The 56885-nt window shown below is 62.1% G+C and carries 50 protein-coding genes and 1 pseudogene (2 of these 51 cut by a window edge); 12 read left to right on the forward strand and 39 right to left on the reverse strand.

The genetic code is table 11. The features are described 5' to 3' along the window. On the reverse strand, positions 1 to 1029 hold the 5' portion of the coding sequence (locus FHX14_RS08350; protein WP_184376844.1) for an NAD(P)H-hydrate dehydratase. It extends 444 nt beyond the left edge of the window; only the first 1029 of its 1473 coding nucleotides appear in the window; its start codon is at positions 1027 to 1029; its stop codon lies off the left edge, out of view. A gap of 343 nt (positions 1030 to 1372) precedes the next feature. Between FHX14_RS08350 and FHX14_RS08355 the strand changes: the two genes are divergently transcribed. The 3 genes from FHX14_RS08355 to hspQ all read left to right on the forward strand — a co-directional run bounded on the left by FHX14_RS08355 (position 1373) and on the right by hspQ (position 3686). Next, complete coding sequence (locus tag FHX14_RS08355; RefSeq protein ID WP_003539626.1) at positions 1373 to 1711, forward strand: P-II family nitrogen regulator; 339 nt, start codon at positions 1373 to 1375, stop codon at positions 1709 to 1711. Positions 1712 to 1790: 79 nt separating this feature from the next. Then, the gene (gene glnA, locus FHX14_RS08360) at positions 1791 to 3200 is read left to right on the forward strand and encodes a type I glutamate--ammonia ligase (RefSeq protein WP_003559365.1); all 1410 of its coding nucleotides are present in this window, start codon (positions 1791 to 1793) and stop codon (positions 3198 to 3200) included. Positions 3201 to 3356: 156 nt separating this feature from the next. Further along, the gene (gene hspQ, locus FHX14_RS08365; RefSeq protein WP_003539613.1) at positions 3357 to 3686 is read left to right on the forward strand and encodes a heat shock protein HspQ; all 330 of its coding nucleotides are present in this window, start codon (positions 3357 to 3359) and stop codon (positions 3684 to 3686) included. 109 nt (positions 3687 to 3795) lie between these two features. On the opposite strand, the gene FHX14_RS08370 is transcribed toward hspQ, so the two are convergent. Beyond that, entirely contained in the window at positions 3796 to 4461 is a 666-nt protein-coding gene (locus FHX14_RS08370) for an invasion associated locus B family protein (protein WP_184376845.1), read from the reverse strand. Positions 4462 to 4745: 284 nt separating this feature from the next. On the opposite strand from FHX14_RS08370, the gene FHX14_RS08375 reads away from it, so the two are divergent. Beyond that, positions 4746 to 6548: an extracellular solute-binding protein gene (locus FHX14_RS08375; RefSeq protein WP_184376846.1), complete on the forward strand. Its 1803-nt coding sequence runs from the start codon at positions 4746 to 4748 to the stop codon at positions 6546 to 6548. Positions 6549 to 6613: 65 nt separating this feature from the next. Then, positions 6614 to 7285, forward strand: coding sequence for a DsbA family oxidoreductase (locus FHX14_RS08380; RefSeq protein WP_184376847.1), 672 nt, complete (start codon positions 6614 to 6616; stop codon positions 7283 to 7285). Here the strand turns inward: FHX14_RS08380 and FHX14_RS08385 are convergent. From FHX14_RS08385 to FHX14_RS08400, 4 genes are all read right to left on the reverse strand, one after another. Next, positions 7278 to 7661, reverse strand: coding sequence for a hypothetical protein (locus FHX14_RS08385; protein WP_184376848.1), 384 nt, complete (start codon positions 7659 to 7661; stop codon positions 7278 to 7280). The genes FHX14_RS08380 and FHX14_RS08385 overlap by 8 nt on opposite strands. 62 nt (positions 7662 to 7723) lie before the next feature. Continuing rightward, complete coding sequence (locus FHX14_RS08390; RefSeq protein WP_184376849.1) at positions 7724 to 8227, reverse strand: OsmC family protein; 504 nt, start codon at positions 8225 to 8227, stop codon at positions 7724 to 7726. A 16-nt stretch (positions 8228 to 8243) separates the two neighbouring features. Further along, positions 8244 to 11747 (reverse strand): transcription-repair coupling factor, encoded by a 3504-nt coding sequence (gene mfd / locus FHX14_RS08395; RefSeq protein WP_054185292.1) that lies wholly within the window; start codon positions 11745 to 11747, stop codon positions 8244 to 8246. Next, positions 11744 to 12049: a succinate dehydrogenase assembly factor 2 gene (locus FHX14_RS08400; RefSeq protein WP_184376850.1), complete on the reverse strand. Its 306-nt coding sequence runs from the start codon at positions 12047 to 12049 to the stop codon at positions 11744 to 11746. The genes mfd and FHX14_RS08400 overlap by 4 nt, the downstream gene beginning before the upstream one ends. 92 nt (positions 12050 to 12141) lie before the next feature. On the opposite strand from FHX14_RS08400, the gene recG reads away from it, so the two are divergent. After that, a complete protein-coding gene (recG, locus tag FHX14_RS08405) occupies positions 12142 to 14247 on the forward strand; it encodes an ATP-dependent DNA helicase RecG (RefSeq protein ID WP_184376851.1) in 2106 nt (701 codons plus the stop codon). A gap of 32 nt (positions 14248 to 14279) precedes the next feature. Here the strand turns inward: recG and FHX14_RS08410 are convergent, their stop codons facing one another. The 14 genes from FHX14_RS08410 to pcsA all read right to left on the reverse strand — a co-directional run bounded on the left by FHX14_RS08410 (position 14280) and on the right by pcsA (position 30680). Continuing rightward, positions 14280 to 14987 (reverse strand): DUF502 domain-containing protein, encoded by a 708-nt coding sequence (locus tag FHX14_RS08410; protein ID WP_003586501.1) that lies wholly within the window; start codon positions 14985 to 14987, stop codon positions 14280 to 14282. A 134-nt stretch (positions 14988 to 15121) separates the two neighbouring features. Beyond that, a complete protein-coding gene (gene glmS, locus FHX14_RS08415; protein WP_184376852.1) occupies positions 15122 to 16948 on the reverse strand; it encodes a glutamine--fructose-6-phosphate transaminase (isomerizing) in 1827 nt (608 codons plus the stop codon). A gap of 143 nt (positions 16949 to 17091) precedes the next feature. Then, a complete protein-coding gene (gene glmU, locus FHX14_RS08420; protein ID WP_184376853.1) occupies positions 17092 to 18453 on the reverse strand; it encodes a bifunctional UDP-N-acetylglucosamine diphosphorylase/glucosamine-1-phosphate N-acetyltransferase GlmU in 1362 nt (453 codons plus the stop codon). 163 nt (positions 18454 to 18616) lie between these two features. After that, positions 18617 to 19402, reverse strand: a complete 786-nt coding sequence (locus FHX14_RS08425; RefSeq protein ID WP_003586505.1) for a FadR/GntR family transcriptional regulator — start codon at positions 19400 to 19402, stop codon at positions 18617 to 18619. A gap of 15 nt (positions 19403 to 19417) precedes the next feature. Then, on the reverse strand, positions 19418 to 20386 hold the full coding sequence (gene yjfF / locus FHX14_RS08430; protein WP_012557650.1) for a galactofuranose ABC transporter, permease protein YjfF: 969 nt from the start codon (positions 20384 to 20386) through the stop codon (positions 19418 to 19420). Next, the gene (locus FHX14_RS08435) at positions 20383 to 21396 is read right to left on the reverse strand and encodes an ABC transporter permease (protein ID WP_012557649.1); all 1014 of its coding nucleotides are present in this window, start codon (positions 21394 to 21396) and stop codon (positions 20383 to 20385) included. Before FHX14_RS08435 ends, yjfF begins: the two co-directional genes overlap by 4 nt. Continuing rightward, positions 21393 to 22916, reverse strand: coding sequence for a galactofuranose ABC transporter, ATP-binding protein YtfR (ytfR, locus tag FHX14_RS08440; RefSeq protein WP_184376854.1), 1524 nt, complete (start codon positions 22914 to 22916; stop codon positions 21393 to 21395). The genes FHX14_RS08435 and ytfR overlap by 4 nt, the downstream gene beginning before the upstream one ends. A gap of 185 nt (positions 22917 to 23101) precedes the next feature. After that, the gene (gene ytfQ / locus FHX14_RS08445) at positions 23102 to 24064 is read right to left on the reverse strand and encodes a galactofuranose ABC transporter, galactofuranose-binding protein YtfQ (RefSeq protein ID WP_003586511.1); all 963 of its coding nucleotides are present in this window, start codon (positions 24062 to 24064) and stop codon (positions 23102 to 23104) included. Between the two features lie 143 nt (positions 24065 to 24207). Further along, a complete protein-coding gene (locus FHX14_RS08450) occupies positions 24208 to 25284 on the reverse strand; it encodes a BMP family ABC transporter substrate-binding protein (protein WP_003586512.1) in 1077 nt (358 codons plus the stop codon). Between the two features lie 54 nt (positions 25285 to 25338). Continuing rightward, positions 25339 to 26259 (reverse strand): ABC transporter permease, encoded by a 921-nt coding sequence (locus FHX14_RS08455; protein ID WP_003586514.1) that lies wholly within the window; start codon positions 26257 to 26259, stop codon positions 25339 to 25341. Then, on the reverse strand, positions 26256 to 27341 hold the full coding sequence (locus tag FHX14_RS08460; protein ID WP_184376855.1) for an ABC transporter permease: 1086 nt from the start codon (positions 27339 to 27341) through the stop codon (positions 26256 to 26258). Before FHX14_RS08460 ends, FHX14_RS08455 begins: the two co-directional genes overlap by 4 nt. Before the next feature lie 11 nt (positions 27342 to 27352). Next, a complete protein-coding gene (locus FHX14_RS08465; RefSeq protein ID WP_184376856.1) occupies positions 27353 to 28921 on the reverse strand; it encodes an ABC transporter ATP-binding protein in 1569 nt (522 codons plus the stop codon). Between the two features lie 39 nt (positions 28922 to 28960). Then, the gene (locus FHX14_RS08470) at positions 28961 to 29941 is read right to left on the reverse strand and encodes a quinone oxidoreductase (protein ID WP_184376857.1); all 981 of its coding nucleotides are present in this window, start codon (positions 29939 to 29941) and stop codon (positions 28961 to 28963) included. 10 nt (positions 29942 to 29951) lie between these two features. Continuing rightward, on the reverse strand, positions 29952 to 30680 hold the full coding sequence (gene pcsA, locus FHX14_RS08475; protein ID WP_183692883.1) for a phosphatidylcholine synthase: 729 nt from the start codon (positions 30678 to 30680) through the stop codon (positions 29952 to 29954). A 359-nt stretch (positions 30681 to 31039) separates the two neighbouring features. Between pcsA and FHX14_RS08480 the strand changes: the two genes are divergently transcribed. Continuing rightward, on the forward strand, positions 31040 to 31852 hold the full coding sequence (locus FHX14_RS08480) for a ferredoxin--NADP reductase (protein WP_037073088.1): 813 nt from the start codon (positions 31040 to 31042) through the stop codon (positions 31850 to 31852). A 51-nt stretch (positions 31853 to 31903) separates the two neighbouring features. On the opposite strand, the gene FHX14_RS08485 is transcribed toward FHX14_RS08480, so the two are convergent. The 6 genes and pseudogenes from FHX14_RS08485 to FHX14_RS08510 form a co-directional block, all read right to left on the reverse strand. Beyond that, positions 31904 to 32518 carry a GntR family transcriptional regulator gene (locus FHX14_RS08485; RefSeq protein WP_184376858.1) on the reverse strand — a complete coding sequence of 205 codons (615 nt, stop codon included), beginning with the start codon at positions 32516 to 32518 and terminating at the stop codon, positions 31904 to 31906. A 441-nt stretch (positions 32519 to 32959) separates the two neighbouring features. Continuing rightward, on the reverse strand, positions 32960 to 34162 hold the full coding sequence (locus tag FHX14_RS08490) for an ABC transporter permease (RefSeq protein WP_184376859.1): 1203 nt from the start codon (positions 34160 to 34162) through the stop codon (positions 32960 to 32962). Beyond that, a complete protein-coding gene (locus FHX14_RS08495) occupies positions 34152 to 34868 on the reverse strand; it encodes an ABC transporter ATP-binding protein (protein ID WP_012557638.1) in 717 nt (238 codons plus the stop codon). The genes FHX14_RS08490 and FHX14_RS08495 overlap by 11 nt, the downstream gene beginning before the upstream one ends. A 12-nt stretch (positions 34869 to 34880) precedes the next feature. Next, the gene (locus tag FHX14_RS08500) at positions 34881 to 36173 is read right to left on the reverse strand and encodes an efflux RND transporter periplasmic adaptor subunit (RefSeq protein ID WP_184376860.1); all 1293 of its coding nucleotides are present in this window, start codon (positions 36171 to 36173) and stop codon (positions 34881 to 34883) included. A 159-nt stretch (positions 36174 to 36332) separates the two neighbouring features. Then, positions 36333 to 36708 (reverse strand): annotated as a pseudogene (locus FHX14_RS08505) (GFA family protein). An 8-nt stretch (positions 36709 to 36716) separates the two neighbouring features. Further along, a complete protein-coding gene (locus FHX14_RS08510) occupies positions 36717 to 36926 on the reverse strand; it encodes a hypothetical protein (protein WP_003586528.1) in 210 nt (69 codons plus the stop codon). 374 nt (positions 36927 to 37300) lie between these two features. On the opposite strand from FHX14_RS08510, the gene FHX14_RS33455 reads away from it, so the two are divergent. Beyond that, entirely contained in the window at positions 37301 to 37483 is a 183-nt protein-coding gene (locus FHX14_RS33455) for a hypothetical protein (RefSeq protein ID WP_012557636.1), read from the forward strand. A gap of 57 nt (positions 37484 to 37540) precedes the next feature. On the opposite strand, the gene ugpC (FHX14_RS08520) is transcribed toward FHX14_RS33455, so the two are convergent. The 5 genes from ugpC (FHX14_RS08520) to FHX14_RS08540 all read right to left on the reverse strand — a co-directional run bounded on the left by ugpC (FHX14_RS08520) (position 37541) and on the right by FHX14_RS08540 (position 44682). Next, positions 37541 to 38620 (reverse strand): sn-glycerol-3-phosphate ABC transporter ATP-binding protein UgpC, encoded by a 1080-nt coding sequence (gene ugpC, locus FHX14_RS08520; RefSeq protein WP_184376861.1) that lies wholly within the window; start codon positions 38618 to 38620, stop codon positions 37541 to 37543. An 18-nt stretch (positions 38621 to 38638) separates the two neighbouring features. Beyond that, positions 38639 to 39688, reverse strand: a complete 1050-nt coding sequence (locus FHX14_RS08525) for a carbohydrate ABC transporter permease (protein ID WP_003586531.1) — start codon at positions 39686 to 39688, stop codon at positions 38639 to 38641. After that, positions 39685 to 40722 (reverse strand): sugar ABC transporter permease, encoded by a 1038-nt coding sequence (locus FHX14_RS08530; RefSeq protein ID WP_003586532.1) that lies wholly within the window; start codon positions 40720 to 40722, stop codon positions 39685 to 39687. Before FHX14_RS08530 ends, FHX14_RS08525 begins: the two co-directional genes overlap by 4 nt. 11 nt (positions 40723 to 40733) lie before the next feature. Beyond that, positions 40734 to 41993, reverse strand: coding sequence for an ABC transporter substrate-binding protein (locus tag FHX14_RS08535; protein WP_012557633.1), 1260 nt, complete (start codon positions 41991 to 41993; stop codon positions 40734 to 40736). A gap of 169 nt (positions 41994 to 42162) precedes the next feature. Further along, the gene (locus FHX14_RS08540; RefSeq protein ID WP_184376862.1) at positions 42163 to 44682 is read right to left on the reverse strand and encodes a hypothetical protein; all 2520 of its coding nucleotides are present in this window, start codon (positions 44680 to 44682) and stop codon (positions 42163 to 42165) included. A 185-nt stretch (positions 44683 to 44867) separates the two neighbouring features. Here FHX14_RS08540 and FHX14_RS08545 point away from each other — a divergent pair, with 185 nt between their 5' ends. Then, entirely contained in the window at positions 44868 to 45923 is a 1056-nt protein-coding gene (locus tag FHX14_RS08545) for a LacI family DNA-binding transcriptional regulator (RefSeq protein WP_184376863.1), read from the forward strand. 222 nt (positions 45924 to 46145) lie between these two features. Here the strand turns inward: FHX14_RS08545 and FHX14_RS08550 are convergent, their stop codons facing one another. The 5 genes from FHX14_RS08550 to FHX14_RS08570 are packed head-to-tail and all read right to left on the reverse strand — an operon-like array spanning position 46146 to position 51276. Further along, positions 46146 to 46889 carry an ABC transporter ATP-binding protein gene (locus FHX14_RS08550; RefSeq protein WP_184376864.1) on the reverse strand — a complete coding sequence of 248 codons (744 nt, stop codon included), beginning with the start codon at positions 46887 to 46889 and terminating at the stop codon, positions 46146 to 46148. Next, complete coding sequence (locus FHX14_RS08555) at positions 46886 to 47746, reverse strand: ABC transporter ATP-binding protein (protein WP_184376865.1); 861 nt, start codon at positions 47744 to 47746, stop codon at positions 46886 to 46888. Before FHX14_RS08555 ends, FHX14_RS08550 begins: the two co-directional genes overlap by 4 nt. After that, positions 47733 to 48635, reverse strand: a complete 903-nt coding sequence (locus FHX14_RS08560) for an ABC transporter permease (protein WP_184376866.1) — start codon at positions 48633 to 48635, stop codon at positions 47733 to 47735. The genes FHX14_RS08555 and FHX14_RS08560 overlap by 14 nt, the downstream gene beginning before the upstream one ends. Continuing rightward, positions 48632 to 49660 (reverse strand): ABC transporter permease, encoded by a 1029-nt coding sequence (locus FHX14_RS08565; RefSeq protein ID WP_179610597.1) that lies wholly within the window; start codon positions 49658 to 49660, stop codon positions 48632 to 48634. Before FHX14_RS08565 ends, FHX14_RS08560 begins: the two co-directional genes overlap by 4 nt. A 20-nt stretch (positions 49661 to 49680) precedes the next feature. Next, the gene (locus FHX14_RS08570) at positions 49681 to 51276 is read right to left on the reverse strand and encodes an ABC transporter substrate-binding protein (RefSeq protein ID WP_184376867.1); all 1596 of its coding nucleotides are present in this window, start codon (positions 51274 to 51276) and stop codon (positions 49681 to 49683) included. A 134-nt stretch (positions 51277 to 51410) separates the two neighbouring features. On the opposite strand from FHX14_RS08570, the gene FHX14_RS08575 reads away from it, so the two are divergent. From FHX14_RS08575 to kdgD, 3 genes are all read left to right on the forward strand, one after another. Next, positions 51411 to 52121: a FadR/GntR family transcriptional regulator gene (locus FHX14_RS08575; protein ID WP_012557625.1), complete on the forward strand. Its 711-nt coding sequence runs from the start codon at positions 51411 to 51413 to the stop codon at positions 52119 to 52121. 65 nt (positions 52122 to 52186) lie between these two features. Beyond that, a complete protein-coding gene (locus FHX14_RS08580; RefSeq protein WP_003573246.1) occupies positions 52187 to 53161 on the forward strand; it encodes a mannonate dehydratase in 975 nt (324 codons plus the stop codon). Between the two features lie 36 nt (positions 53162 to 53197). Continuing rightward, the gene (gene kdgD / locus FHX14_RS08585; protein ID WP_184376868.1) at positions 53198 to 54124 is read left to right on the forward strand and encodes a 5-dehydro-4-deoxyglucarate dehydratase; all 927 of its coding nucleotides are present in this window, start codon (positions 53198 to 53200) and stop codon (positions 54122 to 54124) included. Between the two features lie 117 nt (positions 54125 to 54241). On the opposite strand, the gene ugpC (FHX14_RS08590) is transcribed toward kdgD, so the two are convergent. The 3 genes in view from ugpC (FHX14_RS08590) to FHX14_RS08600 are tightly spaced (at most 23 nt apart) and all read right to left on the reverse strand, a layout consistent with a single transcriptional unit that may run on beyond the window. Next, positions 54242 to 55315, reverse strand: a complete 1074-nt coding sequence (gene ugpC, locus FHX14_RS08590; protein WP_184376869.1) for a sn-glycerol-3-phosphate ABC transporter ATP-binding protein UgpC — start codon at positions 55313 to 55315, stop codon at positions 54242 to 54244. Between the two features lie 23 nt (positions 55316 to 55338). Further along, positions 55339 to 56187 carry a carbohydrate ABC transporter permease gene (locus FHX14_RS08595; protein WP_184376870.1) on the reverse strand — a complete coding sequence of 283 codons (849 nt, stop codon included), beginning with the start codon at positions 56185 to 56187 and terminating at the stop codon, positions 55339 to 55341. Continuing rightward, a protein-coding gene (locus tag FHX14_RS08600) for a sugar ABC transporter permease (protein ID WP_184376871.1) crosses the window boundary here: on the reverse strand, positions 56180 to 56885 show its 3' portion. The gene runs 233 nt beyond the window's last position; 706 of the gene's 939 nt are visible here — the last part of the coding sequence; its start codon lies beyond the right edge, outside the window; the stop codon is at positions 56180 to 56182. Before FHX14_RS08600 ends, FHX14_RS08595 begins: the two co-directional genes overlap by 8 nt.

Raw genomic sequence — 56885 nt, forward strand, 5'->3', positions numbered from 1 at the left:
GAGCACCAGCCGGCGTTCGGCGAGGGCCGAGACGAAGGCGCGCGCCCTGGCGCCGATGCCGAAACCCGGACCGAGAACGAAGGTCTGCAGCCGCTTGTCGGTGAGCCAGTCCTCGAGGTCGGCCGCATCATCGATCGCATGCAGCATGACGGCGGTAAGATGCGCGGCATTGGCAGACATTGCCGCGCTGGGCGCTGCAATCGTCACCAGGCCGGCACCCGCTTTCAAGCCCGAGATCGCCGACATGCGCGCGGCACCCGTCTTATCAGCCTCGCCTGAGAAGACGACCAGATGACCGCGCTTGTATTTGTGGGTTTCCAGCTGCTCGGCCGGCAGCACACCCTTCCAGGCGTCCGGCCTGTTTTCGGCGATGACGCCACTCGCCTCGGCCCTGATGATGCGGGCGGGAATGCCGATATCGAAGACCTCCAACTCACCGCAAAGCTCCCTGCCCGGCATCAGCAGATGGCCGGGTTTGCGGGTCATGAAGGTAATGGTGTTGCTGGCGCGGAAGGCAGCTCCCAGCACTCTGCCGGTACGGCCGTCCAGGCCGGAGGGCAGATCGATGGCAAGCACGGGAAGACCGGCCTCGGCGACCCGATCGATCACCGCGCGGACATCGGCCGGCACATCGCGGCCGAGCCCCGCGCCGAACAGGCCGTCAATGACGACGTCGCCGCTTTCGGGACTATAGAGCTGGAGCGGTTCCCCCCGCAGCGCGCATCCGGCCTTTGCACGGGCTGCATCGCCCTTCAGCCTGGAGGGATCGCCAAGATGGAAGAGCGCCACTGGAGCCCCGCCCTCCTGCAGATGTCGTGCGGCGACATAGGCGTCGCCGCCATTGTTGCCCGGCCCGCAGAGCACGACGAAGCGCAGGGCTCCGGCATGAAGGCGCAGGGCCGCAGCCGCAGCCGCCGCACCTGCCCTTTCCATCAGGCCAAAAGAATCGATACCGGATGCGGCAGCGGCCGCGTCGACGGCGGCCATTTCGGCAGGCGTGAGAAGAAGGTCGGACAGTTGGTGGCTCATCGGCCTATTCAATCGAAAAACGCCTAAAAAACAACCGCCTGAAATCATAAAGAAAAGAACCAATTTTGTGCATTTGCCTATATTTTCATCTTACTCAGACGTGGTTGCGCGACTCCTTAAACATGGGTTTTTTCGGATTTTCGATATGATTTTGATCGAAGGGCGGAGTTTCGCGACTGTTTTGTCACCAAATCGACATCAGAATCTCCGCAAATGCGGCGGTTTCGGCAAAATCCGAAGATTTTTTTAAGAAGACGGATTTCAAACTGGCACGATATCTGCATCATATCCGGCGAGCGGGAAAATTCCTGCCATAACGGGAGAAGCGGAGAGACATTTTCTCATGAAAAAGATCGAAGCGATCATTAAGCCTTTCAAGCTGGACGAAGTGAAGGAAGCTCTTCAGGAAGTCGGCCTGCAGGGGATCACGGTCACTGAGGCCAAGGGTTTCGGCCGTCAGAAGGGTCACACGGAACTTTACCGCGGTGCCGAATACGTCGTCGACTTCCTGCCGAAGGTCAAAGTCGAAGTCGTGCTGGCCGACGAAAATGCCGAAGCCGTCATCGACGCGATCCGCAAAGCGGCGCAGACCGGCCGTATCGGCGACGGAAAAATCTTCGTCTCCAACGTCGAAGAGGTTATCCGTATCCGTACCGGCGAGACCGGCATCGACGCCATCTGACCCACTTTGCCAAGCGCGCAAAGTTCGATACGGTCAGCGCAGCTATGTATTGTCATCGTAAATCGGAGGAAGGTATTTAATGGCGACCGCAAGCGAAATTCTGAAGCAGATCAAGGAGAACGACGTAAAGTTCGTCGATCTGCGCTTCACCGACCCGAAGGGCAAGCTGCAGCATGTGACGATGGACGTTGTCTGCGTCGACGAAGACATGTTTGCTGACGGCGTGATGTTCGACGGCTCCTCGATCGGCGGCTGGAAGGCCATCAACGAGTCCGACATGGTGCTGATGCCCGATACCGAGACGGTGCATATGGACCCGTTCTTCGCTCAGTCGACTATGGTCATCGTCTGCGATATTCTCGATCCGGTTTCCGGCGAAGCTTATAACCGCGATCCGCGCGGCACCGCCAAGAAGGCCGAAGCCTATCTCAAGGCATCGGGCATCGGCGACACGATTTTCGTCGGCCCGGAAGCCGAATTCTTCGTCTTCGACGACGTCAAGTACAAGGCTGATCCCTACAATACCGGCTTCAAGCTCGATTCGACCGAACTGCCGTCGAATGACGACACCGATTACGAAACCGGCAACCTCGGCCATCGCCCGCGTGTCAAGGGCGGCTATTTCCCGGTTCCGCCGGTCGACAGCGCCCAGGACATGCGTTCGGAAATGCTGACGGTTCTCTCCGAAATGGGCGTCGTCGTCGAAAAGCATCACCATGAAGTCGCCGCCGCCCAGCACGAACTCGGTATCAAGTTCGATACGCTGGTGCGCAACGCCGACAAGATGCAGATCTACAAATACGTCGTGCATCAGGTGGCCAATGCGTACGGCAAGACCGCGACCTTCATGCCGAAGCCGATCTTCGGCGACAACGGCTCGGGCATGCACGTGCACCAGTCGATCTGGAAGGGCGGCAAGCCGACCTTCGCCGGCGACGAATATGCCGGTCTCTCCGAGAGCTGCCTCTACTACATCGGCGGCATCATCAAGCATGCCAAGGCGATCAACGCCTTCACAAATCCGTCGACGAACTCCTACAAGCGTCTCGTCCCGGGCTATGAGGCACCGGTTCTGCTGGCTTACTCCGCCCGCAACCGCTCGGCCTCCTGCCGCATTCCGTTCGGCACCAATCCGAAGGCAAAGCGCGTCGAAGTCCGTTTCCCGGATCCGACCGCCAATCCCTATCTCGCCTTCGCCGCCATGCTGATGGCCGGCCTCGACGGCATCAAGAACAAGATCCATCCCGGCAAGGCCATGGACAAGGATCTCTACGACCTGCCGCCGAAGGAATTGAAGAAGATCCCGACCGTCTGCGGCTCGTTGCGCGAAGCCCTTGAAAGCCTCGACAAGGACCGCAAGTTCCTGACGGCCGGCGGCGTCTTCGACGACGACCAGATCGATGCCTTCATCGAACTGAAGATGGCTGAGGTGATGCGTTTCGAAATGACGCCGCATCCGGTAGAATACGACATGTACTATTCGGCCTGATCGGCCTGAACACGGAAAGTCCCGGTCCCCGGGGCTTTCCCCTCCAGGGTCATGGACGCCAGCAGGAGGATATGACGTTCATGTGACGCGCTTGCGCAAAAATCTTGATTTGCGTGGCACCAATCACCAAATTTGGTGATGAAAGGAAGTCGTACCATGAAAGAAAGAGTAGCAAAGTTCAGTATCGGCGAAGTGGTCCGGCACAAGGTTTTCCCGTTTCGCGGCGTCATCTTCGACGTTGATCCGGAGTTCGCGAATACGGAGGAGTGGTGGAATTCCATTCCGGCCGAGGTGCGCCCGAGCAGAGACCAGCCCTTCTATCACCTGCTCGCGGAAAATGACGAAAGCGAATATGTCGCTTATGTCTCCGAGCAGAACCTGATGAACGACGAAAGCGGCACGCCGCTTCGCAACCCGCAGATCTACCAGATTTTCGATCAGGCCCCGTCAGGGCAGTTCAAACCCAAGATGAGCTTCGCCCACTAAATTAAAGGTGCCGATCAAAGAACAAGGCCTCGCCTCTCCCAGCGAGGCCTTTTCTTTTGACACAAAAAACCCGGCACGAAGCCGGGTTCTATTCAATATGGCGGCAGGATTACTGCGCCTTGGCTGCCTTCTGGGCGTCTTCCAGCTTCTTGCGGGCTTCTTCGGCCTTCTTCTGCATGCTGTCCTGCAGGCTGCGCTGGCTTTCAGCGAGCTTGGATTCGGACACCGGTTCGCCGTCATAAGCGCCGGTGAAGCCTTCGAGCGAAATCTTGATCGGGTTCGGGGCGCGGCGGAAGTTAATCGAGGTGAAGATCACGTCGCTGCCCTTCTTCAGGCTGGCGATCATCGCGTCGGTCAGCGGGACTTCGGCTGTGCACTTGTCCGGCAGGCAGACGGCGTAGTCGAGCTTCTGGCCCTTGCCGCCGTCGATCTGCATGATGACGCCCGGGGGGATCAGGCGTGCGGTGGGCACCGACACCTGCAGGAGCTTGCGGTTGATCTTGCCGGAGACCGAGATCAGGCCGACGGCCGTGACAAGCTGGCCGCCATTGGCGAGAATCAGGTTCTGGACAACACAGATGTCGTTGTCTTCCTGCTTGCTGCAGGTCTTGTACCAGCCAAGCTTCGGCGCTCCAGTGGCCTGCGCCGGGGCATCGGCGGGAGCCTGCGCCGCCGCATCCTGTGCGAAGGAGACGACCGGAGCCGAAGTGGCGCCGAACATCACTGCCAGAACGGACAGCGCTGCCCGCATTTTCTTTTCAGACTTGAACATCATAACGAATTCCGTCTCCTGATATCCGTTCGGGGCAGCGACTTGCCGCCCCAACCATCGGGTCGTTCGGCACCCACCTCTTAAAAAAATAAGGCAAATGCATGACCCCGAAACTTCGGGTTCACCTGTTACATCGCAGCGTTCAAGATATCCAGCTTTTCTTTGGCAATTTGAGGAGCATTTCGTCGCGACGCCAAAGAAATCGCCGCTTCGTGTTGGAATCGCTCGACCCCATGATAATCTCCGCGGTGAATCATGCCCGTTTTCGTGGTTGCAAGGATTGCCGAATGCTCCGGATCGTCGTCCCACTCGTCCTCTCGCTGCTGTGCGGCGCTGTTGCCGCCGAGCCGCTGCATGGCATCGCGATGCATGGCGAGCCGGCCTTGCCGGCCGATTACAAACACTTCCCTTACGTCAATCCCGACGTGAAGAAGGGCGGCAAGATCACCTATGGCGTCGTCGGCACCTTCGACAGCCTCAATCCGTTCATCCTGAAAAGCATGCGCACGACGGCGCGCGGCATGTGGGATCCGGAATATGGCAATCTCGTCTACGAATCGCTGATGCAGCGCTCCAGGGACGAGCCCTTCACGCTCTACGGCCTTCTTGCCGAGACGGTGGAATGGGACGACGCCCGGAGCTTCATCCAGTTCAACCTCAATCCGAAGGCGAAATGGGCAGATGGCCAGCCGGTGACGCCCGAGGATGTGATGTTCACCTTCGAGCTGATGCGCGACAAGGGCCGCGTGCCCTTCGCCAACCGCCTCAACGTCGTCGCCAAGATGGAAAAGGTCGGCGAAAACAGCGTGCGCTTCACCTTCAACGACAAGGCCGACCGCGAGACTCCTTTGATTTTCGGTCTTTTCCCGGTCCTGCCGAAACACGCGATCGATCCGGAAACCTTCGACCGCTCGTCGCTGACACCGCCTGTGGGATCCGGTCCCTACAAGGTGAAGACGGTGAAGCCCGGCGAGAGCATCACCTATGAGCGCGATCCCAATTACTGGGGCAAGGACATTCCCTCCAAGGTCGGCACCGACAATTACGATCAGATCACCGTCCAGTATTTCCTGCAGGACACGACGCTGTTCGAGGCCTTCAAGAAGGGCGATGTCGACGTCTATCCCGACGGCAATCCCGGCCACTGGGCCAATGCCTATAATTTCCCCGCGGTCACCTCAGGCGCCGTCGTCAAGGACGTATTCACACCAAAACTGCCGAGCGGCATGCTCGGCTTCGTGTTCAACACGCGCCGGCCGATCTTTGCCGACACCAAGGTGCGCGAAGGCCTGTCGTTGGTGTTCGATTTCGAATGGGCAAACAAGAACCTTTATTCCGGCGCCTATAAGCGCACCCAGAGCTTTTGGCAGAATTCGGAGTTGTCCAGTTTCGGCGTTCCCGCCAATGCGGCCGAACTTGCGTTGCTCGGACCGATCAAGGACAAAATCGCACCCGCGATTCTCGACGGCACCTACAAGCTTCCGGTCACTGACGGCTCCGGCCGCGACCGCGATGTGCTGAAGCAAGCCGTTGGACTGTTGAAACAGGGCGGCTATACGATCCAGGGCGGCAAGATGCTGGATGCCTCCGGCCGCCAGCTCGCCTTCGAGATCATGACGCAGAACGCCGATCAGGAGAAACTCGCCATTGCCTATCAGCGTTCGCTGCAGACAATCGGCATCGCCGCTTCGATCCGCACCGTCGACGATTCGCAGTATCAGAGCCGGACGAATAGCTTCGACTACGACATGATCATGAAGTCTTACACCTCGTCGCTGTCGCCCGGAAACGAACAGCTCGGCCGCTGGTCGTCGGCTGCGCGCACGCGCGAGGGTACGGACAGTTTTGCCGGCGCCAATGATCCCGATATCGACACGCTGATCGATCATCTGCTGAGGGCACGCTCGGCTGAGGATTTCACCGCGGCGGTGCGCTCCTACGATCGACTGCTGCTTTCCGGCCATTACGTGCTGCCGCTCTATCATATCGACCAGCAATGGGTGGCTCACAGCAAACGCATTGGCGGTCCCGACAGCGTACCGCTCAATGGCTATCAACTACCGGTCTGGTGGGATACAAGCGCGCAGTAGAAGCAGCCGAGCCGCGCGGCCTTTATGTCTCCCTTGGGAGACTCATAGACATAAGGAAGATCATCATGGAGCGTATCACCATCGACGTCGTCTCGGATGTCGTCTGCCCTTGGTGCTATCTCGGCAAGGCGCGGCTGGAGCTCGCCATCGCCGAGGTGCAGGACGAAATCGGCGTCGACATCAACTGGCGGCCGTACCGGCTCAACCCGGATTATCCCAAGGAGGGAGTCGACCAGAAGAAGGCGCTGGCAGAGAAGCTCGGCGGCGAGGAGCGCGTGGCGCAGGCCCACAAGATGCTCACCGATTTGGGCCGCGAGGTCGGGATCGCCTTCGATTTCGAGGCGATCAAGATCGGCCCGAACACGCTCGATGCGCATCGGCTGATTCACTGGGCGATGATCGAAGGCCGCGAGAAGCAGGACAAGGCCGTTGCCGCGCTGTTCAAGGCGAATTTCGAGGAGGGCCGCAATGTCGGCGACCATGCGGTGCTGCTCGATATCGCCGAAAAGGCCGGCCTCGACCGCTCGGTCATAGCCTCGCTGCTTGCCTCCGATGCCGATCGCGATCTGATCGTCGCCGAGATCAAGGCCGCACAGGAGATGGGCGTCAACGGCGTGCCGTTCTTCATCTTCGATCAGCAATATGCTGTCAGCGGCGCGCAGACGCCGGATGTGCTGACGAATGCGCTGCGCGACATCGCCAAGGCGAAGGCCGAGGCGCGATCGGGGCTCAACTGAGGCTGCAGCCATGTGCCAATCTATTGAGCATGGCGTAGTGTTCTAGAACGGCTTGCTCCGCCTCAGCCAATTCGATTGTAACTCCCATCGATTCCAGAAACTGCGTCAATCTCCACCAATCGACTTTGGCGCAATTTCCAAATTCATCATGCATCTCCACGACCAGGTGTGGAGCAGGCAGCTCCCTAACAAATCTTAAGCCCAAACCATGTTTAACAAAATTCCACCGCCGACCATCAACGACAATAGCTCCAGATCGAGGAAAATTTAAAAGGAGCGTAAAGTCGTTCGCTTGTGGGTAGTCTTGAGCGAATGCCGAAAACAATTGGTGCTGAAGGTTCAAGATTTCGTGAATTTTCGATGAGTAAATAGACAAATTCCACCTCCCGAAGCGAGTATTGTGGCAGTTGTTTAATATCTCTTCAGTTTTACTTGGCGTTACCGGCGCTGGTGAAAGTGTTGATGAGCGTTGACATCACCCAGCACAGGAACGCAGCGCACCTCGGTCTTCACCGAATTGGCGATGAAACATTCCTCATGGGCGCGATGATGCAGGGCTTCGAGTTCGCTCAGCGAGGGCTGCTTGTCGCCGGAGAAGACGACATGCGGGCGGAGCGTCACGACCGTCATGGCGAGACGGCCTTCGGCATTCTTCTCCATGATGCCCTCGGCGGCATCGGTGTAGCCGTCGACGCAGAAGCGCTGTTTTGCGGCAATCGACAGGAACCAGAGCATGTGGCAGCTGGAGAGAGAGGCGACGAACGCCTCCTCCGGATCGACGGCGTCCTCGGCCGAATAAGGCAGGGGAACGACGTGGGCCGACGAGGAGGCGCGCAGCTCGATACCGCCGTCGAACGTCCAGCGATGGGCGCGGCTGTAGCGATTGTCGGTGAAGGTCTCGCCGTTTCGCTCCCAGGCGATCGTCGCGCCGTATGTCGCCATCTCAATCTCCCTTTGTTTATTTCGCCATCTCGGCCAGCTGCGTCATGATCACGGCAGCGCCCTGCAGGCGTTTTTCCGGGGTCGGCAGGTCGCGGGTCAGGAACAGGCTGTGGTCGGGGCGGATCTTCGCCATCGCGCCCTGCTTGCCGATATAGCCGACGAGGTTGGCCGGATTAGGGAATTCCTTGTTGCGGAACTGCACGACGACGCCCTTCGGGCCGGCATCCAGCTTTTCGACATTGGCGGTGCGGCAGAGCGACTTGATGTAGACGATCTTCAAGAGATGCTGGACTTCGATCGGCATCGGCCCGAAACGGTCGATCATCTCGGCGCCGAATCCGTCGATCTCCTTGAGTTCGGTGATTTCGCCGAGACGGCGGTAAAGCGCCATGCGCAAATGCAGGTCGGGCACATAGCCCTCCGGGATCATCACCGTCGTTCCGACGGAGATCTGCGGCGACCAGCCGGTGTCGTGGATCTCGTCGACGCCCTTGACCTCGGCGACCGCCTCTTCGAGCATCTGCTGGTAGAGCTCGAAGCCGACCTCCTTGATGTGGCCGGACTGCTCCTCGCCGAGCAGGTTGCCGGCGCCGCGAATATCGAGGTCGTGGCTGGCCAGCTGGAAGCCAGCACCGAGTGTGTCCAGCGACTGCAGCACCTTCAGCCGGCGGTCGGCGGTTGCCGTCAGCACCTTATTCACAGGCAGTGTGAAGAGCGCGAAAGCGCGCACCTTCGAGCGGCCGACGCGGCCGCGCAGCTGATAGAGCTGGGCAAGGCCGAACATATCGGCGCGGTGGACGATCAGCGTGTTGGCTGTCGGCACATCGAGGCCGGATTCGACGATGGTTGTGGACAACAGCACGTCGTAGCGGCCTTCATAGAAGGCGTTCATGATGTCTTCGAGTTCGCCGGCCGGCATCTGGCCGTGGGCGACGGCGACCTTCAGCTCCGGCACGTCGGACTGCAGGAAGGCATTGATATCGGCAAGATCGGCAAGCCGCGGGCAGACATAGAAGCTCTGACCGCCGCGATAATGCTCGCGCATCAGCGTCTCACGGATGACCAGGCTGTCGAAGGGCGAGATGAAGGTGCGCACCGCCATGCGGTCGACCGGCGGCGTGGTAATCAGCGACAGTTCGCGCACGCCGGTCATCGCAAGCTGCAGCGTGCGCGGGATCGGCGTCGCCGACAGCGTCAGCACATGCACGTCGCTCTTCAGCTCCTTCAGCCGCTCCTTGTGCTTGACGCCGAAATGCTGCTCCTCATCGATGACGAGCAGGCCGAGATTGGCAAATTTGATGCCGGCGCCGAGCAGCGCATGCGTACCGACGACGATATCGGTCTTGCCTTCGGCGACTTCCTTCTTGGTCAGCGCCAGCTCCTTGGCCCCAACCAGGCGTGAGGCCTGCTGGATGCGCACCGGCAGGCCGCGGAACCGCTCGGAAAAGGTCTTGAAATGCTGGCGGGAGAGCAATGTCGTCGGCACGACGATGGCAACCTGGACGCCATTCATCGCGGCAACGAAGGCGGCGCGCAAGGCCACTTCCGTCTTGCCGAAGCCGACGTCGCCGCAGACGAGACGGTCCATCGGCCGGCCGGCGCCGAGATCGGAACGCACCGCATCGATGGCGTTGTCCTGGTCCTCGGTCTCATCATAGGGGAAGCGTGCGGCAAATTCGTCGTATAGGCCGTCCGGCGTCGTCAGCATCGGCGCGTGGCGCGTCAGCCGCTCGGCGGCGATGCGGATCAGCGCATCGGCCATGTCGAGCAGGCGCTTCTTCAGCTTGGCCTTACGCATCTGCCAGGCGCCGCCGCCGAGCTTGTCGAGCTGCGCCTCGGTGCCCTCGCCGCCGTAGCGGGAGAGAAGATCGATGTTTTCGACCGGCAGGAAGAGCTTGGCCTCGTCGGCATATTGCAGTTCGAGGCAGGCATGCGGCGCGCCCGCGGCCTCGATGGTCTTCAGCCCGATGAAGCGGCCGATGCCGTGTTCGGCGTGGACGACGATCGAGCCCTCGTCGAGGCCGGCGACCTCGGCGATGAAATCGGCGGCGCGCTTGCGGCGCTTGGAGCGGCGCACCATGCGGTCGCCGAGAATATCCTGCTCGCCGATGACGACGAGATCGCCCGCCTCGAAACCGGATTCGAGATTGAGTACCGCGGCGGCGGCCTCGCCCTTCGCCAGCGAACCGAGATCCTTCAGCGCCTCGATCGGCTTGACCTTTTCCAGGCCGTGTTCGTTCAGCACCTGCAGCAGGCGCTCCAGCGAGCCTTCGGTCCAGGCGGTGACCAGCACTTTCGCGCCGGCAGCGCGGCGGTCGGCGATATGTTTGACGACGACGTCGAAAATGTTGATGCGCTCGGCATCGCCGCCGCCCTCGGCATTCGAGCGGGCCCAGCGCTGGCCTTGGCGGGCCTCGATATTGACGACGCGGCGCGCCTCGCCTTCGATTTCGTTGAAGGGGCTGATGCGGATCGCACCGAGCGCGTCGAGGGTTTTGGCGAAAAGCTTGCTGTCGAGATAGAGCTGGCCCGGCGTCACCGGCTTGTAAGGCGTGCCCTGCGCCATCTGGCCCTTGGCCGGCTGACCGGAATTCAGGCGGGCGTCGTAATAATCGAGAACCAGCTTGGAACGCTCCTCGGCCGCCTCACGCACCGTGTTGTCGGTGACGATACGGAAGCCGCTGAGATAATCGAAGATGGTATCGAGCTTCTCGTAAAAGAGCGGCAGCCAGTGCTCCATGCCCGGATAACGGCGACCTTCGGAGACGGCGAGATAGAGCGCGTCATCACGCGTCGTCGCGCCGAAGGCCGAGAGATAATTCTTGCGGAAGCGGCTGATCGTGTCCGGCGTCAGCGTCACCTCGCTCATCGGATTGAGATCGAGGGAGCGCACCTGGCCGGTGGTGCGCTGGCTGGCTGGATCGAAGCTGCGGATCGATTCCAGCGTGTCGCCGAAGAAGTCGAGGCGGACCGGCTCTTCAGAACCCGGCACGAAAACGTCGAGAATGCCGCCGCGCACGGCATATTCGCCGACTTCGCGAACGGTTGCGACGCGGTCGAAGCCGTTGCGCTCCAGGCGCCCGGCAAGATCGTCCATCCGCAGCTGGTTGCCGGGACGGGCCGAAAAGCTCAGGCTTTCGATGACATCCTGCGGCGCCACCTTCTGCAGCATGGCATTGGCGGTGACGAGCACGATCGCCGCATGCGGTTTCTTCCGATGGGCGATGAGTCCGCCGAGTGCGGCAAGCCGGCGGGCCGAGGTATCGGCGCTCGGCGAAACGCGGTCATAGGGCAGGCAGTCCCAGGCCGGCAGGGTGAGAACCGGAATATCGGGAGCGACGAAGCCCAGCATCTGCTCGAGATCGGCCATGCGGTGCCCGTCTGATATGACATAGGCGACCGGCTCGCCCGCGCGGGCGAGCTCGGCCAGCAGCAGCGGTTCGAGGCCGACAGGCACATTGCCGATCGTCAGCGGCTCGGCAATGGCCGCAAGCTTCTTCGCATCGAAACCAGGGATCATTCCGGCGTCCTGAGGGGCTTATCGAAATCGGGGGTATAGGCGGCAAGGCGGGCAAACATCGGCGTCTGGAAACGCTCCGGCACCGGCCATGTTCCCATGATCCAGCGAACAAGATCATTGTCTTCTTCGGCCATGATCGTCTCGAACTCGTCGAGCTCTGTTTCCGAAAGCGTCGCGATCTCGGCTTCGGCGAACTGGCCGAAGACCAGATCCATCTCGCGGATGCCGCGATGCCAGCAACGGAATAGGATCCGGCGGCGGCGCGGGTCGAGACCGGCACTCGTGAGCGTGACACCTGTCATGGCATTACCTTCCTGTTGATGCGCCTCTATAGACCCTGGAAAGCGGCTTGTCAGCCTTGCCAAGGCCGCATTGTTCATCGCATTTTGGCCGCATGCGCCCCGCCATTCTCGATCCTCTGTTTTCTCCCATTTCGGGCCTTCCGGGCGTCGGCCCGAAGATCGCCGAACTGCTGGTCAAGCTGCTCGGCCGCGAGACACCGGAGGATTGCCGGGTCATCGATCTCATCTTCCACGCGCCCTTTTCGCTGATCGACCGGCGCAACCAGCCGGGGATCGCCCGCGCGCCGCAGGGTGCGATCGTGACGATCACCGCCCGCGTCGACCGGCACCAGGTGCCGCCGCGCGGCAAGAGCAATGTCCCCTACCGCGTCTTCCTGCATGACGAGACCGGCGAACTCACACTGGTCTTTTTCCGCGGCCAGGCCGCCTGGCTGGAAAAACAGCTGCCCATCGACGCTGAGGTGACGGTCAGCGGCAAGGTCGACTGGTTCAACGGCCGCGCCTCCATGGTGCATCCCGACTATATCGTCAGGGCCGATGAAGCGGAGAACCTGCCGCTCGTCGAGCCGATCTACCCGCTAACGGCGGGGCTTTCACCGAAGACCTTGCGCAAGATCATCGAAGCCGCCCTGCCGCGGTTTCCCGAGCTGCCGGAATGGATCGACACGGCGCTGGCACAGAAGCAGGGCCTACCAACAATCCGCGACAGCTTCGACATGCTGCACGAGCCGCGCGACCCGGCCGATATCGACCCGCAGGCTCCTGCCCGGCGGCGGCTTGCCTATGACGAATTTCTCGCCGGCCAGCTGTCGCTGAGCCTGGTCCGCCAGAGGCTGCGCAAGGTGGCGGGCCAGCCGGTGCAGGCGACGGGCGAAGTCAGCGCCAAAATCCTGAAATCCCTGCCCTTCTCGCTCACATCGAGCCAGAACGAGGCGATCGCCGAGGTTTTGAAGGACATGGCCGGCACCGAGCGCATGCTGCGCCTGCTGCAGGGCGATGTCGGTTCCGGCAAGACGCTGGTGGCGCTGATGGCGATGGCAGCGGTGATCGAAAGCGGCGGCCAGGCCGTGCTGATGGCACCGACCGAAATCCTGGCGCGCCAGCACCACGCGACGATCTCGAAATTCGCCGCCTCCGCCGGCCTTGGCATCGAGATCCTGACCGGGCGCACCAAGGGGCGCGAGCGGGAGGAGATCCTCGAGCGCATCGCGTCGGGCGCCGCACAGATCATCATCGGCACGCATGCCCTGTTCCAGGACAGCGTCGCTTACGCCAAGCTGATGTTGGCCGTCGTTGACGAGCAGCACCGTTTCGGTGTGCATCAGCGCCTGAGATTGACTGCCAAGGGCATCTCGCCGCACATGCTGGTGATGACGGCGACGCCGATCCCGCGCACGCTGGTGCTTGCCGCTTTCGGCGACATGGACGTTTCCAAGCTCACGGAAAAACCGGCCGGCCGTAAGCCGATCCAGACGATCACCGTGCCGATGGAACGAACGGGCGAAATCGTCGGGCGGCTGCAAAGCGCGCTTACCGAGGGCAAGAAGGCCTACTGGATCTGCCCGCTGGTCGAAGAATCCGAAGAACTCGACCTGATGTCGGCCGAGGAGCGGCACGCCACACTTGTTGCCGCGCTCGGCCCCGATATCGGCCTCATCCACGGCCGCATGAGCGGGCCGGAGAAGGATGCGGCGATGATAGCGTTCAAGAACGGCGAGACCCGCCTCCTCGTCGCCACCACTGTCGTTGAGGTCGGCGTCGACGTGCCGGATGCGACGATCATGGTGATCGAACATGCCGAACGCTTCGGCCTGGCGCAATTGCACCAGCTGCGCGGCCGCGTCGGGCGCGGTGACGAGGCCTCGACCTGCATCCTGCTCTACAAGGGGCCGCTCGGCGAAACCGGCCATGCCAGGCTTTCGATCATGCGCGAGACCGAAGATGGCTTCCGCATCGCCGAGGAAGATTTGAAACTGCGCGGTGAAGGCGAGCTGCTCGGCACGCGCCAGTCCGGCACGCCGGGCTTCCGTATTGCCAGCCTCGAGGCGCATGCCGACCTCCTGGAAATCGCCCGCAAGGATGCCGCCTATCTGATCGAGCGCGATCCGGAGCTGACTGGCGAGAGAGGGACGGCGATCCGCACCCTGCTCTATCTCTTCCGTCGCGACGAGGCGATCCGGTTCTTAAGAGCTGGATAAAGCCCGCCGCGGCGCGCTTTGGGCGACATGCATCAATCTGCCTTGGAAACCGCCACCGGCTTCGGCCGCGGCAGATGCTTCTGCTTCGGTTCGGGCGGCTTGTGCTCGGGGGCGACGAGGCCGCCCGAGATCAGGAACTTGGCGGCGTCTTCCGGGCTCATGTCGAGCAGGACGATCTTTTCGCGGGGGACGAAGACCAGGAAGCCGGCCGTCGGCACCGGTGTCGGCGGCAGGAAGACGGCGACCATATCCTGGCCCATGTCGTTGAACTTCGTCGCGATCTCGCCCTTGGCGTCGGTGGCGATGAAGACCAGCGCCCAGAGGCCGGGACTGGGATATTCGATGAGGCCGACTTTCTTGAAGGAGTTCGCCTGTTCCTTCAGCACCGTTTCGAAAATCTGCTTCACGCTTCTGTAGACGGTGCGCACCAGCGGCATGCGCTGAACGATCGATTCGCCGAAACGGACGATGCTCTGTCCGATCAGGTTCTTGCCGAGGAAGCCGACGACGGTGATCAGCACGACGGCGGTCAGCAGGCCGAAACCGGGAATGGCGAAATTGAGGTAGCTTTCCGGGTTCCAGCGCGCCGGAATATAAGGCCTGACCCAGCTGTCCGACCAGTGGATGAAGGTCCAGGTCAGCCAGATGGTAATGGCGATCGGCGCGCAGATGATCAGGCCTGCGAGAAAATTATTCCTCAGCCGGGTCGCGACCGGCATTCTGGGGGTGTTGTCGGTCATCTTTCCTGATGAGCTCCATCTCGGTCCTGGACAGGCCGGAACGCCGGCCCTTCCCCCTTGTCCGCCGACCAAAATTGCCAGAATTCGGGGCGTCGCACAATATGTTTCGGCGCGAAGATCAGGTCGTTGCGGGCTTATTCCACGGTCACGGATTTCGCCAGATTGCGCGGCTGATCGACATCCGTGCCCATGAAGACGGCGGTGTGATAGGCGAGCAGCTGGATGGGCAGCGAAAAGATCATCGGCGCGATGATTTCGTCGACGACAGGCAGGGTGATCGTGGCCATAGTCGGCAGTTTCGAGGCGGCAGCGCCGGCCTCATCGGTGATGAAAATGATGCGGCCGCCGCGGGCTGCGACCTCCTGCATGTTCGAGACGGTCTTTTCGAAGAAGCGGTCGAAGGGGGCGATGACGATCACCGGCATGTTCTCGTCGATCAGCGCGATCGGCCCGTGCTTCAGTTCGCCGGCGGCATAGCCTTCGGCGTGGATATAGGAAATTTCCTTGAGCTTCAGCGCGCCTTCCATGGCGAGCGGGAAGCTGGTGCCGCGGCCGAGATAAAGCACGTCCTTGCATTTCGACAGCTCGCGCGACAGGCTTTCCATCTGCGGCTGGATGAGGTTCAGCACCCGGCTCATGATGCGCGGCATTTCGGCGAGGTGACGCACAAGCGCCCTCTCCTCCTCGGCGCTCACCATGCCGCGCGCCTTGCCGGCGCCGATCGCCAGCGATGCCAGCACGGCCAACTGGCAGGTGAAGGCCTTGGTCGAGGCGACGCCGATTTCGGGGCCGGCCATGATCGGGAAGACGGCGTCGGATTCGCGGGCGATCGTCGATTCGCGGACATTGACGACGGCGCCGATCTTCAGCCCGTTGTCGCGGCAATAGCGCAGCGATGCCAGCGTGTCGGCGGTCTCGCCGGACTGGGAGATGAACAGCGCTGCCTGCGAGGGCGACAGCGGCATTTCGCGATAGCGGAATTCGGAGGCGACGTCGATCTCGACCGGCAGGCGGGCATAACGCTCGAACCAGTATTTGCCGACGAGGCCGGCGAGATAGGCGGTGCCGCAAGCCGAGATCGCCAGGCCGGTCGCCGCCTTGAAGTCGATCGCAGCGGCGTTGGCGCCGATCGTGTTTTCGGCAAAATCGACGTAATGGCTGAGGGCGTGGGAGATCACCTCCGGCTGCTCGTAGATTTCCTTCTCCATGAAATGGCGGTGGTTGCCCTTGTCGACGACATAGGCGGTCGCCTGCGAGATCTGGCGGGCGCGCCTGACCGGCTTGCCGGCGAAATCGATGACGGCCAGGCTGTCGCGGGTGATGACGGCGCAGTCGCCGTCGACCAGGTAGGTGATCTCGTTGGTGAAGGGCGAAAGCGCGATTGCATCCGAACCGAGGAACATCTCGCCACGGCCGTAACCGACGGCCAGCGGCGGGCCGGAACGGGCGGCCATGATCGTGCCGGGATCGGCCTTGAGCATGACGGCGAGCGCATAGGCGCCGGTCAGCCGGTTCAGCATCTGCAGCATGGCGGCGCGCGGCTCCAGGCCCTCGCGCAGGTATTTCGCCATCAGCTGGGCCACGACCTCGGTATCGGTCTGGGTTTCGAAGACCGAGCCCTCCGCGGTCAGTTCGTCGCGCAGCTCGGAGAAATTCTCGATGATGCCGTTATGGACGACGGCGACACCTTCGACGAAATGCGGATGGGCATTGGTCTCATTGGGAACACCGTGCGTCGCCCAGCGCGTATGGGCAATGCCGACAGTGCCGGGCAGCGGCTCGGCGTCGAGGCGCTTTTCCAGATTGAACAGCTTGCCTTCGGCGCGGCGGCGATCCATCACCCCCTCATGGATGGTGGCGACACCGGCAGAATCATAACCGCGATATTCGAGACGCTTCAGCGCATCGACCAGGCGCCCGGCAACAGGCTGAGTTCCGACGATCCCGACAATTCCGCACATGCAATATCCCCACTCGAGCATTTCCGCAGAAATGCTCTTCTGTTTTCTTCGCCCAAATAACGAGGCTAGTCCTAGCGATTCCCGCTTAGTTATCAATCACCTCGGCGGTCACTTTCAATTTCCGCCGGTTACGCAAAGCTGCCTCAGGCCTTAGCCTTCTTCGCGGCCTTGATGGCGAGCGCGCGCTCGCGCAGCAGCGATGCACGGCCGGGCTTGATCTCCTGCCGGGCACGGCCGAGCGCCAGCGCATCGGCCGGCACGTCGACGGTGATGACGCTGCCGGAGGCGATATAGGCGCCGTCGCCGATCGTCACCGGGGCGACCAGCGAGGAGTTGGAACCGATGAAGGCGTTTTCGCCGATCACCGTCTCGCTCTTGTTGACGCCGTCATAATTGCAGGTGATCGTGCCCGCGCCGATATTGCTGCCGGCGCCGATGACGGCATCGCCGATATAGGTGAGATGGTTGACCTTGGCGCCCTCGCCGATCCGGCCGTTCTTGACCTCACAGAAATTGCCGACCTTCGAACCATTGCCGAGATCCGCACCCGGCCGCAGCCGCGCGAAGGGTCCGACGGTCGCGCCGTGGCTGACATGGGCGCCTTCGATATGCGAGAAGGCGTGAATGACGGCGCCGCTGTCGATCACCGCGCCCGGACCGAAAACGACGTTCGGCTCGATCAGCGCATCCTGGCCGATGACCGTGTCGTAGGACAGAAAGACCGTTTCCGGCGCGATCATGGTGACGCCTGAAAGCATCAGCTGGTGGCGGCGGCGCTCCTGCCAGAAGCGCTCGATGACGGCAAGTTCGGCCCGGGTGTTGCAGCCGGTCATCTCGATTTCAGGCGCATCGACGGCGGTGACGCGGCCGCCGAGCGAGCGGGCGATCTCGACGAGATCGGTCAGATAGAATTCGCCCTTGGCATTGGCGTTGCCGATGCGCGAGAGCAGGTCGAGCGCCTTGCGGCCGTTGATCGCCATCAGCCCGCTGTTGCACCAGGTGACCGTGCGCTCGGCATCGGTCGCGTCCTTTTCCTCGCGGATGGCGATGAGTTCGCCGTCCTTGACGAGCAGGCGGCCGTAACCGGTCGGGCGATCGGTGTGGAAGCCGATGACGACGATATCGCTGCCATCGGCAAGTCCCTGGCGAGCAGCCTTCAGCGGCCCATCGGTCTGCAGCGGCACGTCGCCATAGGTGACAAGAATATCGTCATAACCCTTGGCGATCGCCTCGCGCGCCGCCAATACCGCATGGCCGGTGCCGAGGCGCTCTTTCTGCAGGCAGGCTTCAATGCCGACGCCGGCGATGCTTGCTGCCTTTGCCACCTCCTCGGCATCGCGGCCGACGACGAGTGCGACGGAGGAGATGCCGGCGGAAGCGACCGCCTCGACCACATGGGCGATCATCGGCCGGCCGGCGACCGGATGCAGCACCTTCGATTTCGAGGATTTCATCCGCGTGCTGTCACCGGCGGCAAGGATGACGGCAAGACAAGTACGTTCCATGATCTGCTCCGCGAATCCGCGCCATGAGGCGGCTTTGTTGCCTCATACTGCATAACTCGTGAAATCGGAATCGATTTTCGGAAAGCACTCGGCGCAGATTGAAAGCCTTGCAGCGTGCTTTGCGCGCCCGAAAAGATGCATGGCGCCGCAGTCGGCAATGCCTTTACTGATGTGAAATTTCGGTCGAAATCGGCACTATGACGGTCTCGGAACCACGGGCGACGAAGGCCTCGTGCACATGATGGCGGCCATCCAGAATGACGAGCTCCATGGCGCGGCGCGCAGCAAGGCTGTCGCCGGAAACGATCGCGTCGACGATGCGCATGTGGGTGTCGGCGATATTGGCAAAGCCGTTTTCGGATGGCGGCGTGCTCATGCGGAACATGCCGACGAGGGCCGCTTCGATGAGGCTGCCCAAGGTGCGCATGAAGGGATTGTGGGAAGCTTCGGCGAGCGCCAGGTGAAAGTTAAGGTCGGCGAGCGCGAGGCTGTCGGCAGTATGGCCGCTCGCCGCCATCTCGAGCGCCAGTGCGCGCAGCGTCTCGATATCCTCGGCATTCGCCCGTTCGGCGACGAGGCCTGCGGCGAAGGGTTCGATGGCGAGACGAATATCGTAAAGCTGCAACAGGAACTCTTCCGTCACACCATTGTCGAAATGCCAGGCGATGATCTCGCTGTCGAACATGTTCCAGAGGTTCTTTTCGGTCACACGCGTGCCGACCCGCGCCTTGGCGACGACCATGCCCTTGGCGGCAAGCGTCTTCATCGTCTCACGCAAGACGGTACGGGACACCTTGAAGCGCTGCGCCAGTTCGGTGTCGCCCGGCAGGATCGTGCCGACGGGATAGGTGCCGGCGACGATTTCCTTGCCGAGTTCGTCGACCACCTGTGCGTGGCTCGTCCGGGTTCTGCGCCCCGTCTTGCGGGTCTCGTCCAATTTGTTGCGCAAGCGATCCCTCTCCCCTCAGGCGTACCTCTTGTTCAGACTGGAAACGAACAGGATGGCTTTCTGCATCAGGATGAATGCAAACAGCAAAAGCCCAATCAGGATCTTGGTCCACCAGCTCGACAGCGTGCCGTCGAAGGTGATGTAGGTCTGAATGAGCCCCTGGATCAGGATACCGATCAAGGTTCCCGCCACGAATCCCGCTCCTCCGGTCAGCAGTGTCCCCCCAATGACAACCGCCGCGATGGCATCGAGTTCGACACCGACTGCTGCAAGAGAATATCCGGCAGAGGTGTACAGCGAAAAAACGATCCCGGAAAGGCCTGCCAGAAAGCCCGACAGCGCATAAATCTGGATTGTCGTGCGTCCCACAGGCACGCCCATCAGCCGCGCCGTCTGCGGGCCGCCGCCGAGCGCATAGACATTGGTGCCGAAGCGGGTCCGCTGGGCGATGAAGATGCCGACGGCAAAGACCAGAAGCATGATGGCGCCGATCAGCGTCAGCCGGCCGCCGCCAGGCAGCCGCCAATAGAGGCTGGTCAGCGTCGAATAATATTCGTGGTCGATCGGAATGCTGTCGATCGAGAGCACGAAGGCCATGCCGCGCGCCAGGAACATGCCGGCAAGCGTGACGATGAAGGCCGGCATTTCGAGATAATGGATGATTGCACCCATGACGGCGCCGAAGGCAGTGGTGATGACGAGCACCAATGCGAAGGCGAGCAGCGGATGGATCGAGGTTTTCTGCAGGATCACCGCCAGGAAGACGCCGGTGAAAGCGATGATCGATCCGATCGACAGATCGATGCCGCCGGAGATGATGACGAAGGTCATGCCGACGGCGGCGATGCCGAGAAAGGCGTTGTCCGTCAGAAGATTGCCGATGACGCGGGTCGACAGCATGTTTGGATATTGCAGCGTGCAGCCGGCATAGGCGAGCACGAAGATGACGATGGTCGCCAGCAGCGGCAGGTATTTGGAGTTCATTTCGGCTGCTCCCTTCCGCCCTGCCGGCGGCTGGCGAAGATGGCGAGCGATTGCACCGCCGGCGACTGGATGACGAGGATGACGATAATGATGACCGCCTTGATGATCAGGTTGAATTCAGGCGGGAAGCCGGAAGACAGGATGCCGGTATTGACAGCCTGGATGATCATCGCGCCGATCAGCGATCCGAGAATGCTGAAGCGGCCGCCGAGCAGCGAATTGCCGCCGACGACGACAGCGAGGATGGCATCGAGTTCCAGCCAGAGGCCGGCATTGTTGGCGTCGGCACCCTTGATGTCGGCGGCGACGATGATGCCGGCGATCGAGGCGCAGAGCCCGCTCAGCATATAGACGGCCATCAGCAGCACCGGCGTCTGAATGCCGGAGAGCGTGCTGGCACGACGATTGATGCCGACGGCCTCGATCAGCATGCCGAGCGCCGTGCGGCGCACAAGCAGGATGACGAGCAGGCCGACGAGCAGCCAGATGACGACAGGCATTGGCAGGAGGGCCATGGAGCCGCTGCCGAAGAAGGTCAGCCCGTCATCGTTGAAGGTGAGGATGGCGCCTTCGGTGATGAGCTGGGCGATGCCGCGGCCGGCGACCATCAGCACCAGCGTGGCGATGATCGGCTGGATATTGAGGACCGCCACCAGGAAACCGTTCCAGACGCCGCAGGCAATGCCGATCGCCAGCGTCAAGACAATGGTGTAGGCCACTGAATTTCCTGAGACAATCGACGAGGCGGCGACGGCGCCGCAGATGGCGATAACCGCCCCGACGGAGAGGTCGATGCCCTTGGTGGCAATCACCAACGTCATGCCGATCGCCAGCAACGCCACCGGCGCGCCGCGATTGAGCACGTCGATCAGGCTGCCATAGAGCCGGTCGTTCTGAACAACGACATTAAAAAACTGCGGCGACGTCATGAAATTCAACAAAAGAATAACAGCGAGCGCGATCAATTGCGGCGCCAGGCGAAAAGCCAGCGCGTTCAGCGAGGACCTCATGCATCCTCCATCTTGTGTTCGGCGGCAGCGATGGTATCGACGATGCCGGCGGCGGTGATGCGTTCCCCGGTCAACTCGGCGATATGCTGCCTGTCGCGAAGGACGATGACGCGTGAACTATAGGCGACAAGCTCTTCAAGTTCCGAGGAAATTACGATCAACGACATGCCTTCGGCGCAGAGCTGTTCGATAAGCCGGATGATCTCGGCATGGGCGCCGACATCGATGCCGCGGGTCGGCTCGTCGAGGATCAGAAACTTCGGATTGGTCGCCAGCCAACGGGCGAGGATCGCCTTCTGCTGGTTGCCGCCGGAAAGCAGCCGGATCGGCTTCTCGCGGTCGGTGGTGCGGATATCGAGCGCCTTGATGTAGCGATCGGCAAGCGCATTCTGCTCGGCGCGCGACAGCGGCCGGGTCCAGCCGCGGCGGGCCTGCAGCGCAAGCGCGATGTTCTCCCGGATCGACAGATCGCCGACGATGCCGTCGGTCTTGCGGTCCTCTGGGCAGAAGCCGAAGCCTTTTTCGATTGCGGCGCGCGGGCTCGAAAGCGTGACCGGCTGGCCGTCGATCGTGGCGCTGCCGCTATCGGCATGTTCGACACCGAAGAGCAGTTCGGCGGTTTCGGTGCGGCCCGAGCCGAGCAGCCCGGCAATGCCGACTACCTCGCCGGCGCGCACATCGAGATCGAACGGCTTGACCTTGCCGCGCTTGCCGTAGCCTGCGAAACGATAGCGGACCTCGCCGGCCGCAAGGCTGCGTTCCCTGACCGTCTCCTCGACATGCGCCAATTCGCGGCCGAGCATCATGGCGATCAGGCCCTGGCGCGGCAGATCGGCGACGTCGCGTGTGCCGACGAGCTTGCCGTTGCGCAGCACGGTGATGCGGTCGCTGATCGCATAGACCTGCTCGAGAAAATGGGTGATGAAGACGATGCCCAGACCGCGCTTCTTCAGGTCCTCGATGATGCGAAAGAGCAGCGCCACTTCCTGATTGTCGAGGCTTGCCGTGGGCTCGTCCAATATCAGCACCTTGCCGGAAAGATCGACGGCACGGGCAATGGCCACCACCTGCTGGACGGCGACGGAGAAGCGGCCAAGCTCGGCGGTAACGTCGATATCGATGCCGTAGCCGGCCAGCAATTCACGCGCCTTGCGGTTCATCGCGCGCACGTCGGTCATGCCGAAACGCCTTGGCTGGCGTCCAAGAAAGAGGTTTTCAGCGACGCTCAGATTGGCCAGCAGGTTGACCTCCTGGTAGACCGTGCCGATGCCGAGCTTCTGGGCGGCGAGCGTATTGGCCGGATTGATTTCCTGGCCGTCGAGCGTCAGGCTGCCCTCGTCACGATGATAGGCGCCGGTGATGCATTTGATCAGTGTCGATTTGCCGGCACCGTTTTCGCCCAGCAGCGCGTGCACCTCGCCCTTGCGCAGCGTGAAATCGACCTTGTCCAACGCCACTGCGCCGGGAAAGAATTTCGATATTCCGGAAGCCGCGAGAACGTTCTCGAAATCGTGAATCATAAGGGTCTGTTTTCCTGATATTGACGGCAAAAGCCGCGCCGCGGCCGGACATGACGTCCCAAGGCGGCAAGGCAGTTCCGCACCGGTCCATGATGGGCCGGTGCGGTTCTACAGCGCTTGAATGCTGCATCATTCTCCCCTCAATCGAACCCGATTCCGGGATTATGCAGCGGCGTCAAATCAGATCAGTAGCCCTGACCCTTCTTCTCTTCGTAGACCTTCATCGGCTCGTCGGCAGGCGTGTAGAGCTTGGATTCGGTCTGGATCCACTTCGGCGGAGCCTTCTTGTCCTTCAGGTAGGCGTCGAGCGCATCGAAGGCCGGACCTGCCATATTAGGCGTCAGCTCGACCGTGGCATTGGACTCGCCTTCGGACATAGCCTTGAAGATATCCGGAACGGCGTCGATCGAGACGACGAGGATATCCTTGCCGGGCTTCAGGCCGGCTTCCTTGATCGCCTGGATGGCGCCGACGGCCATATCGTCATTATGGGCGTAGAGAGCGCAGATATCCTTGCCGCCATTCTCGGCCTTCAGGAAGCTTTCCATGACTTCCTTGCCCTTGGTGCGGGTGAAGTCACCGGTCTGGCTGCGAACGATCTTGAGGTTGTCGTGGCCGGCGAGCGCTTCTTCGAAGCCCTTCTTGCGGGCGATGGCCGGCGACGAGCCGGTCGTGCCCTGCAGCTCGACGACGTTGCACTTCTTGTCGCCGACGGTCTTGACCAGGAAGTCACCGGCGACCTTGCCTTCGTGGACGAGGTCCGAGGTGACAGCCGTCAGGTAGAGATCATCAGGAGCCTTGATGGTGCGGTCGAGAAGGATGACCGGAATTTTGGCTTCCTTGGCTTCCTTCAGAACGTCGTCCCAGCCGGTTTCGACGACCGGAGCAATGAGGATGGCATCGACGCCCTGAGCAATGAAGGAGCGCAGAGCCTTGATCTGATTTTCCTGCTTCTGCTGTGCATCGGCAAACTTCAGATCGATGCCGCGCTTCTTGGCCTGTTCCTTGGTTACAGTCGTTTCAGCCGCGCGCCAGCCCGATTCCGAGCCGATCTGCGAGAAGCCGACGGTCAATCCGGCGGCCGAAGCCGAACCGAACATGCAGGCAGCAAGAATCGTGGCACTCAAAAGTGCAGTCTTCAATTTCATGATTTCCTCCCAAGCCGCGTCTCGCGGCGCAGGGTCAAAAAATCATATAGTATTACTTTTGTAAATCGGAATCTTTGCATGCAGCGCAGCAAAAAAAGAGCGCCCACAGGGGGCGCTCTTCGCAATTGCGAATTGAAGGCGGCTTATTGCGCCGGCAGCTTGTCGTCGACGCCTTCGACATAGAAATTCATGCCGAGCAGCGTGCCGTCATCCGCCTTCTCGCCGGCCTTCAGCCAAGGGGTGCCGTCCTGCTTGTTGATCGGACCGGTGAAGGGATGCACCTCGCCGGACTTGATCTTGGCTTCGGTTTCCTCGGCCATCTTCTTCACGTCGTCAGGCATGTTGGTATAGGGCGCCATCTTCAGGATGCCGTCCTTCAGGCCGTCCCAGCTCTGCTCGGACTTCCAGGTGCCGTCCAGAAGCGCGTGAACGCGCTTGGAGTAGTAGGTGCCCCAGGTATCGACGATCGCCGTCAGCTGCGCCTTGGGGCCTGCTGCGATCATGTCGGACGCCTGACCGAAGGCGTGGATGCCGCGCTCTTCGGCAACCTGCATCGGCGCCGTCGTATCGGTGTGCTGGGTCAGAACGTCGACGCCCTGGTCGACCATCGCCTTGGCGGCATCGGCTTCCTTGCCCGGGTCGAACCAGGTGTTGACCCAGATGACCTTCAGCTTGAAGCTCGGATCGACCGACTTGGCGCCCTGCTCGAAGGAGTTGATGCCCATCACCACTTCCGGGATCGGGAAGGAGGCGATGTAGGCCGCACCGTGATTCTTCGAGGTCTTGGCGGCGATCTGGCCGAGGATGTAGCGGCCTTCATAGAAGCGCGAATTGTAGGTAGCGAGGTTGGGGCCGGATTTGTAGCCGGTGCCGTGCTCGAACTTGACCTTCGGGAACTTGGCGGCAACCTTGACCGTCGCATCCATGAAACCGAAGGACGTCGTGAAGATCAGCTTGCAGCCGGAGCGGGCAAGACGCTCGATGGCGCGCTCGGCATCCGGGCCTTCCGGCACGTTTTCGAGGTAAGGCGTTTCGATCTTGTCGCCGAATTCGGCCTGGACCTGCTGGCGGCCGAGATCATGCGCCTGCGAATAACCGCCATCGGTGTGCGAACCGACATAGACGAAGCAGACCTTCGTCTTGTCGGCAGCCTGAGCGGCCGACGAGATGCCGATCACGGCGGCAGCCGAGGCGGCGAGAGCGAATGCGTATTTCTTCATGGGAACCCCTGTTGGTTTGAAGTTATTGCGGAAACCCGTCTTTATCGTGTTGCCTTATCGCTCTGGCACGAAGGCCTTTCCGAGCGAGGCGGGCGTATTGATCAACGTCGTGCGCCGATTATGAGAAATGATGATGAGAACCACAATAGTCGCGGCATAGGGCAGCATCGAAAGGAACTGCGAGGGAATGCCGAGACCGAAGGCCTGCGCGTGCAGCTGCAGGATGGTGACCGCGCCGAAGAGATAACCGCCGGCAAAGACCCGCCACGGCCGCCAGGAGGCGAAGACCACCAGCGCCAGCGTGATCCAGCCGCGGCCGGCCGACATGTTCTCCGCCCATTGCGGGGTGTAGACGAGCGACAGCTGGGCGCCGGCAAGCCCGGCGCAGGCGCCGCCGAACATCACCGCCAGATAGCGCGTGCGGATAACCTGAATGCCGAGCGCATGGGCCGAGGCGTGACTGTCGCCGATCGCCCTCAGCTTCAGCCCGGCCCGGCTGCGGAACAGGAACCAGCTGACACCGACCACAAGTGCAATCGACAGGTAGAAGATCAGATCCTGCCGGAAGAGAACGTGGCCAATGACCGGAATGTCGGAGAGGACCGGAATGACGATCTCTCCCAGCCGGATGCCGGGCATGCTGACATAGGCTTCGCCGAGCATGCCCGACACGCCGAGGCCGAGAAGGGTAAGCGCCAGTCCCGTCGCCACCTGGTTTGCCACCAGCGTCAGCGTCAGGAAAGCGAAAAGAAGCGAGAAAAGCGCGCCTGCGGCAATGCCGCAGACAATGCCGACATAGGGCGAGCCCGAGATCTGCGCGCCGGCAAAAGCGGCGACCGCGCCCATGATCATCATGCCTTCGACGCCGAGATTGAGAACGCCGGAACGCTCCGTGACGAGTTCACCGAGGGCGGCGATGACGAGCGGCGTCGAGGCGGTGATGACGGTCAGCAGGATGGCTTCGAAGATGCTCATGCCGCCCCACCTCTCAGCCGCGACCAGACGATGCGGATTTTGTAATAGATCAGCGTATCGCAGGAGAGCACGAAGAAGAGCAGCAGGCCCTGGAAGACGCGGGTGACCTTATCGGAGACGCCGAGCGACAGCTGTGCCGCCTCGCCGCCGAGATAGGTCAATGCCAGCACCAGGCCCGATGCAATAATGCCGAGCGGATTGAGGCGTCCCAAAAAGGCGACGATGATGGCGGTGAAGCCGTAGCCCGGCGAGATCGCCGGCTGCAGGTGGCCGATCGAGCCGGAGACCTCGGCTATCCCGGCAAGGCCGGCAAGGGCGCCTGAGAAGAGGAAGCTGAACCAGATCATCTTCTTCGAGGAGAAACCGGCAAAGCGCCCTGCCCGCTCCGACTGGCCGAGCACGACGATCTCGAAGCCTTTCAGCGTATAACGCAGCATGAACCAGACGCCGATCGCCGCGATAATGGCAAAGATGAAGGCCCAATGGGCCCGACCCGACTCTTCCCAGATCGCCGGCAGCACCGCCTCAGGGGCGAAATCGCGCGAGACCGGAAAATTGAAGCCCTTCGGATCGCGCCAGGCGCCGCGGATCAGCCAGTCGAGGAACAGCTGGGCGATATAGACCAGCATCAGCGACGTCAGGATTTCGTTGGTGTTGAAATGCGCCTTCAGCAGCGCCGGAATGGCGGCGAACAGCGCACCGCCGAGCGCTCCGAGGATAAGCATCAGCGGCAGCACGAGCGGCGAATGCCAGTCGTAAAAGACGATGGGCAGATAGGAGCCGGTGATGGCGCCGATGGTGAACTGGCCTTCGGCGCCGATATTCCAGTTGTTCGAGCGATAGCAGACAGCCAGGCCGACGGCGATCAGGATCAGTGGTGCCGCCTTGATCGCCAATTCGTGCAGCGACCAGAGCTCGAGCAGCGGCTCGACGAAGAAGGCGTCCAGCGCCTCCACAGGGTCCTTGCCGAGCATGGCGAACATGATGGCGCCGAACACCAGTGTCAGCACAAGGGCCAGCAGCGGCGAGACGAAGGTATAGAGCTTCGAGACGTCGGGGCGTTTTTCGAGTTCAATGCGCATGGGCTGCCTCTTCAATGCGCATGGGGCGCCTGTGGAGCGCCGCCGCTCTGATGCAGGCCGCCCATCAGCAGGCCGATCTTTTCGCGCGTCAGTTCGCCTGATGGAAACGGGCTGGAAAGGCGTCCCTCGGAGATGACGGCGATATCGGTCGCCACTTCGAAGATCTCGTCGAGATCCTGGCTGATGACGACGACGGCGGAGCCGGCCTTCGCGAGATCGACCAGGGCCTGGCGGATGCGGCTTGCAGCCCCGGCATCGACACCCCAGGTCGGCTGGTTGACGACCAGGACGGCCGGCTGGCGGTCGAGTTCGCGGCCGACGATGAATTTCTGCAGGTTACCGCCGGAGAGCGAGCCTGCGGCCGGGTCGTCACCGCTCTTGCGCACATCCATCGCCTCGGAAATCCGCCGTGCGGCAGATTTTACCGCGCCGTGGCGGATGATGCCGAGCAGGCCGAGAAAGGCCTTGCGGTCCGACTGGCTGCGGGCGAGCACCAGATTGTCCGACAGTTTCATCGCAGAAACGGCGGCATGGCCATGCCGCTCCTCCGGCACGAAACCGGCGCCGAGCAGGCGGCGGGCGGTGATGCCCTCGGTGCCCACAGGCTTCTTGCGGATGACGATCGCCTCGGGCGAAGCGACCGGATATTCGCCGGAGAGCGCATCGAAGAGCTCGCTCTGGCCGTTGCCGGCAACACCGGCAATGGCAAGGATTTCGCCTGCGCGCACGGCCATCGAGACATCGCGCAGCGGCATGGCGAATGGCGTGCGCGCGGGAACCGACAGGTTGGCAACGGCAAGCTGCACCTCGCCCTTGTCCGAGCGCTCGGGATGGGTGACGGTCGCCACCTCGCTGCCGACCATCATCCGAGCGAGCGAGGCAGGCGTTTCCTGCTTCGGATCGCAGGCGCCGGTGACGCGGCCATGGCGCAGCACGGTGGCGCGATCGCAGATGCGCTGCACCTCTTCCAGGCGATGGCTGATATAGAGAACCGAGCGGCCCTCGGCGCGCAGCTTGAACAGCGTTTCGAACAGCCTGTCGGCCTCCTGCGGCGTCAGCACCGAGGTCGGCTCGTCGAGAATGATCAGCTTCGGATTCTGCAGCAGCGCCCGGACGATCTCGATGCGCTGGCGCTCGCCGACGGAGAGATCGGCGACATGGGCATGCGGGTCGAGCGGCAGGCCGTAGGCTTGAGACAGCGCCCTCGCCTCCTCGGCAATCTTGCCGATCGGGATGGCGTCATCAAGCGACAGCGCGATGTTTTCGGCGACCGTCAACGCCTCGAACAGCGAAAAATGCTGGAAGACCATGCCGATGCCGAGCTTGCGGGCTTCGCCCGGCGAGGTGACCGTGACCGGCCTGCCTTCCCAGAGGATTTGCCCGTTTGTCGGCTCCAGAACGCCGAACAGCATCTTCACCAGGGTGGATTTGCCTGCGCCATTTTCGCCGAGAAGCGCGTGAATTTCGCCCGGCGCGATATCGAGATCGATTTCATTGCAGGCGGCAAAGCCACCGAAAAACTTCGTCAGCTTTTGGACGGATAGTAACGCACCGGACTCCGGCACATTCAATGGCGACACGTTCCCCTCATTTCTTCTGCTGATCGGTCCGTTCGGATCTCATGGAATCAGCAGCGTCGTTCCTGTTGTTTTTCTTGTTTCCAGATCTGCGTGAGCCTGCCCAACCTCACGCAACGGATAGGTTTGATTGATATTGATACGCACTTTGTTGCTTTGCACAACATCAAATAGCGCCTTGGCGCTGTCGATCAGCTCCTGGCGGGCGGCGATGTAGGTGAAGAGCGTCGGCCGCGTCGCAAACAGCGAGCCCTTCTGCGCCAGCATCGCCAGGGTAAAGTTCTCGATCGGCCCGGAGGATTGGCCGAAAGAGGCAAAAAGGCCGCGCGGCTTCAGGCAATCGAGCGACTGTGGAAAAGTATCGCGGCCGATCGAATCATAGACGACATCGACGCCCTTGCCGGCGGTGATCTCGCGGACCCGGACGGCGAAGTCTTCGCTCTTGTAGTTGATCACGTGGTCGTAGCCATGGGCGAGTGCCAGCTGGACCTTGTCTTCGGAGCCCGCCGTGCCGATGACGGTGGCGCCGAGCGCCTTTGCCCATTGGCCGGCGATCAGGCCGACGCCGCCGGCGGCGGCATGAAACAAGAGGACCGTCTCGGGGCCGACCTTGAAGGTGCGATTCAGGAGATATTCGGCGGTCATGCCCTTCAGCATCATCGCCGCTGCCGTTTCGAGTTCGATGCTATCCGGCACATGCACCAGATGGCGCGTCTCGATATTGCGCTCGGCGCTATAGGCGCCGTCGGCGCTGGCATAGGCGACACGGTCGCCGATCTTGAAATCCGCAACGCCCGGGCCGACCGCGGTCACGGTGCCGGCTCCCTCCTTGCCGGTGACGAAGGGCAGGTGCGGCGCCTTATAGGTGCCGTTGCGGAAATAGACATCGATGAAATTGAGGCCGACCGCCGCCTGGCGGATCTGCACCTCGCCGGCTGCGGGCGGCGGCAGATCGAGTTCGACATAGTCGAAAACTTCCGGCCCGCCCGTTCTCGAAAATGAAACCGCTTGCGTTTTCCTCATCTTGGTCATCCTAAGCTTTGCGTCCGAGGGCGGGGAAGAATTGCAGCACCGCGCCGATGACGTAAAGATAGAGCCCGGTCACGATGAAGAGAATGAGCGCCCATTCGGGCGTGTCGAAGTGCATCAGCAGCGAAAAAATGCCGAGCGCCGACCACAGGAAGAAGACGCCGAGATTGAGCTGGCGCAGCCTCTTGACGCGGACCGGGTGCAGGAAATTGATCGGCAGGAAGGTCAGCACCACCGAAACCGTCACGACGGCGAGCGCCGTCGTCGCGCTGGCATCGATGACGAACAGCGTGAAGACGATCATGTTCCAGACGACGGGAAAGCCGGAGAAGAAATACTCGTCGGTCTTCATGCCCATATCGGCGTAATAGATGGCGCTAGAAACGACGATCATGCCGGCGGCGACGAAGGACCAGGGCTCGCCGATCATGCCGCTCTGATAGAGCGCGAAGGCCGGCAGCAGCACATAGGTGACGTAGTCGATGATATTGTCGAGCGTATCGCCGGACCAATTCGGCAGCACTTCCTTGACGCGCACCTTGCGGGCGATCGGCCCGTCTATGCCATCGACGAGAAGGGCAAGGCCCAGCCACCAGAACATGTCGATGAAGCGGTGCTCGGCGGCGGCAACGACGCCGAGAAAGGCAAGGAAGGAGCCGGAGGCCGTCAGGATATGGACGGAAAAGGCGCGCATCTCCGCGTAAGGAACGCGCTTGTATTTGAAAATCTTCATATTCCCCCGACCGCCCTATCGCGCTCGCCCCGGCAAGCTTGTTTTTCTCCAACCATCACCGGCTCCCTCACTCCTGAATCGGGTCCCGACGCCGTAGGTCTTTGTTGTCGCACCGTTTTTGCCGAAAACCGGCGTGCAGTCCAGGCGCGCCGCCCTAATATGCATCCTTTGTCGGGCTTCGCCAGCGGGAAATACAACATTGCCCGCGGCCCCCTGGTTGGCCATTGAATCCTGCCAATGACATGCATATTTCCCTTCAGGAGCACTGCGTGGAATGGAATGCCTTTAATTCGAGCCCGATATGTAATATCTGCCTCACATCCGACAGTTCATCCGACGAAACGGGATCCGCTACCGCAATGAACGCGCCTGCAAAGACCGAAGACTTCGCCTCGTCTATCCCCGCCGGCGTTTACGCCGAGACGGTACTTTCCGTGACGCATTACACCGACCGGCTCTTCCGTTTCACGATGACCCGGCCGCAGGGCTTCCGTTTCCGTTCCGGCGAATTCGCGATGATCGGCCTGATGGTCGACGGCAAACCGGTCTTCCGCGCCTATTCGATCGCCAGCCCCGCCTGGGCCGAAGAGCTCGAATTCTTCTCGATCAAGGTCCCGGATGGCCCGCTGACCTCGCATCTGCAGGCAATCAAGCCGGGCGACCAGGTGCTGATGCGCAAGAAGCCGACGGGCACGCTGGTGCTCGACGCGCTGACGCCGGGCCGCCGCCTCTATATGTTCTCGACGGGAACGGGCATTGCGCCTTTCGCCAGCCTGATCCGCGATCCCGAAACCTATGAAAAATTCGAGGAAGTCATCCTCACCCATACGACGCGTGATGTCGCCGAGCTGAAATACGGCTTCGACCTCGTCGAGGAGATTCAGAACGACGAGTTGCTGAAGGAAGTCGTCGGCGACAAGCTGCGCCACTACGCGACCGTCACTCGCGAAGATTTCGAATATCGCGGCCGCATCACCGACCTGATCTCCTCCGGAAAGCTGTTTACCGATCTCGGCGTGCCGCCGCTCGACCCGACGATCGACCGCGGCATGATCTGCGGCTCCTCGGCCATGCTGAAGGACACCAAAGAACTGCTCGAACAGGCCGGCCTCAATGAAGGCGCCAACAGCAAGCCTGCCGAATTCGTCATCGAACGCGCCTTCGTCGGCTGACGTTTCCATTGACACCCTGATCTGACAACGGCTCCGGAAACGGGGCCGTTTTTATGTGCGGGCGAGATAGTCGATCAGGGTCGCCATCGCAGCATGCGCCTCCTCCGGCCTGCCCTGCCGAATGGCGTGAATGACAGCGACATGCAGCGCAATGGCGCGGTCCATGCGCTCCGGATTTGCGGTGGAATACCAGAGGCGACGCGCATGCGTCTGCACCGGGCCAAGTGCCGCCATGATGAAGCCGTTCGGAGAGGCATCCTCGAGGATTTCGTCAAAGGTCTTGTCGGCGGCGAAGAAGCCGGCGAGATTGCCGGTGACGGCGCAGTCCTCCATCGCGCGGGCGCAGTCGCCAAGGCGGACGCGCTGTTCGTCCGTCGCATGTTCGGCTGCGAGGCTTGCCGCAATCGGCTCCAGCTCGCGGCGCACCTGCATGACATTGCCGTGATCCCCGGGCGCAATCTCGGCCACCTGCAGCCCGACACGCGGCTTCACCAGGACCAGCCCCTGCCAGGCAAGCTTCTGGATCGCCTCGCGCACCGGCGTGCGCCCATGGCCCGCCATATCGATCAACTGCTTTTCGGTGACCAGCGCACCCGGCTTCAGCACCAGCGTCACGATCAGATGCTCCAGCGCGAGATAGGCAAGATGGCTCTGTGACGTCTGCATGCCGGAAATCCGCCGCTCAATCTGATATATCACATAGTGGCACGGTCAAAAACCGAAGACAAGTCGGCATTGAAATATCAAAATGGAGACAAAGAGATAACAGCCGTGTGAATTCGACGAATGCGATTGCTGACCTGGTCGTCTACGCCGCGAAAGAACTCCTTTGGCCGCCCCGCCCCTCCGAGGCCGCCGCGCGAAGATTGGGAGCGGTAGGGTCGGATCTGAGACCAAGCCTGGTTGAGTGAGCTATCTCAGGCGACTTCAACCCCACTCTCCGTCATGCTCTGCCTTGAGCCGAGCATCTACGCCGCATCCGCCAGCAGTCGCGGCATGGATCCTCGGCTCAAGGCCGAGGAAGACGGAGAACTGGGTTGGCGTTCCTGCTAAACTCACCCGGCATAGGGAGACATCGCGCGTTTGCCATGACGCATTCATGATGCGTCACTCGTGCCGCAGCGCCTCGATCGGGTTCAGCTGCGCTGCCCGTCTCGCCGGGAAATAGCCGAAGATCATGCCGATTGCGGCGGAGAAGAGGAAGGCGACGGCGATCATCATTGGGCTGAAGACGAAGGGGACTTTCAGCAGCGTCACAGCGCCGAAGCCGAGGCTGAGGCCAAGCACGATGCCGGTGATTCCGCCGAAGAGCGAGAGCGCCACGGCTTCGACCAGGAACTGGGTGAGCACCTGGTTTTCGAGCGCGCCGATCGCCAGGCGAATGCCGATTTCGCGGGTGCGCTCGGTGACGGAAACCAGCATGATGTTCATGATGCCGATGCCGCCGACGAGCAGGCTGATAGCGGCAACGGCGCCGAGCAGGCCGGTCAGCAGCGTCGTCGTGCCGGTCATCGCCTCGGCGATCTGGGTCATGTCGTTGACGTTGAAATCGTCCTGCCGGCCGGGGATGATCTTGCGGCGCTCGCGCAGCAGATCTTCGACATCGGACTGCACCTTGGCTGTGGAAATCCCGTCGCGCGCCGAGATGATGATCTGCGGCACGTTGCTGTTGCCGCTGATGCGTCGCTGGAACACCTTGACCGGCATGATGACGACATCGTCCTGATCGGTGCCCATGCCGGACTGGCCGCGCTTGGCAAGCACGCCGATGACGGGGCATGAGACCTTGCCGACGCGGATCTGCTGGCCGGTGGGATCGGCGGCGCCGAAGAGCTGCGAGCGCACCGTTTCGCCGATGATGCAGCGGGACTGGCCGCGCTCCTCGGCGGGGGTAAAAGTGCGGCCGAGCGCCAGGTTCCAATCCTGTGCGACGAAATAGTCGTTGGTGGTGCCGCAGACACTGGTCGAATGGTTCTGGCCGCCTGAGATGACTGTCGCCGTGGACTGGTTGAGCGGCGCCACGGCCCTCAGGCCGCCGATCTGGTCGCGGATGGCAGCGACGTCCTTGACGCTGAAGCGCTTGGCTTCGGAGCTCGCCCGGCCGGGGCCGAACTGGCCGGGGCGGACGAACAGCATATTGGTGCCGAGTCGCGACAATTCGGTCGAGACCTGCGCGGTCGTGCCGTTGCCGATCGTCACCAGCGCGATGACGGCGGCAACGCCGATGACGACGCCGAGCACGGTCAGGAAGGAACGGAGCATGTTGCGGCTGATGGCGCGCAATGCCAGCTTCAGCGTCTCAAAGAACATGATCCGCCCTCCTGCGATGCTCCACCTCGGTCTCCAGCTTGCCGTCGACGAACCTGAGCAGCCGCTGCGCATAGGCGGCGATATCGGGCTCATGTGTGACCATGACGATAGTGATGCCCTGCTCGCGGTTCAGCCGCGTCATCAGATCCATGATCTCGACGCTGGTCCTGGTGTCGAGATTGCCTGTCGGCTCGTCGGCAAGCAGCAGCGCCGGCTCGGTGACGATGGCGCGGGCGATGGCGACGCGCTGCTGTTGGCCGCCGGACAGTTCCTGCGTCTTGTGATGTTCGCGGCCGGAGAGGCCAACCAGCGCCAGGGCTTCGCGCGCCCGCTCGCGCCGCTCGCGCACCGCCATGCCGCGATAAATCAGCGGCAGCTCGACATTTTCGACCGCCGAGGTGCGCGACAGCAGGTTGAAGCCTTGGAAGACGAAGCCGAGCATATGGCGGCGCAGGAGCGTCAGCTGGCTTCGGTCGAAGCCGCTGGTCGGAATACCTTCGAAGACGTAATCGCCAGCGCTCGGCACGTCGAGGCAGCCGAGGATGTTCATCGCCGTCGACTTGCCGGAGCCCGATGGGCCCATGATCGCGACGAATTCATGGGCGTTGATCGCAAGGTCGACATGGTCGAGCGCGCGGATTGCCGCCTCGCCCTCGCCGTAGACTTTCGAGACTTGCCTGAATTCGATGAGCGGTGGGCTTGCCATCCGTCTCTCCGCCTAGTTCGCACGCGTCGTGGCGTCGGTCACCAAGGCGTCGTTTTCCTTGAGCTCGCCGGAGACGACCTGGGTGAATTGGCCGTCGGACGAGCCGACCTGGATGACGACAGGTGCGGGCCGGCCGTCGCGCAACACCCAGACGCGCCGCTCGGCGCCCGTTAATGCCTGGCCTGAATTGCCGCCGCGCTGGCGTGGCGGTCCGAAGATACCGAAAATGCCGCGGCCGCGCGGTCCCGCCTGCGCCGGCGCGTAGCGCAGCGCGGCGTTCGGCACCATCAGCGTATCCTTGACGGCTTCGACGGTGACGTCGGCCGTCGCGGTCATGCCGGGGCGCAGCAGGAGATCGGCATTGTCGACGGAGAGAACCGCCTTGTAGGTCACGACATTGTTGACCACTTCGGAGGCGAAGCGGATCTGCTCGATCTCGGCGGGAAAGCTGCGGTCGGGATAGGCGTCGACCGTAAACTTCGCCTTCTGACCGACGGCAATCTGGCCGACATCGGCCTCATCGACATCGACCTGCAGCTCCATCTTCTTCAGGTCGCCGGCTATGGTGAAGAGGATCGGCGCCGAAAGCGAGGCTGCGACCGTGGCACCCGGATTGACGGCGCGGGTGAGGATCACGCCGTCGATCGGCGAGACGATCTTCGCCTTGGCGAGATTGACCTCGGCAAGCTGCAGGTCGGCCTCCGAGGCGAGCACCTCGGCTTCGTTGATCTGTTTGGCGGCGACGGCGGAATCATATTTGTAGGTGGCGTCGTCGAGGCTCTGCTGGGTGGAGACGTTGCTCTTGACCAGGCTCTTCAGCCGCTCGAGCGAGGTATTTGCCGATTCCAGATCGGCATTGGCCTTGGCGACGTTTGCCTTGGCAGAATTCAGCTTGGCGCGCGAACTCTTCACATCCGCTTCCAGCTTGTTGGTATCGAGAAGCGCCAGCACGTCGCCCGCTTTGATCGTGCTGTTGTAATCGACATTGACGTCGCGGACCGTACCGGAAAGCTCGCTCGATATATCCACCTGCTCGGTCGGCTGCACCGAGCCGGTAGCGGTGACGAGCACCGTCAGATCTCCCCGTTTTGCCGGCTGAGTGGCATAGCTCACTTCGCTTTGCCCGCGGCCCATATAGAAATAGGCGGCGCCGGCGGCAGCAGCGACGAGGATCAGCAGGATGAACAGGCGTCCACGCCAGCGGCTGCGCTTGCCCTGACGTCCCGATGCGGCAAGCACCGCCGCGAGATCGGACGCGCCGCTTGTCTGTGGCCCGGTCTTCTTGCCGGTTCCGGTGTCGTTCATGTCATCCTCGATAGTCATTGGCCGTGTCGGCCCTTGCAGCGAAATAAGCACAGCGCAGATGAACCGGGCATTAGCGTTGCCGCCGAAGTGGCACGGAATTGCGGATGGGGGAAATGAAATATTGGTAAGAAAAGTCAAGTTTTCGCGCGGAGGCGCTCGTCAATCGGCATCGCCGGCATATTGGCCGGCGCTCGGCAGCTGAGGCAGCCAAGGTTCCCGCCGCCTGATCCAGACTTCATGATCCGGCGCGAGGTCCGTCGGTGGGCTGTCGAGCGAACCGAGGCGGATTTCCGCGGCCTCCTCCCGCAGGCAGAAAAGCCTGCTGCCGCAGGCTGGACAGAAGCTGCGGCCGGCAAAGGTGGCGATCTCGCCGCTATGGGAAAATGCCCGGCGCGGCCAGACCGCAAAGAAGACGAAGGCCGAGCCGCTCGATTTGCGGCAATCGGCGCAATGGCAAAGGCCGACGCGAAGCGGCTGGCCTTCGAACGCGATAGCCGACTGCCCCGCACAGGCAGCTTCCCGTCCGGATCCGCATAGCGACCGTCAGGCGTCGAGACTGGTGGGCAGCCCCGGCGGGCGCCGCTTTGCCGCCATCAACAGATCGAGTTCGGTGGCCGATGGGCCGAACTTGTCGTAGAGGCGTTTTGCCTCCTTGTCGTCAAGCCGGTATTTCCTGGCAAATTCGCCGATACTGTAGGGGCGGCCACGCAACACTCTTCGCGCCGGGGTCGCCGTATTCGGTGCGTCGGTCATGGGTTTCTCCTTTCTTTCCATGCCTTTTAAGTTAGAGCGATGGGATCGATTGGAAAGAGCCGGCGGCTTGGCGCGGGATTCCGGCATGGCTGGATGGGGTTGAGTGCGGAACCTTCCTGCCGCCGGGCGCATTGTCGAATCGAGGTTGCGGGCCGCGCCAAGCGGATGCGGCGGTGCTGGAGAACATCGGGATTTTTCCGCTTTCTCCCGATGACCAACGAAACGGCAGGCGAGCTCCCTATCCGTCCGGTCCGCTTCCTCATCCCTTCCTTTCCGGACGAGATCACGAAATGTTAAAATCGGGAACGCATGCGCCAGTGCGAGGTTCTACTCCTGAGGTCGACGTGGCCTCGTTCAAACCCAAGGAGAACCGAATGGCAAACCAAGGTGGAACCCGTGAACAACACGTCAAAGCCGGGCAGCAGAGTCATAAGAACGACACCAATGCCCGCAGCGCCTCATCAGGCGGTCGCGACGCGCAGTCCAGCGGAACCCGCGGCGGCAGCCATGAACAGCATGTAAAGGCTGGTCAACAGAGCCACAAGAACAGTCATTAGAGTTGTCTTAATATGAAAATTCCGGCTCGCGCTTCGGCGCGGGCCTTTCTTTTGCGCTCAAGACAGACGCCTTCCGTCCTCGCCGAAAAGATGCAGCACGGCGGGGTCGAGATGCAGCGGCAGGCTGTCGCCCGATTTCATCCGTTGCTGGCCGGCAAAGACGGCGATCAGCTTCTTGCCCGCTGCGTCGGCGTGGACGACGGTTTCGGAACCCAGTTCCTCGACGAGGGTGACGCGGGTGTCCAGCTTGCGCGCGTCAGTCCCATCGGCAAGGGTGATGTGCTGCGGGCGGACGCCGATGCTGATCCTCTCGCCGATCGGGCGTGTTTCCTGAGCAATAACGGAAAGGCGATGGCCGCCGACGGTTTCGACTTGGGTGAAACCGCCTTCGTGACCGACGATCGCACCTTCCAGGAAATTCATGTGCGGGGCGCCGATGAAGCCGGCGACGAAGCGGTTGACCGGTCTGTTGTAAAGCTCCAGCGGTGTTCCCACCTGCTCGATCCTGCCGCCTCGAAGCACGACGATGCGGTTTGCAAGGGTCATCGCCTCGACCTGATCGTGGGTGACGTAGATCATCGTCGCCTTCAGGCGGGCGTGAAGGGCGGCAAGCTCGGCGCGCATACTCACTCGGAGCTCGGCGTCGAGATTGGAGAGCGGCTCGTCGAGCAGGAAGGCATCCGGCCGGCGGACGATGGCGCGGCCGATCGCGACGCGCTGGCGCTGGCCGCCGGAGAGCTGGCCCGGGCGGCGCTGCAGGAAGGGCTCGATCTCCAGCATGCGGGCGGCATCAGCGATGCGCGCTTCGATCTCGGCCTTGGCCACCTTGGTATTCTCGAGGCCGAAGGCAAGGTTTTCCCTGACGCTCATATGCGGATAGAGCGCATAGGACTGGAAGACCATGGCAAGGCCCCGGTCGGCGGCGCCGATCTCGGTGACATCCTTGCCGTCGATTGCGATGCTGCCGCCTGTCGGCTTGTCGAGGCCGGCAATCAGGCGCAGCAGCGTCGATTTCCCGCAGCCGGACGGGCCGACGAAGGCGACGAACTCGCCATCATTGACCTCAAGCGAGACAGCGCGGATGACCTCGACGGAGCCGAAATTCTTGACGATGTTCCTGAGCTCGAGCCCGCTCATGCACTCTCCTCTTTCATATTATTTCAGTCCGGAGCCGGCGATGCCTGTGGTGATGAAACGCTGCAGGAAGACGAAGATCAGCACGACCGGGATCATCGAGACGACGGTCATGGCGAGGATATAGTGCCATTGCACATTCAGTTCGCCGGCATAAACGTTGAGGCCGACCTGCAGCGTATAGAGTTCCTTGCGCGAGAGCACGATCAGCGGCCAGAGGAAATCGTTCCAGCGCCAGACGACCGAGAAGATCGCCAGAACCGCCAGGGCCGGCGCCGACAGCGGCAGGATGATGCGCCAGTAGATCTGCCATTCGCTGGCCTTGTCCATGCGCGCAGCGTCGATCAACTCGTCGGGGATGGTCAGCATATATTGGCGCAGCAGGAAGACACCTGTCGGGGTGGCGACCGTCGGCAGGATGACGCCCCAGAGGCTATCGAAAAGGTTCAGGGTGCCGATGACGGAATAGAGCGGCACAACGATCACCGAGAGCGGCACCATCAGCGTCGCCAGGATCATCAGCATGACAGCGGTGCGGCCGGGGAACTGGTATTTCGACAGCGCGAAGGCGGCCATGGAATTGACGAGCAGCGTGATCGCCGTCGCCACCACCGTGACGAAGACGGAGTTGCGCAGGAACAGGAAGAAATCGAAGCGCTGGAACGGTTCGGTGTAGTTGCCGGCGGCGAATTCGACCTTGCGCACCGGGGTACGGTCCTTAATGTTCGCCTTGACGATTTCGCCAGGCTGTTTCGGATCGACCATCTGGCCGATAATGCCGATGCGGCGGACTTCGGCGAGCACACGGCTGCTGCCGTCCGGCATCGTGACGTTATAGAGCGGCAGCGGCTTGTCGTAGCCCGGCACAACAGCCTGTTCGGTCACATAGGGCAGGAAGGACGGCGGGAATTCGGCAAGTGCGGCCGGCGTCTTGAAGGAGGAAAAGACCAGCCAGACGGCCGGGCCGAACATCAAGAAGACGCCCGAGACCAGCCAGATCCAGGTGACCACGTCGGTCCAGTGCCAGCCGCGGCCGCGGCGGCGCAGGAGAAAGGCGCCGACCGCGCTCATTGGCGTGTTCCCTTCTTCTCGTTGCGGCTGCTGACGCCGAGCTGGATCAGCGTCAGGATGACCAGCACGATGCCCATCAGGATCGAGGCGGCCGAGGCAAGCCCCGGATTGCGCAGCGAACTGGCAAAGCCGGTCTCGTAAATATACTGGGTGATATACATGGTGCTGGTGCCAGGGCCGCCGCCGGTCAAGACGAAGACCTCGTCGAAGATCTGCACGGCGCGGATCAGCGCCAGCACCAGGACGACGATAAGGTTCGGCATCAGCAGCGGCAGGGTGATGCGCCGGAAGATGCGGGTGGGGCTCGCCTTGTCCATCGCGGCCGCCTCGTAGAGATCCCTTGGGATCGCCTGCAGGCCGGCGAGCAGGATCAGGGCATAAAAGCCCATATGCGCCCAGACCGAGACGAAGACGGCGAAGAAGAAGGCCCAGAAACGATCGCTGAGCCAGGAGAAAGGTTCGAAGCCGAAGGGACTCAGCGCGTAGTTCAACAGGCCCTGGCGCTGCAGGATCCATTTCCAGATCAGGCCGACGACAACGGGCGACAGAAGCACCGGGAAGAAGAAGACGGCGCGCCAGAAGCCGCGATTGGAAAGCTCGCGGTTGAGGATCAAGGCCGTCGCCAGCGCTGCGACCAGCATCGCCGAGACCTGGAAGACGACGAAGACGGCGGTGTTGCGCACGGCCGCCCAGAAAGTGTCGGCCGCGCAGGTCGAGGGGTCGAGATAAGAACCGCAATCGAACAGGATGCGGTACTGCTCGGCGCCGACATAGGTCCTGTTCGGCAGGAAGATGGCGCCGCCGCTCGTCGTCGAATAGATGAAGTTGATGACCAGCGGCAGGAGCACGAAAACCGTGAAGATCAGCATGTTGGGCGCCAGGAAGACGCCCGCCATGCCGTTCAGCCCCGTCAGCTTCTGCCAGGCGCGCATGGGAATATCGACGATGCCCATGAAGAGCCGGACAGGCGCGTTGAGCGCCTGCCGCAGGCCGGCTTTCGCCGGCGGTTCGGAAGAAACCGTCTTTCCCGTCATCTCTAGGTCCGTTAGTTGGCGCCGACCTTGGCCTTGATGTCCTCGTCGATGCGGGCATAGGCGTCGTCAAGCTTCATCTCGCCGGCGATCACCTGGCTGATGCGGGCGACGATGGCGCTGTAATAGGCATCCGACCACTTCCAGCCCGGCAGCTTCATGGCCGGTGCCGCCGTCTGGCCGGCCGCTTCGACGAAGGCCTTCAGCGCCGCCTGCACATGCGGATTGTCGGTCTTGAAGTCCACCTGGCCGGCGGCGACACCCTTATGCGCTGGAATGAACAGGCTGCGCTCGGCGAATTCCTTCTGCACGTCGGCACCTGCCAGGTAATCCATCACCTTGGCGACGTCCTTGGGGTTCTTGGTGTATTTGACGGCGACAAGAGCGGCGCCGCCCTGTATGCCGGTGCAGCTGGCCGTGCCGCAGGGGCTTCCGGTCATGACCCAATCGAAATTATCGCCGATCTTCTGGGCAAAGCCCGGGACCTGCCAGCTGCCGGAATAATAATAGGCAAGGCCGCCATTGATGAAGTCTTCGGCGGCAGCGCGATAGGTGGTGCCGGCGGCGCTGACCCAGACATCCTTGTTGACGATGCCCTCCTCGTTCCATTTGACGAAGCGGCTGAGGAAGTCCTTGGCGCCCTGATCGATCGGCGCCGGCTTGCCGTCGGCGGCGATATAATTGGCGCCGTAGGAGATGTTCGGGCCGGAGACGCGATGACCGGAGCGGTCAATCGCCATGGCGAAGACCTTCTGACTGTCGGCGACCTTCTTGGCGGCCGCCGCCCAATCATCCCAGGTGGCTTTCGGGCCGGGAATTTCGACGCCGGCCTGATCGAACAGCGTCTTGTTGGCGAAGCCGCCGGTCAGCGTCAGCTGCGTCATGAAGCCGGTGATGGCGTTCGAGCCGTCGGGGCGCATCCAGTCGGCCTGGGCGCCGAAATTGTCGTCCCAATATTTCGCATCGGCAAGGAGCGGGCGAAGATCGAGCCAGTGCTGGGCCAGCGCCTTCAGATTGGTGACGCGGGCGATATCCGGCCCCTTCCCGGCTTCGAGCTGCACCGGCAGCTGTTCCTTGACGACGTCATAGGAGACCTCGTCGAGAATGACGTTGACATCGGGATTGGCCTTCGAGAAGCGCGCCAGCAGATCCTTGATGACAGCGCCTTCGCCGCCATCGGAATACCACATGATGCGCACGTCGCCGGCATGGGCGGCAACGGAACTCAAGAGAACCGCAGCAAAAGCCGCACCGATCGATTGTATTCTGGTCATTTTCTCCTCCTCCTGACCGATGAATTCCCACAGCGCCGCGCGTCTTTTCAGACGCGCAAAGGACGCTGTAACACTTTGAATTGCTGCATAATTTCATCCTTAAATCGCTTCCGATTTAAGGAATTATGCAGTAGGCTCGGCCGGATCCTCCACCTGCCGGGCATGTCGTCTACGAGGCAGCGCGCCGAGGCTGCCTGCCTGGTATCTCAAGATGTACCGCGTCTCCCCGCACCGACCAGTCCGACGGGCGAAGAATACGGCCTTCAGCGCGCACGGTGCCATCCTCTTCGAAGACCACCTGACCATAATCCGGATCGATGACGATCAAAGCGCCCTCATTGTCGCGGCGGGCCGCGAGCGTGGCGAAACGCGCCCGCATGCCGTCGAGGCCGCCCTCGCGCCCGCAATCGGAGAGACGGACGATCCAGCGGCCCTTGCGACCGGAGAGGCGCAGCTCGACATCCGTCGTCGGGCCTTGTTTCACCGGTTCGAGCGCGCCATTGCCGACCAGCATCGCAAGCCCGTTGCCGGCGCGGGCAAGCGCCAGATTGCCGTCGACGACCGCGTCGTCAAAGGCTTCGAGCGGGAACCAGGCATGAGTGAAATCCGGCTGGCCCTCGTGGATCTCGAAATCGAGAATGGCGAGATCGCGATATTGATGGACGCGCGGCAGCGTTCCGCAGCCGCCCCAGAAGCTCGGCCGGCCGTAACCGAACTGGATGGTCTCGCCGGGGTGGTTGATCCAGACCTGCGCTTCCGGCCGGTCGCCGAGGCGCAGATGCAGCACCGTTTCCTGATAACCCCAGGCGCCGGGGCGATAATGGGCGATGGTGCCGAGCGCGGTGTCGCGCGTCTTGTAGTGATAGAGGGCGGCAAAACGGTTCTCGCCCTGGGAAAAGGTCCATTCCTGCGCGTCGTCGGCGTCATGCGCGGCGATGGCGGCAAGCGCCTCGGGGAACTGCAGGCCGTGATCGCGGATGCAGACGGCAAGCTGCGGCAAAGCGTGGACGCGCCGGCCGTACCAGCCTTGGCCCCAGAGCAGCCGGGCGATACCTGAGAGTTCGACCGAGCGGCCGGGGCGCAGCGTATGTTCGTAGGAGCGGCCCTGGCTGCCGGTCAGCATACCGCGATGGGCCGAACGGGCGACGATCTCCATCAGGCGGACGATGCTGGCCTTCGCCCGGGCGCGGATCGTCTCGTCCGGTGCGCAGGCGGCAAGCGCCGTCAGACCCTTGAGGTCGATCGGGAAATAGGGAACGGAATTCCACTCGGCCATTTCCCAGTGCTCGAAATGATCGAGCCAGGCGCGGACCCGCTCTTCGCCGACCTTCATCTGCTCGGCGCCGGTGCGGCCGGAGCGGACGAAGACGGCATCGGGGAAAAGCCGGCCGCCGAGATAGGCGGCCGTGTGGAAGAGCAGCGCGTGGTTTTCCGAAAAATACCACTGAACGTCGTTGCCCGGTTCGTCCATCCAATAGCGATAATTGAGAACGGCGTGTTCGATCCTTTGCCTCAGAGCCTGCGACAGCAGATCGCTCCAGCGCGTATAGGCAAACAGCAGCGGCACCAGCACGAAATCGGCGCAGTCGTGACAATCCTCGATGACGGGCAGCATGGCCGAGATCATCGCCTCGGTTTCCCCGCCCCCCTGCCCCAGAGCCAGGCGCGCGAAAGCGCAGACCGTGTCGGGCTCGGAATGGGCGGCGACTTCCGCAAGCGCCTCGGCGACGCGATCTTCCAGCGCAGCAGGCGCTTGCCCCTGGCGCTGGGGATGACAGATCTCGACGCCGAGCGTGCGGCCGACCGACAGTTCGCCGGTTTTGAAGGTAATGCGGAAATGGCGGAAATCGGCCGGCATGTGGGCCGAGGTACCGAGGTCCAACCTGGTTGCGCCTTTCTCCAGCGCGAAATCATAATCGAAGCGCTCGACCGACATGAAGTCGCCTTCGATCTCGACATGACAGCTCAGCGCCACCGGCAGCGGCGCAGGAAACAGGATCGTCACGACCTCGCCGAGATAGGCGGTGCGGTCGAAGCGCATGCCTTCGAGGATCGTCTCCAGCGCATCCGCGGCAGCGGCGGCGATCGGAACGGGAACCGATGTTTCGACCTCCGGCCCGTCGAGATAATCCAGCTGGAAATAGAAGCGGGCGTCACGCTCGGCGAGATCGTCGAAATAGACGCGGATCTCGTTGAGGCCGGCTGAAAGTTCGACCTCAAAGATCTGTTGGGCTTCCAGATTGCGCTCGTAGGGCGCCATGAAGCCCTGCTCGCGGCCGTTGACGAAGAGGATGGCGCCGCCGCAAGTCGACAGGCGAAGCCTGGCAGGTCCGGCCGAGCGGGCATCGAGGAAGGTGCGGGCCCAGCAGCCGATGCCCGTCGGGCGAAACCAGAAGCCGGAGAGATCGACGCGCGGCGAGGCAAAGGGAAGCCACCAGCGGATGGGTTCGAATGCGTCGGTCGGTTGCGGTCTTCGGCCCGAGAATGATTTCTTGAATTCGGTGCGGCAGGGATATTCGTGCGGGATGAAGTTCTTCGTCTTGGTGACGAAGAAAAACGGATCCATCCTGCCTTCCATCGGCCGGTCGGCGACGTCGTAGCGCGCCTGTAAGAGATGGCCGAGCTGCCAATAAACGATCGGGCTCTGGTTGCCGGTGGCGCGGCGAAGATGAGATTTCTCAGCGGTCATGCTCAGCTCGCTCGAGCCCTGAGACGTTGGAAACGCCGACGCGTGGAAGACGGTCAAGCCGCATCTTCAAAGCCTCCCTGCTCTGCCGCTTGGTCGCGGACTCCTCATGGGCAATTGTGCATAGGCATTCCGTTTGCGCAATCTGAAAGATTTTTGCATAAAGTCATAGGAGTGAGGAGAGCGACATGACAGCGGAGGAGAAAAAAGGCAGGCGCACGCGTCTCGACGATATCGCCGCCCGGTGCGGCGTCTCGATCAGCACGGTCTCACGCGCCTTGGCCGGCGAAAAAGGCGTCCGGCCGGAGATTCGCAAGCTGGTGCTGGAAACGGCAAGTGCCGTCAGCTACGCCCTGCCGGCGAGCGTCGCCGGCAAGAAGGTCATGCTCGTCGCCTCGGGCGCTGCAATGATCGACTATGTCCGCAACCAGTTCACGCTCCATGTGCTCGAAGGCCTGAATGCCCGCGCGGCCGCCCTCGGCATCGAACTGGCGATGCGCCCGGTCGCCGATAAGGCCGATGAAGCCCGTGTCGTCGCCGAGATGCGGGATGATCCAGGCTTTGGCGGCATGCTGATCCTGACTGTCGACGACGAGGACATGCTGGCGGCGGCGGCCGGCCTCGGAAAGCCCGTCGTGCTCGTCAACAGCGACGATCCCTATATGCGGCTCTCCAGTGTGACGCCCTGCAACCGCTCGGCCGCCTTCATCGCCGCCGAGCGGCTGATCGAGGCCGGGCACCAACGCGTCCTGTTCATGCTACGCCCGGGACGGCGGACGATCGAGCGGCGCCTGGAGGGCTGGCGCGATGCCCTGCAGCATCACGGGCTGCAGGCCGATGCCGATCTGGTGCTCGAAGTCGATGACTGGCTGCCGGAATTGGGCGCCGAGGCGATCACCCGCCTCGTCCGCGACAAGGGCCTTTGCTTCACCGCCATCCTGACGGCGGGCGACAGCCTTGCCAACGGCGCCGTGCGCGGATTGCAGGTGATGGGTTATGCCGTGCCGCAGGACATTTCCGTCATGGGCATCGACGACCTGCCGCAATCGGCCTTTCTCAATCCGCCACTTTCGACCGTGCATATTCCGATGCGCGAACTCGGCGCCACCGCGCTCGATCTGTTGCGCGACATGATGCTCGGCCTGGCGACGCCGCGGCGTCGCGTCGAGCTTTCCTGCCACCTTGTGGAAAGGGGCAGTGTCGCAGCCGTCAGCGGCGCAGTTGCGGAACCCCGGGGTCGCTGAGGTCACTGCTGTCCCGGATGGAGATCGGCGAGAGCCGCCCCTCATCCGGCTGCCGCCACCTTCTCCCCGTAAACGGGGCGAAGGGGATATGCCGCAAGCTCTCCGTCCCTCACCAACGCCTCTTAGGGCGCGTCCCCTCTCCCCGTCTTTTACGGGGAGAGGGTTAGGGTGAGGGGCAGCCGCCCGCGCAACCGGAGAGCGAAGGCACGGCGACCAAAGGTATCAGGCCTCGATGAAGCTCGCTTCGAACAGTTCGCGGGCATAGGCATCATGCGTGACGCCGGCCTGCAGATCCTGTTTGGTGAGTTCGTCGACGAAAAGACCGTTCTTCATGATCAGCACCCGGTCGCACATATGGGCGATGACGGCAAGGTCGTGGCTGACGAGCAGATAGGTCAGTCCGTTTTCCTCACGCTGATCGGCCAGCAGGTTGAGAATTTCAGCCTGGACCGAGACATCGAGCGCCGATGTCGGCTCGTCGAGCAGCAGGATGGGCGGCGACAGGATCAGCGCCCGGGCGATTGCCACGCGCTGCCGCTGGCCGCCGGAAAGCTCATGCGGGAAACGATTGGCGAAGCTTGCCGGCAGGCCCACCTGGATCAACGCCTTTTCGACCTTCGACCAGATATCGGAATGGCGCATGGCGCGCAGCGGCTCGGCCAAGGCGGTGCCGATGCGATGGCGCGGATGCAGGGATCCGTAAGGGTCCTGAAACACCATCTGGGCGAATTTCAGCTCCTCGCGGGAGCGATGCTTGCCGATCGGTCTGCCGCCAAGCTCGATCTGCCCGGTCCAGCCCGCCTCCATTCCGGCCAGGCACCGCAGCACCGTCGATTTGCCGCAGCCGGATTCGCCGACAATGCCGAGCGTCTCGCCTTGGTTGACCTGAAAACTGATGCCCCTGACAACATGGTTGCTTGATTTGCCCGAGGCAAAGACGACATCGAGGTCGCGGACATTGATCATTGCGCCGTCTCCAGATCGAGTTTTGCCCGGTCGAGAACCGCCAGCCGGCGAACCGGGTTCTTCGGGTCGGGCAGCGCGGCTATCAGCCCGCGGGTATAGGGATGGCGGGCTTCTTCGAGACTGGTCAGGCTTTCGACGATGCGGCCGGCATACATGACGATGATGCGCTCGCAGAAGGCCGCCACCATGCGAATATCGTGGCTGATCAACAGCAGGCCAGAATTGTTCTCGCGCACCAGTTCATCGAGCAGCAGCAGCACGTCCTTGCGAACGCTGACATCGAGCGCCGAGGTCGGTTCGTCGGCAATGACCAGCTTCGGCCGCGCCAGCAGCATCATGGCGATCATCACACGCTGGCCCATGCCGCCCGATATCTGATGGGGATAAAGTGCCATGACCCGGTCGGGATCGCTGATGCGCACACGCTCCAGCATGGCGCGGGCGGCGTCGAGCGCCTGGCTCTTGCCGAGACCGAGGTGAAGACGCGCAGCTTCGGCGATCTGCTTGCCGATCGAGAGCACCGGATTCAGCGAATAACGCGGATCCTGCATGATCAGCGCGATATCCTTGCCGCGAAGCGCGCCCATCTGCCGCTCGCTCTTCGACAGCAAGGCATCGCCGCCGAGATCCAGGCGTTCGGCAGAGACCACCGCTGCCGGCGGCAGCAGACGCATGATCGCCCGCCCGGTCGTCGATTTGCCGGAGCCGGATTCTCCGACGATGCCGACCCGTTCGCGCCCGACGTCGAAACTGACATTGGAAACGGCGGGCACGGCGCCGCGGCCGAAGCGGACGGTCAATCCTTTGACGGAGAGAACAGGTTGAAGATCACGATCATTGATTTCACGATCTGGCATGGCGGGGATCCAGAATGTCGCGCAGAGCATCTCCGGCGATGTTGAAGGCAAGGCTGGTGAGAAGGATGGCGATGCCCGGCATGACGGCGACCCACCAGTAATCCAGCATGAACTTACGGCCGTTGGAAATCATCGCCCCCCATTCCGGCGCCGGCGGCTGGGCGCCGAGGCCGAGAAAGCCGAGGGAAGCCGCCGTCAGGATGATGCCGGCCATATTGAGGGTCAGGCGGACGATGACTGAGGGAACGCACATCGGCGCGATATAGAGAAGAAGAATGCGGATCGGCGAGGCGCCGTAAAGACGGGCGGCGACCACATAATCGGCGTTTCTGACGACCAGGGCCTCGGCGCGCGCAAGCCTGGCAATCGGCGGCCATGCGGTCAGCGAGATCGCTATGATTGCCGTGGTCAGGCCGGCGCCGAGTGCGGCCGCAAATGCCAGCGCCAGGATCAGCGACGGGAAGGACAGAACGATATCGGTCGCCCGCATCAGCAGCGCATCGGTGCGCCCGCCAAAGAACCCGGCAACGACGCCGATCAGCAGGCCGATCGGCCCGACGATCAGCGAGATCGACAGCACGGTCTGGATGGTGATGCGCGTGCCGAAGATCAGCCGGCTTAAAATGTCCCGGCCGAACTCGTCGGTGCCGGCCCAATGCGCCAGGCTCGGGGCCTGCAAGGCATCGCCAAGCGACTGCACGACCGGATCATAAGGTGCCAGAAGCGGCGCGAAGATCGCGATCAGGCACAGCAGGCCCAGGATGATGAAGCCGGCAAGGCCAAGCGGCTCGGCAGCCAATTTGCGGCCGGCGCGCGCAAACGACGCCGCGACGCGGGTCGAGACACTTGGCGGGCGGATTCGAATGTCACTGCGGACGGCGTCGCTCATCGGGCCGCCTCCCGCATGCGCGGATCGAAGACGGCATAAGCGACGTCGGCCAGGAAGTTTAACAGCATGAAGATGAATCCCACGATGATGGTGCCGGCCACGATGGCGTTCATATCGCCGATCATGAGGGCGTTCGTCATGTATTGGCCGATGCCCGGCCAGGAGAAGACGATCTCGGTGACGACAGCGCCTTCGAGCAGGCCGCCATAAGAAATCGCCAGAATGGTGATCAGCTGTACCGCAATGTTCGGCAGGACATGGCGCCAGATCGTGCCGAAGGGGCTGACACCCTTGGCGCGGGCTGCGATGACATAATCCTGGCTCAACTGCTCCAGGGTGAAGCTGCGGGTCATGCGGGTGATATAGGCCATCGCCGCATAGGCGAGGATGATGGCGGGCAGAATGATGTGGCCGAGCGCGTTCCAGAAGATTTCCGTCTCGCCCTGCAGCAGGCTGTCGATCAGCAGAAGCCCGGTCTGCGGCGTGACGAGGCCTTCGTAGAAGACATCGATCCTGCCCGGCCCGCCGACCCAGTTGAGGCCGGCATAGAAGATGACGAGCCCGACGATGCCGAACCAGAAGACCGGGATTGAATGACCGACGAGCGCCACCACCCGGGCGGTCTTGTCGATGAAGCTGTCGCGAAACAGAGCCGCGACCAGGCCGAGCGGCACACCGACGAATGTCGAAATGATCACTGCCAGCGTCGCCAGTTCGAACGTCGCCGGAAATGCCTGGGCAAGGTCCGACGAGACGGGATTGCCGGTGAGGACGGCGGTGCCGAAATCACCATGCGCCAGCCCGTTCAGATAGAGGAAAAACTGCTGGTAGATCGGCAGATCGAGGCCGAGGCGGGCCCGCATCGCCGCATAGGCGGCGGGATCGGCGAGTTCGCCGACGATCGCGCCGACCGGATCGGTGGGCAAGACGCGGCCGATCACGAAGGTCACACAGAGGAGAATGAACAGGCTGACCAGCAAATGCGCCAGGCGTCGGCCAAATTCGGCTACGGAGAGTTCCTTCATGATCGGCTGCCTTAAGAGTCTTACTGGGTTTCGACCTTGGTCACGTTCTCGAGACGCGTCATTTGCGACGGATGTCCGACATAGCCCTGGACCCTGCCGGTGATGACGATCGGCTCAAAGCGCTCGAACATCGGCAGCACCGCCGGCTTCTGTTCGACGAACATCTTCTGCATCTGAACGTAGAGTTCGCCGCGCTTCTTGGCGTCCGGCTCCATCGATGCTTTCGCGGTCAGGGCTGTCAGCTCTGGAATGTCCCAGGCCGAGCGCCAGACGAAATTGCCGGCATTGTTGGCCTCTTTCGAGTTGTCCGGATTGGAGGAAAACTGCTCCATCGACCCGAGCACATTCGGCATATAGGCGCTGGTCTGCGGGATCAGCAGATCGAAATCCCGGGCGCGATGGGCGGCGATGATTTCCGAACCGTTGCCCTGCTGGATGTCGATCTTGATGCCGACCTGGGCAAGCGATGCCTGAATGGCGGTGGCAAGATCGATGCGCGGCGTTTGGGCAATGGTCTTCAGCGTCAGCGAGAAGCCGTCCTTGAAGCCTGCCTCGCTCAGCAGCTGCTTGGACTTTTCAACGTTGAGCTGCCAATCCGGGCTTGGGATCGCATATTCGAAGTTCTCCGGAACGGGAACGGTTCTTGCCCGTCCGTAAGGTCCCATGATCGTCTTTTCGATGCCCTTGTAGTCGATGCCGTAGGCAATCGCTTCCCGAACCTTGGGATTGGAAAGGTACTGGTTGCCGGCATTCATCGACAGTACGTAGAAGCCGCCGGTCGGAATGCGCTGGATGGCAAAGCCCTGCTTGGCCTGGAATGTCGCGAGATCGGAGGCTGTCAATGCGCTGGCAATATCGATATCGCCGCGCTCCAGCATCAGCCGCTCGACCTGGCTTTCCGGCACATGGCGAACGATGACGCGCTTCATCTTCGGCGCGCCGGTCATATAATTCTTGTTGGCGTCGAGAATGACCAATTCGTTCGGAGACCAGCGATTGAGAGTGAACGGGCCGGAGCCGGCCGAATGCGTGCGCATCCAGGCGTTGCCGTAGTCATTGTCGACGGCGTGGCTTTCGACCTCGACGCTGTCGACGACGCTGGTGGTGGTCGTCGTCAGCCGGTAGAGCAGAAGTTCCGCCGTCACCTGGTCGGAGAGATCGATGCGCACCGTCTGGTCGTCGACCGCCTTGACGAGCTTATCGACATTGTTCTTGTCGTAGCCGACGCGCTTGAGGTTGGCGGCAGCGGCCTGATCCATCTTCAAGAGCCGCGCCAGCGAATAGACGACGTCCTTCGAAGTCACCGGATTGCCGGAGGCGAAATTGGCCTTGCGCAGCGTGAAGGTGATGCCCTTGTCGTCGACCTTCCAGCTTTCCGCCAGCTGCGGAAGGATCTTACCATCAGCCGTGCTGGCGACCAGCCGGTCGTAAAGATTGGACATGATCTCGACGGCTTTGCCTTCGGTCGCCTGCTGCGGATCGAGGGACAGAACCTGGGCCAGCGATGTGCCGATCACCAATTGGTCCTGCGGGGTCGCAGCCTGCAGCTGCGGTGCGGCGATTGTCAGGGCGCCGAAAACGGCGCCGACGAACAAGCCTTTAGAAAAATGCTTCATTGTCACTCCTCCCTGGATTACTATGGACGACATATTATGTCGCCCGTATGTCGTATTATGATCTATCGAAGTCTGATACGGTTGACAAGGCCCGAGCGGGAGACTTGAGTGCAAAGGGATTGGGGAACGGAAAAATGACGATACTCAGCCGTGGCCGGCAAAGACTGGCGCAACAGGTCATCGATCAGCTGCGGGCGCAGATCGAGACGGGCATGCTGCGGGTCGGCGACCAGCTGCCGACCGAGCCCCAGCTCGAAGCGACCTTCGGGGTCAGCCGCACCGTGGTGCGCGAAGCGATTGCCGACCTCAGGTCGGCGGGCTTCGTCAAGCCGATCCAGGGCAAAGGCGTGTTTGTCGCGGACCCGAAGGCAAATTCTGTCCTGTCATTGACGCCGGTTGAGATCAAAAGCATTCCGGAAACCCTTGAATTGCTGGAGTTTCGCATGGCGGCCGAGGGTGAAGCAGCGGCGATTGCCGCCTATCGCCGCACCGCCGAGCAGGAGGCGGCGATCCGTGAGGCCAACCGCCGCATGGCGAACCTGATCGAGACCGGGCAGCAGACGGTGGAGGCGGATTACGCCTTCCACATGGCGATCGCCGCCGCCACCAACAACCGATTCTATGTCGATGTTCTGCGCCAATTCGGCCCCAAGGCCATCCCCCGCGGCCAGTTTCCGACACTGCCAGAGGCCAATGACCGCGACTATCTGCAGAAGGTCTATGCCGAGCATGTCGAGATCCTCTCGGCCATCGCCGATCAGGATCCCGATCGCGCCCGCCAGGCCATGCGCGCGCATATGATGGCCAGCCAACGTCGTTATCGGATGCTTTCCGAGCAGCAATAGGGCTCGACTCTCTTCAAAATTCATATTATGTCATATGACATTGTGTAATTTCGAAAGAGACTCAAATGTATCTGGGAACACAGGTCGCCGCGCGGGATGACGACGATTATCGCATCTTCGCGCAACTGGGTGTGAAGCATATCAACGCCGATCCTCCGGGAGAACCGAGCAGCTGGACGCTTTCAGACCTCGAGCGCCATCGCGACAAGGTCGAAAGCTTCGGCCTGATCCTCGACATGATCCAGCTGCCGCTGCCCTCGCAGCCGATCGAGAAGGCGTCCTATCCCGATATCCTGCTCGCCGGCCCGGAGCGCGACAGGCAGATCGACGCCGTCTGCAAGCTGATCGAGAATACCGCAGCGGCCGGCATTCCGGCGGTGAAATACAATCTCAACCTGATCGGCATTCCCCGCACACCCGATGAGCCCGGACGCGGCGGCTCGATGAATGCCAGCTTCCGCTGGGACAAGACCGATCAGCAGGCCGCACCCGGTCTTGCCGGCGTTCTCTCCGAAGACGAAAACTGGGAACGGATTGACTATTTCCTCGAACGCGTCGTGCCGGTCGCCGCAAGCAACCGCGTCAGGCTCGCCTGCCATCCGCATGATCCCTATACGCCGCCCGGCTTTCGCGGCGTCACGCGGGTGCTCGGCACGGTCGAAGGCCTGAAGAAGTTCGTGCTGATGCGGGAAAATCCCTATCACGGCCTCAATTTCTGCCAGGGCTCGATCGGGGAGATGCTGGAAAATCCCGGTAAGGAGATCGACGACGTCATTCGCTGGTTCGGTGAGCGCAACAAGATCTTCAATGTCCATTTCCGCAATATCCGCGGCGGCAAACTCTCCTTCATGGAGACCTTCCCCGACGAGGGCGACATGGACATGGTCCGCTCGGCCCGGATCTACAAGGAAGTGGGCTTTAAATACATGCTGATGCCCGACCATGTGCCGACCGTCAGCGGTAAGGACCCTTCCGCCACAGCATTCGCCTATTGCTACGGCTATATCGCAGCCCTTCTGCAGACGCTCGAAAGCGCCTGAGACGGCCAATATCAACAGGTAAGGAACAGGACTTTCATGATGAACCCGATTGAATTGAAGAAGGCCGTCGGTAGTGGTCTCCTCTCGTTTCCGGTGACGCATTTCGACGATCAGCTGACATTCGACGAGGCGAAATACCGTCGTCATGTCGAATGGCTTTCGGGTTTTGACGCGGCTGCGCTGTTTGCCGCCGGCGGCACGGGAGAGTTCTTCTCCCTCAATCCGGCCGAAATCCCGCAGGTCGTCCGCGCCGCCAAGGCCTCGGCCGGCAAGACGCCGATCATCTCGGGCACCGGCTACGGCACGTCGCTCGCCATCGAGATCGCAAAGGCGGCCGAGAAGGCAGGCGCGGACGGGCTGCTGCTGCTGCCGCCCTATCTGATGTTTGCCGAGCAGGCCGGCCTGATCGCGCACGTGAAGGCGGTCTGCCAATCGGTCGGCATCGGCGTCATCGTCTATAACCGCGACAACGCCGTCCTGACCGCCGACAGCATCGCGCGGCTTGCGGAGGAATGCCCTAACCTGATCGGTTTCAAGGACGGTGTCGGCGATGTCGACAAGGTGATCGAGATCACCACGCTGCTCGGCGACCGGCTGGTCTATGTCGGCGGCATGCCGACCCACGAGGTCTATGCGCAAGCCTATTTCGCCGCCGGCGTAACGACCTATTCCTCGGCCGTCTTCAACTTCGTCCCGGCGCTGGCCCAGCGCTTTTACGGCGCCTTGCGGACCGGCGATCAGGCGACCGTCGACGAAATCCTGAAGAGCTTCTTCTTCCCCTTCGTCGCCTTGCGCAACCGCAAGAAGGGTTATGCCGTCTCGATCATCAAGGCCGGTCTGCGCGTGCTGGGGCAGAACCCAGGCCCGGTGCGGCCGCCGCTGACGGATCTCAACCAGGAAGAACTGGCGCTCTTGGACAAGATCGTCCAGGCCAACGGCGTCTCGCGGATCGCGGCGGAGTAGTCGAGGGTTACCTCCATCAACGATCAAAACCGCCGGGCTTGCTCGGCGGTTTTGTCGTTGTTAGCCATCCGTCAATTTACGCCCACAGCATGTCGCGCATAAACGCCCGCAGCAATTTCAAAGCGCCACCCCACTGCCGCGGTCGAAGACATGCACCTGGTCGCTGGCGATGCTTGCCTCGAAGACTGCGCCGTAGCGGGCGGGGTATTCGCCGTCGACGATGGCGGTCACCTGCTGTCCGGCGAGATCGAAGACCACATGGGTCTGGGCGCCTGTCGGTTCCACCAGCATGGTGCGGCCGGCAAGCGGCGTCTCGCCCGATATGCCGGGAATGAGATGTTCGGGGCGCAGGCCGATGGTGACGGCCTGGCCGGGCCTGACCCTGCGATCGGGCGCGATGCGGATCGCCGTGCCGTCGTCGAGGCGGGCGGCGGGCGCGCCGTTTTCGCCCTCCACTGTGCCTTCCAGCATGTTCATCGCCGGCGAGCCGATGAAGGCGGCGACGAAGAGATTGGCCGGTTTCCGGTAGAGTTCGAGCGGCGTGCCCTGCTGCTCCACCCTGCCCTGATTGAGCACGACGATGCGGTCGGCCAGCGTCATCGCTTCGATCTGGTCGTGGGTGACATAAATCGACGTCGTCTTCACCTTCTGGTGCAGCGTCTTGATCTCCGAGCGCATCTGCACGCGCAGCTTCGCATCGAGATTGGAGAGCGGCTCGTCGAACAGGAAGACGGCCGGATTGCGCACGACGGCACGGCCCATGGCGACGCGCTGTCGCTGGCCGCCGGAAAGCTGGGCCGGCTTGCGATCGAGCAGTTCGGCGAGATCGAGCATGCGGGCGGCCTCGGCCACGCGGGCCTCGATCTGCGGTTTGGCGACGCCGGCGAGCTTCAGATTGAAACCCATGTTCTCGGCGACAGTCATATGCGGATAGAGCGCATAGGACTGGAAGACCATGGCGATGTTGCGCTCGCGCGGCGTCATGGCGTTGACGATATTGCCGCCGATAGCAATCTCGCCGTCGGTGATCTCCTCGAGGCCGGCGATCATCCGCAGCAGCGTCGACTTTCCGCAGCCGGACGGGCCGACAAGGGCGACGAATTCGCCATCGTGAATATCAAGCGAGATGCCATGGATGACGTCGACGGCGCCATAGGCCTTAGTTACATCGTGCAGTGAAACGGATGCCATGCTTGCAACTCCAAGGGTTCGGCTCAGGACTTCACGGCGCCGGCGGTCAGGCCGGCGATGATGTGCCGCTGGGCGACGAAAAAGACGATGATGGTGGGCAGGATGGTCAGCGTGATGAAGGCCAGCACCAGCTGCCATTCGGTGCCGTATTCGCCGCGATAGACCATGATGCCGAGCGGCCAGGGATATTTCGATTCCGAGTTCAGCATGATCAGCGGCAGGATGTAGCTGTTCCAGCTGCCGACAAAGGAGATGATGCTGACGGTGGCGACGATCGGCCGGGAAAGCGGCAGCGAGATATGCCAGAAGAACCTGAGATAACCGCAGCCATCGACGAAGGCCGCCTGGAACAATTCTTCCGGGAGGTTGCGGAAATAATTGCGAAACAACAGGATGCTCATGCCGAGGCCGAAGGCCACCTGCGGCAGCACCACGCCCCAATAGGTGTTCAACAGCCCGAGATCGCGGATACGGATGAAGAGCGGCAGGATCGCGGTCGCCGCCGGAAACATCAGGCCGAGCAGGAAATAGTTGAGCAGGAAGGACGAGCCGAAGAAGCGGACATGGGCAAAGGCGAAGGCGGCCATCGACGAGACGATCAGCGTCAGCAGCACGGTGAGTGCGGCAATGATCAACGAATTGCCGATCTGCAGCCAGTAGCGCTCGCCGAAGAGAATGTCGGTATAATTCGTCCATTGCCATTCCGTCGGCATGCCGAAGGGATTGGTGCGCAGGTCGCCCAGCGTCTTGAAGCCGCCGAGCGCCGTCGTCAGCAGCGGGACCAGCACGATCGCGGCAATCAGGCTCAGCGACACGTAGAGATAGATGCGTGTCGACGCACTCATGCGGATGGAAGAGCTTATATCAGTCATGGCGCATGAAGATCCTTTTGTAACCGAAGGCGAGCGTCACGCAGATGATGAACAGCACGACGCCGACGGCGCTGCCGAGGCCGACCTGCATGCGCATGACGCCATAGGTGTAGAGGAAGGTGACCATCGTCTGCGTCGAGTTGGACGGCCCGCCGCCGGTGAGCGGCATGATCATGTCGAAGAGCTGCAGCGAGCCGACGACGGCAAAGAAGATGGAGAGACGCAAAGTGGAGCCGAGCAGCGGCAGGGTGACATAGCGGAATTTCTGCCAGCCGGTGGCGCCGTCGATTTCGGCCGCTTCGAGCACGCTCTTGTCGACCGATTGCAGGCCGGCGATGAACAGCATCATGTGAAAGCCGAAATATTTCCAGACGATGACGCCGAGCACGGCGTAGATCGCCACGTCCTTATCGGCGAGCACGTAAGGATTGGCAAAGCCGAAGAAATTGGAAACGGCGGCAAACAGGCCGTAATCGCCATCATAGACGAAGCGCCAGATGAGGCCGGCGGCAACGTCTGCCAGCACATAGGGCAGGAAGAAGATCAGCCGGTAGCCGACGACGCCGGGAATGCGGTGGGCGAGCATCGTCGCAAGCCAGATGGCGAGCGGCACCTGGATGCAGATCGAGATGACGATGATCAGGCAGTTATTGATCAGCGCCTGGGTGAAAGCGGCATTGCGGAACAGCACCTGGAAA

The sequence above is a fragment of the Rhizobium sp. BK619 genome (assembly GCF_014195245.1).
Lineage (GTDB): Bacteria > Pseudomonadota > Alphaproteobacteria > Rhizobiales > Rhizobiaceae > Rhizobium > Rhizobium acidisoli.

What these genes read in the sequence shown, in the direction of transcription:
- FHX14_RS08355 (WP_003539626.1), top strand. Translation starts at nt 1,373, where the DNA reads ATGAAAAAGATCGAAGCGATCATTAAGCCTTTCAAGCTGGACGAAGTG.
- glnA (WP_003559365.1), top strand. Translation starts at nt 1,791, where the DNA reads ATGGCGACCGCAAGCGAAATTCTGAAGCAGATCAAGGAGAACGACGTA.
- hspQ (WP_003539613.1), top strand. Translation starts at nt 3,357, where the DNA reads ATGAAAGAAAGAGTAGCAAAGTTCAGTATCGGCGAAGTGGTCCGGCAC.
- FHX14_RS08370 (WP_184376845.1), bottom strand. Translation starts at nt 4,461, where the DNA reads ATGATGTTCAAGTCTGAAAAGAAAATGCGGGCAGCGCTGTCCGTTCTG.
- FHX14_RS08375 (WP_184376846.1), top strand. Translation starts at nt 4,746, where the DNA reads ATGCTCCGGATCGTCGTCCCACTCGTCCTCTCGCTGCTGTGCGGCGCT.
- FHX14_RS08380 (WP_184376847.1), top strand. Translation starts at nt 6,614, where the DNA reads ATGGAGCGTATCACCATCGACGTCGTCTCGGATGTCGTCTGCCCTTGG.
- FHX14_RS08390 (WP_184376849.1), bottom strand. Translation starts at nt 8,227, where the DNA reads ATGGCGACATACGGCGCGACGATCGCCTGGGAGCGAAACGGCGAGACC.
- mfd (WP_054185292.1), bottom strand. Translation starts at nt 11,747, where the DNA reads ATGATCCCTGGTTTCGATGCGAAGAAGCTTGCGGCCATTGCCGAGCCG.
- FHX14_RS08400 (WP_184376850.1), bottom strand. Translation starts at nt 12,049, where the DNA reads ATGACAGGTGTCACGCTCACGAGTGCCGGTCTCGACCCGCGCCGCCGC.
- recG (WP_184376851.1), top strand. Translation starts at nt 12,142, where the DNA reads ATGCGCCCCGCCATTCTCGATCCTCTGTTTTCTCCCATTTCGGGCCTT.
- FHX14_RS08410 (WP_003586501.1), bottom strand. Translation starts at nt 14,987, where the DNA reads ATGACCGACAACACCCCCAGAATGCCGGTCGCGACCCGGCTGAGGAAT.
- glmS (WP_184376852.1), bottom strand. Translation starts at nt 16,948, where the DNA reads ATGTGCGGAATTGTCGGGATCGTCGGAACTCAGCCTGTTGCCGGGCGC.
- glmU (WP_184376853.1), bottom strand. Translation starts at nt 18,453, where the DNA reads ATGGAACGTACTTGTCTTGCCGTCATCCTTGCCGCCGGTGACAGCACG.
- yjfF (WP_012557650.1), bottom strand. Translation starts at nt 20,386, where the DNA reads ATGAACTCCAAATACCTGCCGCTGCTGGCGACCATCGTCATCTTCGTG.
- FHX14_RS08435 (WP_012557649.1), bottom strand. Translation starts at nt 21,396, where the DNA reads ATGAGGTCCTCGCTGAACGCGCTGGCTTTTCGCCTGGCGCCGCAATTG.
- ytfR (WP_184376854.1), bottom strand. Translation starts at nt 22,916, where the DNA reads ATGATTCACGATTTCGAGAACGTTCTCGCGGCTTCCGGAATATCGAAA.
- ytfQ (WP_003586511.1), bottom strand. Translation starts at nt 24,064, where the DNA reads ATGAAATTGAAGACTGCACTTTTGAGTGCCACGATTCTTGCTGCCTGC.
- FHX14_RS08450 (WP_003586512.1), bottom strand. Translation starts at nt 25,284, where the DNA reads ATGAAGAAATACGCATTCGCTCTCGCCGCCTCGGCTGCCGCCGTGATC.
- FHX14_RS08455 (WP_003586514.1), bottom strand. Translation starts at nt 26,259, where the DNA reads ATGAGCATCTTCGAAGCCATCCTGCTGACCGTCATCACCGCCTCGACG.
- FHX14_RS08460 (WP_184376855.1), bottom strand. Translation starts at nt 27,341, where the DNA reads ATGCGCATTGAACTCGAAAAACGCCCCGACGTCTCGAAGCTCTATACC.
- FHX14_RS08470 (WP_184376857.1), bottom strand. Translation starts at nt 29,941, where the DNA reads ATGAGGAAAACGCAAGCGGTTTCATTTTCGAGAACGGGCGGGCCGGAA.
- pcsA (WP_183692883.1), bottom strand. Translation starts at nt 30,680, where the DNA reads ATGAAGATTTTCAAATACAAGCGCGTTCCTTACGCGGAGATGCGCGCC.
- FHX14_RS08480 (WP_037073088.1), top strand. Translation starts at nt 31,040, where the DNA reads ATGAACGCGCCTGCAAAGACCGAAGACTTCGCCTCGTCTATCCCCGCC.
- FHX14_RS08485 (WP_184376858.1), bottom strand. Translation starts at nt 32,518, where the DNA reads ATGCAGACGTCACAGAGCCATCTTGCCTATCTCGCGCTGGAGCATCTG.
- FHX14_RS08490 (WP_184376859.1), bottom strand. Translation starts at nt 34,162, where the DNA reads ATGTTCTTTGAGACGCTGAAGCTGGCATTGCGCGCCATCAGCCGCAAC.
- FHX14_RS08495 (WP_012557638.1), bottom strand. Translation starts at nt 34,868, where the DNA reads ATGGCAAGCCCACCGCTCATCGAATTCAGGCAAGTCTCGAAAGTCTAC.
- FHX14_RS08500 (WP_184376860.1), bottom strand. Translation starts at nt 36,173, where the DNA reads ATGAACGACACCGGAACCGGCAAGAAGACCGGGCCACAGACAAGCGGC.
- FHX14_RS08510 (WP_003586528.1), bottom strand. Translation starts at nt 36,926, where the DNA reads ATGACCGACGCACCGAATACGGCGACCCCGGCGCGAAGAGTGTTGCGT.
- FHX14_RS33455 (WP_012557636.1), top strand. Translation starts at nt 37,301, where the DNA reads ATGGCAAACCAAGGTGGAACCCGTGAACAACACGTCAAAGCCGGGCAG.
- ugpC (WP_184376861.1), bottom strand. Translation starts at nt 38,620, where the DNA reads ATGAGCGGGCTCGAGCTCAGGAACATCGTCAAGAATTTCGGCTCCGTC.
- FHX14_RS08525 (WP_003586531.1), bottom strand. Translation starts at nt 39,688, where the DNA reads ATGAGCGCGGTCGGCGCCTTTCTCCTGCGCCGCCGCGGCCGCGGCTGG.
- FHX14_RS08530 (WP_003586532.1), bottom strand. Translation starts at nt 40,722, where the DNA reads ATGACGGGAAAGACGGTTTCTTCCGAACCGCCGGCGAAAGCCGGCCTG.
- FHX14_RS08535 (WP_012557633.1), bottom strand. Translation starts at nt 41,993, where the DNA reads ATGACCAGAATACAATCGATCGGTGCGGCTTTTGCTGCGGTTCTCTTG.
- FHX14_RS08540 (WP_184376862.1), bottom strand. Translation starts at nt 44,682, where the DNA reads ATGACCGCTGAGAAATCTCATCTTCGCCGCGCCACCGGCAACCAGAGC.
- FHX14_RS08545 (WP_184376863.1), top strand. Translation starts at nt 44,868, where the DNA reads ATGACAGCGGAGGAGAAAAAAGGCAGGCGCACGCGTCTCGACGATATC.
- FHX14_RS08550 (WP_184376864.1), bottom strand. Translation starts at nt 46,889, where the DNA reads ATGATCAATGTCCGCGACCTCGATGTCGTCTTTGCCTCGGGCAAATCA.
- FHX14_RS08555 (WP_184376865.1), bottom strand. Translation starts at nt 47,746, where the DNA reads ATGCCAGATCGTGAAATCAATGATCGTGATCTTCAACCTGTTCTCTCC.
- FHX14_RS08560 (WP_184376866.1), bottom strand. Translation starts at nt 48,635, where the DNA reads ATGAGCGACGCCGTCCGCAGTGACATTCGAATCCGCCCGCCAAGTGTC.
- FHX14_RS08565 (WP_179610597.1), bottom strand. Translation starts at nt 49,660, where the DNA reads ATGAAGGAACTCTCCGTAGCCGAATTTGGCCGACGCCTGGCGCATTTG.
- FHX14_RS08570 (WP_184376867.1), bottom strand. Translation starts at nt 51,276, where the DNA reads ATGAAGCATTTTTCTAAAGGCTTGTTCGTCGGCGCCGTTTTCGGCGCC.
- FHX14_RS08575 (WP_012557625.1), top strand. Translation starts at nt 51,411, where the DNA reads ATGACGATACTCAGCCGTGGCCGGCAAAGACTGGCGCAACAGGTCATC.
- FHX14_RS08580 (WP_003573246.1), top strand. Translation starts at nt 52,187, where the DNA reads ATGTATCTGGGAACACAGGTCGCCGCGCGGGATGACGACGATTATCGC.
- kdgD (WP_184376868.1), top strand. Translation starts at nt 53,198, where the DNA reads ATGATGAACCCGATTGAATTGAAGAAGGCCGTCGGTAGTGGTCTCCTC.
- ugpC (WP_184376869.1), bottom strand. Translation starts at nt 55,315, where the DNA reads ATGGCATCCGTTTCACTGCACGATGTAACTAAGGCCTATGGCGCCGTC.
- FHX14_RS08595 (WP_184376870.1), bottom strand. Translation starts at nt 56,187, where the DNA reads ATGACTGATATAAGCTCTTCCATCCGCATGAGTGCGTCGACACGCATC.